The following is a 57204-nucleotide window of genomic DNA, read 5'->3' as shown; positions in this document are numbered from 1 at the left end:
CACGCAACGCAGAGGCAGGCGACGCGCAGGCACGGACCGCGAAGGCGACGGACGCGGACGGATGGGACGCCGCCACGCATCCGCTGTGGCACGGCTCGGCCCACATGAGCTACGTGCTCGGCGCCGCAGGTCCCCGGGAGATGCTCGTGCGGGGGGAGGGATGCCGGGTCTTCGACCGCGCGGGCAGAGCCTACCTCGACGCCCGGTCCGGGATCGCCAACGTGATCCTAGGGTACAGCCGCCGGGACATCGCCGAGGCGATGCACCGGCAGGCGCTGGAGCTGCCGTTCGTGTGCACCATGCGGTACGAACGGCCCGCCCCGGTGATCGTCGAGTACGCCGCGGCCCTCGCCGCGGCCGCGCCGCCCCCGCTGACCCGGGTCAGGTTCACGCACACGGGCAGCTCGGCGGTGGAGTCGGCGCTGCTCATGGCGCGCCGGTTCCAGGCCAACTCCGGGCGGCCGATGGGCGTGGAGATCATCGCGCTGCACGGGGCCTACCACGGCAGCACGCTGATGACGATGGCCGCGGGCGGCTGGCCGATGCTGCACGAGCAGTTCGGGCCGATGCCCCCGGGCTTCCACCACGTGCCGCCGGGCGACGCCGCGGCGCTGGAGGCCAAGATCGGCGAGCTGGGCCCCGAGCGGGTCGCGGCGCTCGTGGCCGAGCCGGTGCACGGCTTCAGCGGCCACCCCCTGCCCGCCGCCTACCTGCGTCGCGCTCGCGAGCTGTGCGACCGGCACGGCATCCTGCTGATCTACGACGAGGTGTTCACCGGCCTCGGCCGGATGGGCCCGATGTTCGCCGCCGAGCTCGCCGGCGTCGTCCCCGACGTCATGTGCCTGTCCAAGACCCTCACCGCCGGGTACGCCGCGCTCGGCGCGGTGCTGGCCACCGACCGGGTCTACGCCGCCTTCGACCGTCCGGGGGCGTACTTCGCCCACTCCTCGTCCACCGACGCCCACCCCATCGCGTGCGCCGCCGGGCTGGCGACGCTGCGGGCGCTCGACGGCGAGGGCGCGCGCGAGCGGGGGACCCGCATGGGGGAACGGCTCGCCGCCGAGCTGGCCCGCGAGCTCAAGGACCTGCCCCTGGTGCGCGGAGTGCGGGCGCTCGGCGCGTACGTCGCGATCGACCTGGACGACCCGCCGGACCTGATGGCGAACCTGAACCGCAAGCGCCACCTGCAGGCCGAGTGCGAACGGCGCGGGGTGCTCATCGACTACACCCCGGCCATCCTCATGCTGGTCCCGCCGTACACCCTGCCGGACGACGACGCCGACGAGATCGTCGCCGTGGTCGCCGCCGTCCTGCGGGGGTTCCGTGACGGGGACGTCGACCCCGCAAGGCTCCGGCCCCCGAGCGCGAGCGGCCGGAGATGACCCGCGCCCGCCCCGGCGGGCCCGACCGCTGATGAGGTCACCGTGGCCGCGTACGACATCGTGATCGTCGGAGCGGGCTCGGCCGGCGCCCCGCTGGCCGCCCGCCTGTCGGAGGATCCGGGACGGAGCGTCCTGCTCGTGGAGGCCGGGCCCGACTACCGCTCGGCCGAGACCCCGGAGGCCGTCCGGGGCCCGAACTTCGCCATGGTCCTGGCGCTGGGCCGCTACCACTGGCCGGGGCTGCGCGGCCGGGTCACCGACGCGCAGGAGCCGGACACGGTCCTGGCCGGCAGGGGCGTGGGCGGCACCTCGGCGATCAACGGCCAGGGCGCCGTGCGGGGCAGGCCCGCCGACTTCGAGGCGTGGGCGGCGGCCGGCTGCGAAGGCTGGGGCTGGGCCGACGTGCTCCCGTACTTCATCCGGATCGAGCGGGACCTGGACTTCCCCGGCGAGCCGTACCACGGCGCGGACGGGCCCATCCCGGTCGGCCGGGTGCCCCGGGCGGAGTGGGGGGCGGTGAGCGGGGGCCTGGCCGGGGCGGCGGCCGCGCTGGGCCACCCCGAGCACGCCGACCTCAACGCGCCCGGCCACACCGGCCTGGCGCCGGGCGCCTGGCACCGCGGCCCCCAGGGCCGGGTCACCACCAACGACGCCTACCTGGAGCCCGCGCGGGACCGGCCCAACCTCCGCGTTCTGGGGGACACGCGGGTGTCCCGGGTGGTGCTGGAGCGCGGCCGGGCGGTCGGCGTCGAGCTGCTGACCCCGGACGGGCCGCGCCTGGCGGAGGCCGGCGAGGTGGTCCTGTGCGCCGGGGCGTTCCACTCCCCGGCCATCCTCATGCGCTCCGGGATCGGCCCCGCCGGCGAGCTGGCCCGGCACGGCATCGCCGTCGCCGCGGACCTCCCCGGCGTGGGGCGGCGGCTGCGCGACCACCCGATGGTCTGGCTCACCTTCCCGCTGCGGTCCCACGCCTGGGCGCCGTCGGCGGACGTGCTGCCCGGCCACTGCGTCCTGCGCTTCTCCTCCGGCGCGGCCGGGGCGGGAACGTTCCAGGGCGGCGGGCGCGAGCCGTACGACGACCTGGAGGCGCTGCCGCTGGACCGCACGCCGATGGACGTGCGCGCCGGGGGGCTCATGGTGGCCCTGTCGGCGCCGGCGTCCGAGGGCGGCTCGGTGCGGCTGGCGGGGGCCGACCCGGAGGCCGACCCGGTCGTGGAGTTCCGCATGCTGGCCGACCCCCGGGACCGCGAGCGGCTGCGCGCCGGCGTCCGGCACGCGGCCGAGCTGGCCCGGGCCGCGCCGCTGGCCGGGCTCATGGACGCGCCGCTGAGCCTGGAGAAGGGGCGGCCCGTGACCGAGTACGGCGACGCGGAGCTGGACGCGTGGCTGGCGGCCTCGGCCATGCCGTACTTCCACCCCGTCGGCACCTGCGCGATGGGCCCCGACGGCGACCCCCGGGCGGTGGTGGACGCCGAGGGCCGCGTGCGGGGCGTGACCGGGCTGCGCGTCGCCGACGCCTCGATCATGCCGCTCATCCCCTCGACCCCCACCCACCTGACGACCGTGATGATCGCCGAACGCCTCGCCGAGAAGATCGCCGGAGAACGGAGACCCCAAGGATGAACCAGCAGCAGTTCGACGTGATCGTGGTCGGCGCCGGGCCCGCGGGCTCGTGCACGGCCGGGCTGCTCGCCATGGACGGGCGCCGGGTCCTGCTCCTGGACCGTGACAAGCACCCCCGCTATCACATCGGAGAGTCGCTGATCAGCGGGGTCTGGCCGACGCTGGACCGGCTCGGGGTGCGCGAGCGGCTGGAGCAGATGGGCTTCCCCCGCAAGTACGGCGCCGACGTGCTCTGGGGCGCCGACGCCGAGAAATGGGGCTTCACCTTCCGGCAGGCCGGGCCGTACGAGTTCGTGCACCAGGTGCGGCGGGCCGAGTTCGACGCCATGCTCGTGGGCCGGGCGCGCGAGCTGGGCGTCCACGTCGTCGAGGACGCGACGGTCAAGGACGCCCTGTTCGACGGCGACCGCGTCGCCGGCGTCCGCTACCAGGTCCGGGGCCGGGGCGAGCTGGAGGAGGCGCGGGCCAGGTTCACCGTGGACGCCACGGGCCAGCAGCGCTGGCTCGGCCGCCACTTCGACCTGGTGGACTGGCACGAGGACCTGCGCAACATCGCGATCTGGGGCTACTGGCAGGGCTGCCGCAGGTTCGACGGGGAACGCGCGGGCCACACGCTGGTGGAGGCGCTGCCGACGGGGTGGCTGTGGTTCATCCCGCTGGGCCAGGACACCACCAGCATCGGCTACGTCACCTCCAGCGAGCTGCTGACCAACTCCGGGCTGTCCGCCGAGAAGCTCTTCGAGACCCAGCTCGAGGAGTCGAAGCTGGTCAAGCCGATGATGGACGGGTCCACGCTGGTCACGGCCTACCGCACGGCCCGGGACTGGTCCTACCAGTGCCGCAGCTTCCAGGGGCCCGGCTGGGCGCTGGTCGGCGACGCCTCGGCGTTCATCGACCCGCTGCTGTCCACCGGCGTGACGCTGGCGGTGCGCGGGGCCAGGGTGCTGGCCAAGGCCCTCAACGAGGCGCTGTCCGATCCCGCGAGGGAGGCCGCGGCCCTGCGGGCGTACGAGGACAACTGCCGCGCCTTCCTCAACGTGATCCTGGAGTTCGTCAGGTTCTTCTACGACCAGACGAAGACCAGGTCGGAGTACTACCGGGGCGCGCAGGAGATCATCGACCCGGAGAGGCAGCGGTACCCCGAGTTCGACTTCGTCAAGCTCGTCTCCGGCCTGGCGGGCGACGACGAGGACCTGGCGATCGTGAAGGAGATCCTGGTGTACCGCTGACGCCCGCCGCCGCCGGGCTCAGCGGCGGGTCTCGTCCCCCTCGCCGACGTGCCCGAAGGCGCTCAGGTGCTCGCGCTCACGCCGCCGCTCCTCGTCCGTGTGCTCGACGTGGGGCATGGCCAGCCGCAGGATCGGCGGGGCCATGAGCGAGGTCGCCATGGCGACGAGCACGATGACCGTGTAGGCCTCGGTGCCGAGCACGCCGAGACGGAGACCCGCCATGGCGATGATGATCTGGACGATCCCCCGGGCGTTCATGCCCGCGCCCAGGGCCAGCGCCTCCCAGCCGGACAGCCGGCTGGAGAGCGCGCCGAGCCACGCCCCGGCGAACTTGCCGGCCACGGCCACGGCGAGCAGCGCCAGGGCCGTGAGCAGCAGGCGCGGGTCGGCCAGGCCCGTCAGGTCCATGCGCAGCCCGGCGGTGGCGAAGAACAGCGGGGCCAGCACCGACCTGACCATCGTGTTGAGCGGCGCCAGCCGGGCCATCTCGATCCCCGAGGCCCGGATGAGGACCCCGCACAGGAACGCCCCGAGGATGGCCTCCAGCCGGAGGGCGTGGGTGGCGGCGCCCGCGAGCAGCAGCATCGTCACGGCGGCGGCGATCGGCGGCCCGGGGTCGGGCGAGGCGGCGGCGGCCCGCATGACCCGCCCCACGACGGGCCGCGCGAGCGCCGTGACCGCCAGCACCCCGGCCAGCGCGGCCACGGGCAGGAGCACGCTCTGCCCGTGCGCGGTGGCCAGCGCCGACACCACCGCCAGCAGGAGCCAGCCGCAGACGTCGTCGATCATCCCCGCGATCAGCGTGAGCTGCCCGATGTCGCGGTGCAGCAGGCGCATGTCCAGCAGGATCTTGGCGATCACCGGGATCGCGCTCACGCACATCGCCACGCCGATGAACAGCGCGAACACCGGGCGGGAGGCGGCGGGCCCCATGAGCGTGGCGGGCACCCAGAACCCGGCGGCGACGCCCAGCCCGAGCGGCAGGACGAGCCCCGCCACGCTGACCCGGGCGGCGGTGAGCCCGCGCCTGCGGACCAGGCCCAGGTCCACCTGCGCCCCGGTGGCGCCCACCAGCAGCAGCGTCGCGAGCTGCGCCACGCCGTCCAGCAGGTGCGCCTGCGCCGGGTCCGGGGGGAACAGCGCCGCCCACGCCCCGGGCCAGACGACGGCCAGCAGGGACGGGCCGGCCAGCACGCCCGCCGCCAGCTCGCCCATGACCGGGGGCAGGCCCGCCCGGGCGGCCAGCCGCCCCAGCGCGACGGCGAGGAGCAGGAGCGTGCCGCACTGCACGAGGAAGATCAGCAAGGTGTCCGCCGGAATCGGCGGGACGGGCGCGGGTCCTGCGCTCATGTCAGCCATCACAACCGACACCGGCCGTCCCGGCAACCGCCCTGTCCGCTCCCGTGTCAGGCGCCCGGCTCCCCGGGAGCGCCGGTGAGCGCGCGGGAGCGGCCCGGAAGCGGGCCCGCCGCGCCCGGCGGGGCGGCGGGCGATCCGCGGCGGTGGCGGGCGCTGGCCGTGCTGGCGCTGGTCCAGTTCGTCTTCGTGCTGGACCTGACGGTGGTGAACGTGGCGCTGCCGCGCATCCAGGGCGAGCTGCGGTTCGACCCGGCGGGGCTGGCCTGGGTGGTCAACGCCTACGCGCTGACGGCGGGCGGGTTGCTGCTGCTCGGCGGGCGGCTCGGTGACCTGCTCGGGCGGCGGCGCGTGTTCCTGGCCGGGGTCGCGCTGTTCGCGGCGTCCTCGCTGGTGTGCGGGGTCGCGGGCACGGCGGGGCTGCTCGTGGCGGGCCGCTTCGGGCAGGGCGCGGGCGAGGCGCTGGCCGCCCCCGCGGGCCTGGCGATGGTCGCGCTGCTGTTCGAGGACGCCCGGGAGCGCGGGACCGCGATCGGGATCTGGGCGGGGTTGTCGGCCGTGGGCGGGACGCTGGGCGTGGTCGTGTCGGGGGTGGTCAACGACCTCACCACCTGGCGCTGGATCTTCCTGGTCAACCTGCCCGTGGCGGCGTTCGTCCTGATCGCCGTGCCGAGGCTGGTCACCGCCGCGCACGTGCTCGCCCCCGCCCCGCCCGCGCCGGGCAGGGCGCGCGCCGGGCCGCGGGCCGACGTGGCCGGGGCGCTCTGCGTCACCGCCGGCATGGTCGCGCTGGTGTACGGCCTGCTGCGGGCGGCCGAGCTGCCGTGGGGGTCCGCGCCCGTGGTCGTCCCGCTCGCGGCGGGCCTGGCGCTGCTGGCGGCCTTCGCCGCGGTCGAACGGCGGGCCCGGCACCCGCTGGTCCCCCCGGCGTTCTTCACCGACCGGGTGCGGATGACCGGCACGGCCGCCACGCTCCTGTTCGCCAGCGCCTTCTTCGCCATGTTCTTCCTGCTCACGCTGTACATGCAGAAGGCGCTCGGCTGGTCGCCGCTGTGGACGGGGCTGGCCTACGTGCCGTACGGGCTCATGATCGTGGCCGGCGGCGGGCTCGCGACCGCGCTGCTGCCCCGGCTCGGATGCGGGCCGCCGCTGGCCGCCGGCTGCGCGATCGGCGGCGCCGGCCTGCTGCTGCTGTCCGGGATGTCGCCCGGGGGCTCCTACCTCGCCGACGTGCTGCCGGGCTCGCTGGTGGTGGGCTTCGGGGCGGGCCTGACGTTCCCCATGCTGGGCAACGCCTGCCTGCACGGGGTGTCCGAGGCGGACGCGGGCCTGGCCTCCGGCGTGCAGAACGCCGTCTACCAGGCCGGCGGCGCGCTGGGCCTGGCCGTGCTGGTGACCGTCGCGGTACGGCACGCGGGCGGCGCCGACGACCCGGCCGCGCTGACCGCCGGGTACGCCGTGGCCCTGCGGGCGGGCGCGGGGGCGATGCTGGCCGCCGCGCTGCTCGCGGCGGTGCTGCTCCGGCCGTACGGGGGCATGGAGAGACCGGGGCGCGGGGAACCGCGCCGGACCTGACGCGACGACCGGCGACGACCGGGCGGAACAGGGAGGACCAGTGGCCAGGAAGGTTCCACGACCCTTCGCCTACTCGTGGGGCAGCGGGCGGATCGTCGAGGAGGCGACGGCGCCGAACGAGTTCTACGAGCCGGCGCTCCAGCTCCTCGTGGTGGAGGGAGGCGAGCACGACGGGGAGGAGCACCTGCGGTTCTGCTTCTACAGCCCCGGCGGCTCGTTCCAGCGGCATCCGCTGGTCGTCAACCGCGAGGACATCGCGGAGCTGCGCAGGGCGCTGGGGGAGACGCCGCGCATCCGGGCCATGCTCAGGGAGCTGGCCGGGGAGTGACCCGGCGAGCGGGCCGGGGATTCGGGAGGCGGGCCGGAGGGCCCGGCGGAGAGGAGGACGGTCGTGTACGACCCGGAGAGGGGCTTCCCGCGTGTCGTGGTGGAGCTCGTGTACGACGACGTGGCCGCGGCGGCGGAGTGGCTGTGCCGGGTGTTCGGGTTCCGGGAGACCCTGCGGCAGACGCGCCCTGACGGGGTGGTCGGCCACGTGGACCTGGACACCGGCGGGGGCGTGGTGATGCTCTCCTCGGCGGGCGGCGGCCTGGCCCCGCCGGGCCGGGACGGGCCCGTGTCCGCCCGGATGATCGTGTACGTCGACGACGTGGACCGCCACTTCAAGCAGGCGGTGGCGGCCGGGGCCGAGCCCGCGCACGAGCCGGTGGACAAGCCCTGGGGGCTGCGGCAGTACCTCGTCCGCGACCCGGAGGGGCACGTGTGGGAGTTCACCCGGCACGTCCGGGACGTCCCCCCGGAGGACTGGGGCGCCGAACTCAGGTAGCCGGGCCCGGCGGCAGAGTCCGGGAGTCCGCGCCGGGAGTCCGCCGCCGGGAGTCCCGCGCCGGGTGGCCGGGTCCGGGTGGCCGGGCCGGGGTGGTCCGGCCCGGCCGGCGGGCCGGGGCGGGCGGGAAGACGTGGCCGGAAAGGCGTGCCCGGAAGGTCGGGTTTTGTGGGGACACGCGGGGCTCGCACACGCCCTCATTCCCCGCAAAAGCGGAGATCAGCGGCACGATCGGCCCCGATTCCGGGGATTGACAGCCCCGGTGCGGACGGGGAGATTGCGTGAAGAGGCGACTCGGAAGCGGAGAGTGCGGATGAGCGAGAGCGTGCACGTGAGCCGGAGTCGAACCGAAGGGGAAGTCCGCGAACTCCTCCGGAACCTGGTCTTCGAGCTGGCCCCCGCCGAGGCGAAGTCCACGAGCCCGGACGCCCGGCTCGTGGAGGACCTGGAGTACCACTCCCTCGCCATCTTGGAGCTGGCGTTCACCATCGAGGACGAGTTCGAGCTGGAGCCGATCGACGAGGAGACCGCGCAGAAGATCCTCACCGTGCGCGACGTCGAGGACTTCGTCGTGGGCAAGCTCCTGGAACGTTCCGGCCGCGCGCCCGGCGGGGACGGGTGAGGCGGCCGTGAGCCGGCGCAGGGCGGGATTCGAGTCGATCGCGCGGCTGGCGGAGCTGGCCGACTTCACGCTGGCCTTCGCGATCCGGGCGGTCGCCCACCTCGGGGTCGCCGACCACCTGGCGGAGGGGCCGCGCCGGGTCGGGGACCTGGCCGCCGAGATCGGGGCCCACGAGCGGTCGCTGCTGCGCACGCTGCGGGCGCTGGCCACGGCGGGCGTGTTCGCCGAGCCGGAGCCCGGCCTGTTCGCGCTCACGCCCCTGTCGGAGCTGCTGCGCGGCGACCACCCGCTGTCGATGCGGTGGGCGTTCCGGCTGCGGCCCGACGTGGACGCCTGGGCGGAGATGGAGCACACGCTGCGCACCGGCGAGACCGCCTTCGACCACGTCTTCGGCACCGACTACTGGAGCCACCTGGCCGCCAACCCGGCGCTCCAGGCGCAGTTCCGCGACTCCCAGCGGGCGCTGACGCGCCTGGAGCTGCAGACCCTGACCCGGCTGTACGACTGGCGTGGCCTGCGGACCGTGGTGGACCTGGGCGGCAACGACGGCACGTTCCTGTGCGGGCTGCTGAGCCGCTACCCGCAGATGCGCGGCACGGTGTTCGACCTGCCCGGGACCGTCGCCGAGGCGGCCAAGACGGCGGCGGACGCCGGGGTGGCCGACCGGTGCGCGGCGGTCGGCGGCAGCCTGTTCGAGACGCCCCTGCCGGCGGGCGCCGACGCGTACACCATCAAGCGGGTGCTGATCGGGCTGGCCGACGACGAGGTGGTGACGCTGCTGCGCATCCTGCGCGGTGTCATGCGGCCCGACAGCCGCCTGCTCGTGCTGGAGCCCCGCGACGCCCCGGACGACCTCAGCATCTCGATGGACCTGCACATGCTCGTGCTCGGGGAGGGGCATGTGCGATCGCCGGAGCGCTTCGGCGAGCTGCTGGCCGAGGCGGGCATGTCCGTGGCCGCGGTCGTGGACGCGCGCCTGCTCAACCTCATCGACGCGCGCCCCGGCTGACCCCGGCCCCGCCGTACCCGATGAGCGTCCCCCGACCCCCGCACGACTGCTGGAGCGCCCATGCGCGACGAGATCTTCCGCAACCGCGAGCGGGTGCAGGACTTCATCTTCGACGAGAACGTCGCCACGGTGTTCGACGACATGCTGGAGCGCAGCGTGCCGTTCTACGGCGAGGTCCAGCGCATGGTGGTGGAGCTGGCGGCGCAGTTCCTGCGGGAGGACGGCACGGTCTACGACGTCGGCTGCTCGACCGGCAACACGCTCCTGGGCGTGGCGAGCGTGATCGAGCCGGACCGGGCGGTGCGCTTCGTGGGCATCGAGCCGTCGCCGGGGATGCGCGAGCAGGCGGCCAAGAAGCTGGCGGCGATCCCGCGCGCCGAGCGCGTCTCCGTGCGCCCCGACGCGATCGAGGACGTGCCGTCCCTGCCCGACGCCCGCGTGATCACCATGCTCTACACGATGCAGTTCGTCCGGCCGATCCACCGGCCGCGGGTGCTGGCCATGTTCCACGACTCGCTGCACCGGGGCGGCTGCCTGCTCATGGCGGAGAAGATCCTCGCCGACGACCGGGAACTGCGCCGGATGTTCATCGACCTGTACCACGCCTACAAGATGCGCCACGGCTACACCAGCACCGAGATCTCCCGCAAGCGGGAGGCGCTGGAGAACGTGCTCATCCCGTTCACCGAGCCGGAGAACATCCGGCTGATGCGGGAGGCCGGCTTCGCGGCGGTGGAACGGATCTTCCAGTGGTACAACTTCGCGGCCTACATCGCCGTCAAGCGGTGACGGGACACGGTGACGCGACGCGGTGACGGGCAAGCGCGGTGACCGGGAAGCGTGGCGGACGAGAGACGCGGCCGGCGACAGACGTGGTGGCCGGAAGACGCGGCGGAGAGGTGGCGCGGTGACGAGGCGCGGGGAGGTTGCGCGGTGATCGTCCGGCCCCGGGTGGAGGACTACGCCCTGCGGCACACCACCCCCGAGCCGCCCTGCCTGGCCGCCGTCGCCGCCGAGACGCGGGAGGTCAGCGCCGAGCCGTACATGATGGTCGGGCCGCTGGAAGGGCGGCTGCTGGCGATGCTGGTGCACATGCTGCGGCCGGCGCTGGTCCTGGAGGTCGGCACGTTCACCGGCTACTCGGCGCTGGCGATGGCCGGGGCGCTGCCGCCGCACGGGCGGCTGATCACCTGCGAGATCGACCCGCGCCACGCGGAGATCGCCCGCCGGCACGTCGCCGCGTCCCCCTGGGCGGGCCGGGTCGAGGTGCGGCTCGGCCCGGCCCTCGACACGATCGCCGCCCTGCCCGGGCCGGTGGACCTGGCCTTCGTGGACGCCCACAAGACGGCCTACGCGGAGTACTACGAGGCCCTGCTGCCCAGGCTGGCGGAGACGGGCGTGCTCGCCTTCGACAACACGCTGCACCTGGGCCAGGTGATCGCCGAGGACCCGCCGGACGAGGAGATCGCCGCCATCCGGGCGTTCAACGCGCTGGTCCGCGACGACCCGCGCGTCGAGCAGGTGGTGCTCACCGTACGGCAGGGCCTGACGCTGATCCGGCACGCGCCGCAGCGGCCCTCATAGGTCGAGGCGGACGCGGTACGCCCGCAGCCAGGCGTCCAGGTGCAGGACGCGCTCCAGCCCGAGCCGGACGACCTGGGCCCCGGTGGGCGGCATCGCGGCCAGGGCGCGGACGCCGGGCCGGCTCAGGATCTCCAGCACGGGGGAGGAGCGGTCCGCGAGCAGGGCGTTCACCTCGTCGCGCAGGCGGGCGTGGTAGGCGGGGTCGGACACGGCGGGGTACGGGCTCTTGGCGCGGGCCAGGACCGAGGCGGGCAGCAGGTCGCCGGCGGCGGCGCGCAGCAGGCTCTTCTCCCGCCCGTCGCGCGTCTTCAGCCGCCAGGGCACGTTGAAGACGTACTCCACGAGGCGGTGGTCCAGGAACGGCACCCGGATCTCGAGGCCGGCCGCCATGCCCATGCGGTCCTTGCGGTCCAGCGGGTGCGGCAGGAACCGGGTCAGGTGCAGGTGGCACAGCTCCCGCATGCGCCGCTCGCGCGGGTCCTCGCCGGGCAGCCGGGGCACCGCGGCCAGCGCCTCGCCGTACCGCTGCGCCTGGTAGCCGGGCACGTCCAGGTCGCGGGAGCGCGGCTCGTAGACGGCCTGGCGGCCCAGCGCGCGGGTCATGGCGAGCCAGGGGAAGGTGGCGGCGTCCACGCAGGCGGGGTCGTGGAACCAGGCGTACCCGCCGAACAGCTCGTCGGCGCCCTCGCCGGACAGCGCCACGGTGGCGTGCCGCCGGATCTCCCGGGCCAGCAGGTAGAGCGAACCGTCCATGTCGCCCAGGGGCGGGAGGTCGCGGGCGCGCAGGATCGCCGACCGCAGCGCGGGGGAGGTCAGCTCGCGCGCGTCCACCCGCAGCTCCGCGTGGTCGGCGCCGGTGTGCCGGGCGACCTCCCGGGCGTACGGCGCGTCGGGGGTGCGGCGCATCTCGTCGGGCCGCCACCCGGTGTCCACGCAGAACGAGCGGATCCGGCCGGCGCCGTTCCGGGCCGCGGCGTCCTGCGCGAGGGCGACGATCGCGCCGGAGTCCAGGCCGCCGCCGAGCAGCGCGCACAGCGGCACGTCGGCGTCGAGCTGGCGCTCGACGGCGTCCCGCAGCAGGTCCCTGACCGTGGCCACGGTGGTCCGCGGGCCGTCGCGGTGCTCGCGGGCCTCCAGCGCCCAGTACCGGCGCAGGGACAGGCCGCCCCGCCGTACGCGGACCAGGTGACCGGGCGGGACCTCGCGCAGGTCCCGGTAGACGGCCTCGCCGGGGGTGCGGACCATGGACAGCAGCTCCCGCAGGCCGTCGCGGTCCACGGCAGGGCGGACGAGCCCGCTGGCGAAGATCGCCTTGGGCTCGGAGCCGAAGACCACGCCGCCGGGGGTCCGGTGGTAGTAGAGCGGCTTGATCCCCAGCCGGTCGCGGGCGAGCAGCAGCTCCCGGGTCCGGGGGTCCCAGATCGCGAAGGCGTACATCCCGTTGAGGCGGTCCAGCACGCCCTCGCCCCAGGCCAGGTAGCCGCGCAGCACGACCTCGGTGTCGCTGCGTGTCCTGCAGCCGGGCAGCTCGGCGCGCAGTTCCCGGTGGTTGTAGACCTCGCCGCTGTAGACGAGCACCGGGCCGTCCCCCATCGGCTGCCGGCCGCCCTCGCGGTCGATGACCACCAGCCGCCGGTGCCCGAGCGCCGCGTGCCGGTCCGCCCACAGGCCGTGCTCGTCGGGGCCGCGGTGGGCCATCGTGGCCGTCATCGCCCGCACGGTCTCCCGGTCCGGGGGCCGGTCGAAGTCGACCCAGCCGCACACCCCGCACATCAGGCCGCCGCCTTCAGCGGGACGCCGGCGTACGGCCTGAGCGTGGCCCCGGGATGCCGGGCGACGGGCCCGTCAGGCTCCAGCGCCCGGAAGCGCCGCAGGAGCGCGGCGAAGGCGGCGGCGGCCTCCAGCCGGGCGAGCGCCGCGCCCAGGCAGTAGTGCGCGCCGCCGCCGAAGGCGACGTGCGGGTTGGGCGCCCGGCCCACGTCGAGCCGGTCGGGCTCGGGGAACCGGCGGGGGTCCCGGTTGGCCGAGGCGAGCAGGAGCAGCACGACGCGGCCCGGCCGCACGGGCTGCCCGGCGATCTCCAGGGGCTCGACCACGATGCGCCCGGTGACCTGGGTGGGGGTGTCGTAGCGCAGGAACTCCTCGACGGCCGAGGGGATCAGCGCCGGGTCGGCCCGCAGCCGCGCCTGCTCCGCGGGGTGCCGGGCGAGCAGGGCGCAGCCCCCGGCGATCAGGTTCAGCGAGGTCTCGAACCCGGCGAAGAACAGGAAGACGACGTTGTCCAGCAGCTCCTCCCGGGTCAGCCCCGGCGGCTCGTCGAGCAGCGCGCGCACCGGGCCGCCCGGCAGGTCCGCGACGTACCGCCGGAGCCAGACCACGGCCTCGTCGGCCGCCCGCCGGTCGGCGTCGGGGACCACCGGGGCGAAGATCCGGGTGAGCGTGAGCAGCCGCCGCCCGACCTCCGGCGGGGGCGTGGCGCCCGCGAGCTCGCCCAGGGTGAGCAGCGGCAGCGGGAACGCCAGGTCCGGCACCGCGTCGAAGGACGAGCCCCCGGAGCGGCCCGCGGTCCCGCACGCCGCCGTGATCAGCCGGTCCGCCAGGCCCGGCACGGCATCGCGCAGCCCGGCCAGGACGCGGGGGCCGACCGCCCGGTTCAGGTGCCGCCGCAGCGCTCCGTGGGCGGGCCGGTCCCGGGTCACGACGCTGTGCTCGACGAACCTGCTCGCGGGGCCGTCGCCCAGCGAGCCGGTCAGGTTGGCCTCGGGGAACATCCGGTACGCCGCGCCGAAGTGGAACTGGGCGAGCCGGGGGTCGCGCAGCGCCGCCGCGACCTCGTCGTACCGCGTCACCAGCCATTGGCCGGGCCCGCCCCGCCAGACCGGGGACCCCTCGCGCAGCCGCGCGTACACCGGGTACGGGTCCTCGTCCGGCCGCAGCTCGCCGAACAGGTCGAAGCGGGGCCTCACCGCCCGCTCCGGCGTGGCGCCAGGGCGCGCGCCAGCACGGCGATCTGCTCCTCGACGGCGCGCTGGGAGATCGCGGCGGTGCGCACGACGAGGTCGAAGGCGTGGAAGGTGCCGGGGAAGTGGTGCAGCTCGACGGGCACCCCCTCGCGCATGAGCCGCAGGGCGTACGCGATGCCCTCGTCGCGCAGGCAGTCGCGCTCGGCGGTCGAGACGTACGCGGGCGGCAGCCCCCGCAGGCTCCCGGCCCGTGCCGGCGCGGCGTACGGCCCGGCCTCGGCGCCGGCCAGGTAGTACCGCCAGGTGTGCGCGGACCCGGCCCGGCCGGCCTCGCACGGCCCGGGCTCGGCGAACTCGGCCATGGACGGGGTGTCCAGGCGGTCGTCCACGGCGGGCTGGATCAGGAGCTGGAAGGCGAGCTCCGGGCCCCCGCGGTCGCGGGCCATGAGGGCGACCGCGGCGGCGAGGGTGGCCCCCGTGCTGCACCCGGCGACCGCGATCCGGCCGGGGTCCGCGCCCAGCTCCTTGGCGTTGGCGGCGACCCAGCACAGGGCGGCGTAGCAGTCCTCGACCCCGGCCGGGTAGGGGTGCTCGGGGGCGAGCCGGTAGTCCACCGAGGCGACCACGCAGCCGGCGCCGGAGGCGAAGCGCATGCAGCGGGCGTGGTCCATCTCCAGCGTCCCGAAGGTCAGCCCGGGGTGGAAGTAGACGACCGCGGGGCGGTTCACCAGGTCCTCGCCCGGCCGGTAGACGCGCATCCCCACCTCGGGGGCGCCCTCGGGCCCCGGCACCGTCCGCTCGCTCGTGCGCACGTCCCGGTCGGCCGGGTGCACCGGCATCGGGGTGGCGGTGTTGAGCGCTCTGATGGCCGCGATGTCGCCGACGTCCAGGATCGGCATCTTCGACAGGACTCGCGCGAGCTGGGGGTCCACGGTGACGTCCTCCACGGGCTGGTCGGGCTGGTCGCCCCGCTCCCCGGGCGGGGCGGCGGGGCCGGGCTGGAACGGTCCCGCCCGGCCGGTCGGGGGATCGGGGAGCGGCCGGGGCGGGACGGCGCGGGTCAGGAGGCGGGTCGGGATGCGGGTCAGGCGCGGTGGTTCAGGCGCGGTGGTTCAGGCGGGGCGGTTCAGGCGGGGCGGAGGGACAGCGGCGCCGAGATCAGGCCGCGCACGTTGGGGTGGCGGCGGCGGACCGGTTCGCCCGCGGGCTCGATCGCGGCGGCGCGCGAGACCAGCGCCCCCAGGGCGGCCGCGCCGACCGCGCGGGCGAGCAGCACGCCCAGGCAGTGGTGCGCCCCGCCGCCGAAGCCGAGGTGCGGGTTGGGCCGCCGCCCGACGTCGAGCCGGTCGGGGGCGGCGAACGCGCGCTCGTCCCGGTTGGCCGAGGCGAGCAGCAGGAGCAGGAACCGGCCCGGCCGGAGCGTGCGGCCCTCGATCTCGACGGGCTCGGCCGTGGTCCGGGAGATCCACTGCAGCGGCGGGTCGTACCGCAGCAGCTCCTCCACCGCCGACGGGATCAGCGAGCGATCGGCGCGCAGCCGGGCGTACTGGCCCGGGTTCCCGGCCAGCTCCAGCGCGCCGCCGCCGACGAGGTGGACGGTCGTCTCGAACCCGGCGAAGAACAGGAAGACCGCGTTGTCGGCGACCTCCTCGTCGGACAGGGAGTCGGCGCCCTGCCGTACGGCCAGCATCCGGGACACCAGGTCCGGGCCCGGGCGGGCGCGGCGCTCGGCGATCAGGCCGCGGGCGTACGCCTTGAGCCGGCGGGCCTCGGGCTCCCCGTTGCCGCGTTCGGGGGTCACGAACGGGATGAGGATGATCGCCCGGCCCAGCTCGGCGGCCAGAGCGGCGACCTCGTCCCGGTCGGCGGCGGGCACGCCGAGCATGTCGCAGGCCACCCGGGTCTGGAGGGGGAGGGCGAAGTCTCCGACGGCGTCCAGCGGGCCGTCCCCCACGCCGTCGAGCAGGTCGCCCGCCGTGCGCGCGGCCAGGCCGGTCAGGCGGCGGACCGCGGCGGGGTTGAGCGCCCGCGCCAGCAGCCCCCGCACGCGCGGGTGCGCGGGCGGGTCCAGCGCCGACACCAGGCCGGGCAGCTCGGCGTTGGGCCGCGCCGCCCCGAGCACGCGCTCCACCACGTCGCCGTACGGCTCGCGCCCCGGCAGCAGCGCCGGGCGGCCGAGGCCGTCGGGCACCCCGTGGCCGAGCCGGGGGTCGCGCAGGAGCGCGGTCACCTCGGCGTGCCGCGTCACCGCCCAGGTGGCCGGTCCGGCGCGGCACAGCGCGCCCGCCTCGCGGAGCCGGGCGTACGTGGGGTACGGGTCGTCGAGCAGGGCGGGGTCGAACACGTCGAACTTCGGCGGTAGGGCAACAGCGCTCATGGTCGCTTCCTGTGCCGGGCTCCCTGGCCTTCACTCTGAAGCCAGAGTGAAGCGCCGTCCCGGGTCTGGCAACCCGGGCGGGCCGCCGCGGCGGGAGCGCGTGACGCCGCCGCCCGGGCATACGCGGGCATCCCGGGCGAACGCGGCGCGAGCCGTACGGCTCAGGCGGGGCGGAGGGCCACGGGCAGGCGGGTGAACGCGCGCAGCGGGCCGGGGGAGCGCACCGGAGGGCCCGCCGGGGCGATGTCGGCGACGCGGCGGGCGAGACGGGTGAAGACGATCTCGCCCTCGGCTCGGGCCAGGGCCGCGCCCAGGCAGAAGTGTGGGCCGCCGCCGAAGCTCACGTGCGGGTTGGGGGAGCGGGCCGGGTCCAGCCGGTCGGGGTCGGGGAACCGGCGCTCGTCGCGGTTGGCGGAGCCGATGAGCAGCAGGAGCATGCGGCCGGGCCGGAGGGTGCGCCCGCCGACGGTGACGGGTTCGCGCACGAGGCGCACCCGGCTCTGGATGGGCGCGTCGTGCCGCAGGAACTCCTCCACGGCCGTGGGCACGAGCCCGGGGTCGTCCCGGAGCCGGTCCAGCACGCCGGGGTGGCCGAGCAGCGCCGCGCAGCCGGTCCCCAGCAGGCTCGTCGTGGTCTCGAACCCGGCGAAGAACAGGAAGACCACGTTGTCGACGATCTCCCCGGCGGTGAGCCGGTCGTCGCCCTCCTGCGCGCTGAGCAGCCGGGACAGCAGGTCGTCGCGGGGCTTCACGCGCCGCTCGGCCAGCAGCCCGCCGATGTAGTCCCGCAGCCACACCACCGCGCGGTCGGCGGCCTCCCGGCCGGCGGGGTCCCCGCTGGCCGCGATCGCCCGGCCGAGGTCGAACGCCCTCGGCCGCACCTCGGCGCGGTCGCCGGGCGGGATGCCGATCAGCTCGCAGACCACCATGATCGGCAGGGGGAGGGCCAGGTCCTCGGCCGCGTCCATGCGCCCGGCCTCCAGCGCGGGCGCGAGCAGCCCGTCCGCCAGCTCGCCGATCCGGCCGCGCAGGCGGCGCACCGCGCCGGGGGAGAACCCCTGGCCCATCAGGCGCCGCAGCCGCACGTGGGCGGGGCGGTCCTTGTAGAGCATGATCCGCTGCACGAAGTCCCCGGCGGGCCCGGGCCCCGCCGAGAGCCGGTGGTACGCCTCGGGGAGCTCGGCGCCCAGGCGGGGGTCGGACAGGAGCGCGGCGACCTCGTCGTACCGGGTGACCACCCACTGCGCGGGCCCGCCCCGGCACAGCGGGCCGGCCTCGCGCAGCCGCGCGTAGACGGGATAGGGGTCGTCGTGCAGGCCGGGGTCGTGGGGGTCGAAGCGCGGGGGTAGGTGAGCAGCCTCCACTCCGCCACTATCGGCCGCGGGGCGGTCTCCGGCAACGCCCGGGCGGAAGGTCCGACATGTGATCTACTTTGTAAAGCGCCCAGGTATGGAGTGTCTTGTCCGATTCGCTCTGAACCTGGGTCGCCAGGCGAACGGCACGGCCCCCGGCATTCGGGACAGAAGCCACGACCTGCGGCGGGCTTCTCGACGAGGTCGGCGGGCCTGGTTATTGTCAGGGTGCCCTCGACGCGGAACCGAGGTGGCTCACGTGAAGCCTGCGTCTTTCACCTACCACGCCCCGACCGCGGCGGCCGAGGCCTCGGCGCTCCTCGCCGAGCTCGGACCGGCCGCCGCCGCCCTGGCCGGGGGGCAGAGCCTCGTGCCGGAGCTGGCGGCGCGCCGGGCGCGGTTCGCGCACCTGGTCGATCTCAACCGGGTGGCGGAGCTCGCCGGGATCACCCTGGACGGCGATGAGCTGCGCGTCGGGTCGATGACGCGGCAGCGGGACGCCGAGCGCTCCACCGAGGTGCGCGAGGCCGCGCCGCTGCTGGCGCTGGCCCTGCCGTGGCTGGGGCCGCCGCAGGTGCGCAACCGCGGCACGGTCGGCGGCGCGCTCGCCCAGGCCGACCCCGCCGGCGACCTGCCCGCCGTGGCCGTCGCGCTCGGCGCGCTGCTGGAGCTGGGCGGGCCGGCCGGGACGGTGCCCGCCGGGGCCCGCTTCACCGGAGCCCGCCCGGCGCCGGGGCCGCTGCTCACCGCCGCGCGGTTCCCCCGGTGGCCCGCCGGCTCGGGGTTCGGGTTCGAGCGGGTCGCGCCCCGGGCGGCCGGGCGCGCCCTCGCCGGGGCAGCCGTCGCGCTCGCCCCCGGCGCCGCGTGCCGGATCGTGCTGTACGGCGTCACCCCCGCCCCCGCCAGGCCGCGCGCGGCGGAGGAACTGGCCCTCGCGGGCGCCCCGGCGGAGGAGGTCGCCCGCGCGGCCCTGCGCGACCTCGGTCTCCTGCCCGGCCCGCCCGATGAGCCCGCCGTGGAACGTTCCGGGCCCCGGCGCCCCGCGCCGGGCGGGGCGGGCGACGGGGGCCGGGAGGAGGTTCCGCACGGCGGCGCGGATGGCCCGGACGGCTCGCGGCTTCCCCGGGGTGCGCGCGCCTCCGCGGCGGTCCGGGGCCGGCTCGCGGCGCACGTCCTGGAACGGGCGCTCCGGAGCGCCAGGGAGAGCGCCGGGGCCTGACGGTCCGCCGCCCTGGGGCGGCGCGAACGGCGGGGAGCGGCGCGTGGGCGAGGGGGGCCGGACGCCCGGCGGTGGCGCGGGGCCGGCGGTGTGGCCAGGGGAGGACGTCGGGCGGGGGAGCGGCAGGTCGAGGCGGGCTAGGAGGAGCCGATGCACGACATCGTGGTCCGGGTGAACGGGCGGACGGTCCGGGGACGGGTGGCGGGGCGGCGGACGCTCGCCGACTTCCTGCGGGAGGACTGCGCCCTGACGGGGACGCGGGTGGGCTGCGAGGAGGGGGAGTGCGGGAGCTGCACGGTGCTCCTGGACGGGCGGGCGGTCCTGGCGTGCCTGGTGTTCGCGGTGCAGGCCGACGGGGCCGAGGTCGTCACGGTGGAGGGCGTGGGCGGGCCGGGGGAGGAGCTGGCGCCGGTCCAGCGGGCGCTGCGCGAGGAGCACGGGGTCCAGTGCGGCTTCTGCACGCCGGGCGTGGTGATGGCGGCGACCGGGCTGCTCCGCGACGGCGTGCCCGAGGACGAGGGCGGCCTGCGGCACGCCCTGGCGGGCAACCTGTGCCGGTGCACGGGCTACCAGGGCATCGTCCGCGCCGTCCGCCGCGCCGCCGCCGAGACGCCGCCCCCTTCCCCCGGGGCGGCCACCCCGGGGGAAGGGGGCGCGCCGGGCGCGGCGGGCGCTCCGCCGTACGACCCGGGCGGCGGGGACGCGGGCCGGGGGCCGTACGGCGTGGCGGGGGGTCCGGAGAGCGGGCGGGGGCGGCCGGGCGAGGGGGCGCGGGCGGAGCGGGGGCGGGTCGGGCGGCGCGAGGACGCCCGGCTGCTGACGGGGCAGGGGCGGTTCGTGGCGGACGTGGCGCTGCCGGGGATGGCGCACGCGGCGTTCGTGCGCAGCCCGGTCGCGCGCGGGCGGATCACGCGGCTGGACGCCGGGCGGGCGCGCGGGCTGGACGGGGTGGTCGCGGTTCTCACGGCGGCGGACCTGAACCCGCGGGCGGGGTCGCTGCGGGCGACGCCCATGCTCGGCGTGAAGGGCCCGGCGCTGACGCCGCTGGCGGAGGGGCGGGTGCGGTTCGCCGGGGAGCCGGTGGCGCTGGTGGTGGCCGAGAGCCGGTACGCCGCGGAGGACGCGGCCGAGCTGGTGGAGCTGGAGATCGAGCCGCTGCCGCCGGTGCTGGACGTGCGGCGGGCGGCCGAGGACGCCGAGCACCTGGTCTACGACGAGCTCGACACGAACGTGAACGAGCAGATGACGTTCCCGACGCGGCCGAGGCTGCGGGCGGCGCTGGAGAGCTCGCCGCACGTGGTGCGGGCGACGTTCCGGCAGCAGCGGCTGGCGAACGCTCCGCTGGAGACGCGGGGGATCGTGGCGTCGTACGCGCTGGGGGAGCTGCACGCGTGGATCTCGACGCAGAATCCGCACGAGGCGCGGCTGGCGATCTCGCGGGCCACGGGGGTGCCGGAGCACAACGTGCGGGTGACGGCGCGGGACGTGGGCGGCAGCTTCGGGCAGAAGTTCTGGACGGGGCGGGACGAGCTGGCGGTCGCGGTGGCCGCGCGGCTGCTGGGGCGTCCGGTGAAGTGGATCGAGGACCGGCGGGAGAACCTGACGACGGCCGGGCACGGCCGGTCGGACGAGGGGGAGTGCGCGTTCGCGCTGGACGGGGAGGGGCGGTTCCTCGGCTGGTACCTGGATCACCTTGAGGATTCGGGGGCGTATCCGACGGGCGTGATCGGGGGCGCGGGGCCGTTCGTGGGGATGATGTTCACCGGGCCGTACAAGGTGCCGATGCACGCGTTCCGGTTCCGGTCGGTGCGGACGAACACCTGCCCGCGGGCGGCGTACCGGGGGCCGTGGACGTTCGCGACGGTGGCGCGGGAGCAGATGATCGACGAGGTCGCGCGGGAGGTGGGGCTGGACCCGGTGGAGCTGCGCCGGCGGAACGTGGTGGGGGCGGGCGATCTGCCATACACCATGCCGACGCGGATGGTGCTGGACCGGGTGACGCCGGCGGAGACGCTGGAGCAGGCCGTGGCGCTGCTCGGGTACGACGAGTTCCGGCGGGAGCGGCGGCGGGCGTTCGAGCGGGAGGGCAGGCTGCTGGGGGCGGGGGTGGCGCTGTACGTGGAGCCGTCGGGCGGAGGGACGATGGACCCGATCGGCAGCGACACGGCGACGGTGCGGGTGGCGCCGAGCGGTGCGGTGACGGTGCATCTGGCGACGGGGTCGCACGGCCAGGGCGTGGAGACGACGATGGCGCAGCTCGTGAGCGAGGAGCTGGGCGTGCCGCTGGAGGACGTGGCGGTGGTGCAGGGGGACACCGCGTCCACGCCGTACGGCCGGGGCACGGGCGCGAGCGGGACGGCGGTGATCACGGGCGGGGCGTGCCGGGCGGCGTGCGCGCGGGTCCGGGAGAAGGCGTCGCGGATCGCGGCGCATGTGCTGGGGGCGGATCCGGGCGAGGTGGTGGCCGAGGGCGGGGTGTTCCGGGCGGGACCGGGCCGGGCGCTGGAGTGGGCGGAGCTGGCGCGGCTGGCCTACCACGACACGGGGCGGCTGCCGCCGGGGGAGACGCCGGGCCTGGAGGCGGCCGGGAGCTACAAGGCGCCGCCGATCACCTGGTCGAACGCGTGTCACGCGTGCGCGGTGGAGGTGGAGCGGGAGACGGGGCGGGTGCGGGTGCTGCGCTACGTGGTGTCCGAGGACTGCGGGGTGATGATCAACCCGATGGTAGTGGAGGGGCAGATCGCGGGCGGGGTGGCGCAGGGCGTGGGCGCGGCGCTGTTCGAGCGGGCGGGGTACGACGCGGCGGGGAATCCGCTGGCGGTGTCGTTCGCGGAGTACCGGCTGCCGACGGCGGCGGAGGCGCCGGAGGTGCGTTTCGGGCACGTGGAGACGCCGTCGGACACGCCGGGCGGGCACAAGGGCATGGGCCAGGGCGGGGCGGTGGGCTCGCCGCCGTGCGTGTTCAACGCGGTGGCCGACGCGCTGCACCTGGTGGGGGCGCGGGTGTACGAGACGCCGCTGACCCCCGAGGCGATCCTGGCCACGCTGCCCTGACGCCCGCCCGCGCAGGCGTTCCCGGCGGCCGTACGGCGGTGCGGGCGCCGCCGTACGGCTCCGGCGCGGCCTGGCGCGGCCGATGCGGCCCGGTGCGGCGTCTCGCGGCGGGGGCTGCGGGCTCGAGCGGGCGGGTCAGAAGGCGCGGGCGAGGTGTTCGGCGAGCAGGACGGCGGTCAGGTGGGGCGGGCCGCCGACGGGGGCGGGCAGGAGGGACAGGTCGGCGACGCGCAGGTTCTCGACGCCGAGGACGCGGCCCGCGGGGTCGGTGACGGCGGCGGGGTCGCCGGGGTCGCCCATGCGGCAGGTGCCGGCGGCGTGGCTGTGGCCGCCGCAGGTGGCGAGGAGCCAGGCGTCCAGGTCGCCGGGGCGGTCACGCAGGCGGGCGATGTCCGGCGGCGGGCCGGGGGTGACGCGGGCGAACGGCGCGGAGCGGGCGAGGCGGAGCGCGTGGCGGAGGGCCTCGCGCATCCGGGCCAGGTCGCCGGGGTCGGTGAGGAGCCGCAGGTCCACCTCGGGGGGCGTTTGGGGGTCGCCGTCGCGCAGCCGTACGCGGCCGGTGGAGACCGGGCGCATGAGGGAGACGAGGAGCCCGCCGGAGGCGGTGGTCAGGCCCCGGTCGAGCGGGAGGATCTGCACGTCGCCCGGGAGCCCGTCGCGGCCGGCGGTGACGGGCAGGCGCAGGACGCAGGCGCCGGAGACCGTGTCCAGGGAGGGGGCGCGGGCCTCGGGGCGCAGCGGGAGGGGGAGCAGGGCGGACGGGTGGTCGGACAGGCCGGCGCCGACGCCGGGCAGGTCGGCGACGCGGGGGAGGCCGAGGTCGCGCAGGTCGCGGGCGGGGCCGATCCCGGAGCGGAGCAGGAGGGCGGCGGTGTGGACGGCGCCCGCGCACAGCACGACCTGGCCCGCCGTCACGCGGCGGGTCCCGTCCGGGCCTGCGGTCTCGACGCCGGTGGCGGCCCGCCCGCGGAAGAGCACCCGGGTGACCTCGGTGTCGCCGAGCACGCGCAGGTTGGGGCGGTCGCGGGCGGGTTCGAGGTAGGCGTCGTTGGTGCTGACGCGCATCCCGTCGCGGCGGTTCCAGGTGGTGGGGGACAGGCCGGCGGCGTCCGGGGCGTTGAGGTCGGGGTGGCGGGGGTGGGGGGTGTCCCACAGGGCCCGGCTGACCGGGCCCCAGGCGGCGGCGGGGACGCGGGTGATCGGCACGGGGCCGTGGCGTCCGTGGCCGGGCTCGCCGCCGTGGTCGAGGTCGTCCTCCAGGGCGGCCAGCAGGGCGCGGGCGCGGTCCCAGGTCCAGCCGGGCCAGCGGGCGACGTCCTCGGGCCGGGGGCGGACGGCGAGCTGGCCGTTGACGGCCGAGCCGCCGCCGACGCCGCGGCCGCAGGCGTACGCCCGGGGGCGCTGGGCGGGGGTGGCGCGGGCGAGCAGGGGCCAGCGGAAGGCCCGCAGCGCCAGGGCGCGGCTGAAGTTCGGGCCGCGCAGGGCGGCGGGGGTGTCGGCGGACCGGTAGTCGGGGCCGGCCTCGATCAGCAGGACGCGGCGGGAGGCGTCCTCGGAGAGGCGGGCGGCCAGCACGGCTCCGGCGGATCCGGCGCCGACGACCACGACGTCGGGGATGTCGCTCATCGGCGGGTCACCGTCCGGCCGGGACCGACCGGTTCGGGGGTTTGCGGCGCTCTGCGGGTTGTGCGGGTGACTGGTGGGGGATGTGGTGATCCGTGGGGAATCCGGCCTGGTGGGGGCATGGGGGCGGGGGCCGGGGCTAGTGAACTCATGCCTTGACGGTGCCTCGGTGCCGGGGAATCGTCCAGGTGGCCGGTGTGCCGACGGGCGGAGGCGGTAGCGATGCGAGATGTCCTGGATTCCATACACACGTGGTATTCGTCCGGCGAGACGTTCGGCCTCGCGACGGTGGTGAGCACCTTCCGCAGCGCTCCCCGGGAGCCGGGGGCGGCGATGGCGGTCTCACCCGGCGGGGAGGTCGTCGGGAGCGTGTCGGGCGGCTGCGTCGAGGGCGCGGTCTACGAGGCGGCGCAGGAGGCGATCAGGACCGGGCGGCCGGTCCTGGAGAAGTACGGCGTGAGCGACGACGACGCCTTCGCGGTCGGGCTCACCTGCGGCGGGATCCTGCACGTGTTCGTCGAACCGGTCAGCCGCGAGACGTTCCCCGGGCTGGACGAGGTGGCGGCCGCCGTGCGGGAGCGGCGGCCGGTCTCGGTGGCCACGACGATCTCGGGCCCGGGACGGGTCGGCGCGCACCGGCTGATCTGGCCGGACGGGGCCGCGGGCTCGCTGGGCCCGGCCGGGCTGGACGCGGCCGTGGACGACGACGCCCGCGGCATGCTGGCCCAGGGCGCGACCGGCGAGCGCCACTACGGCCCGAACGGCGAGCGCCGCATGGACGAGGTGGGGGTGTTCGTGCAGTCGTTCGCCCCGCCGCCGACGATGCTCGTGTTCGGGGCCATCGACTTCGCCGCGGCCGTGGCCAGGATCGGCCGGTTCCTCGGCTACCGCGTCATCGTGTGCGACGCGCGCGGCACGTTCGCCACCAAGAGCCGGTTCCCCGACGCCGACGAGGTCGTGGTCGAGTGGCCGCACCGGTTCCTGGCCCGCACCGGCGCGGACGGCCGCACGGCGATCTGCGTGCTGACCCACGACCCCAAGTTCGACGTGCCGCTGCTGGAGGTGGCCCTGCGCACGCCCGCCGGGTACATCGGGGCCATGGGCAGCCGCCGTACCCACGACGACCGGATGAAGCGGCTCAGGGAGGCCGGCCTGACGGAGGAGGAGCTGGCGCGGCTGCACTCGCCCATCGGGCTGGACATCGGCGCCCGCACCCCCGAGGAGACCGCGGTGTCGATCGCCGCCGAGCTCATCAGGGACCGCTGGGGCGGCACCGGCCGCCCGCTGGGCGCCACCGAGGGCCGCATCCACGGCACGCTCGCCCCATGACCGCCCCGCGCCGCGAGACCGGGGGAGGCGCCCGCGCCGACGCCAGGGACGCGGCCGTGACCCGCGGCGCGCCGGAGCCTGCGGGCGCGCCGGAGACCCGGGACGCGGGCCCGGAGGCGGGCGGCCCGAAGGCGGGCGGCCTGGAGACGGGCGGCCTGGGAACGGGTGATCTGGAGGCAGGTGATCTGGAGACGGCGGTGGAGCTGTGGCGGCTGGCCGACCCGTCGGTGGCGTTCGCGCTGCGCGCGGTGGCCTCGCTGGGCGTGCCCGACCACCTGGCGGCCGGGCCGCTGACCGTGCCGGAGCTGGCCGCCGCGAGCGGCGCCGACCCCGCCGCGCTGGGCCGCGTGCTGCGCGCCCTGGCCGCCAAGGGCGTCTTCGAGCAGGCCGGGCCTGGCCGGTACGGCCTGGCCGGGCCCGGGCAGGCCCTCCGCTCGGACCACCCGCTGTCGCTGCGCGAGGCGTACGGGCTGTGGCCCGAGCACGTGCGGGCCTGGGCGGAGTACGCCCACAGCGTTCGCACGGGCGAGGCCGCCTTCGAGCGGGCGCACGGCGTGCCGCACCGCCGGTACCGCGCGGACAACCCCGCGGAGGACGCCCGCATGGACCGCGCCCACCGCGCCGCCACCCGCGTGGACGTGCTCATGCTGGTGCGGGTCTACGACTGGTCGGCGGTGCGCACGGTGGTGGACGTGGGCGGCGGCACGGGCGCGTTCCTCGTGGGGCTGCTGTCCCGGTTCCCCCGGATGCGCGGCGTGCTGTTCGATCTGCCGCGCATGGTGGCCCGCGCCGGCGAGGTGCTGCCGGGCTCCGGTGTCGAGGACCGCGTCGAGGTGGTCGGCGGCGACTTCTTCGAGGCGGTCCCGCCGGGCGGCGACGTCTACGTCCTCAAGGCCGTGCTGGGCGGGTGGGCCGACGAGCCCGCCCGCCGCATCCTGGCCACCGTGCGGGCCGCGATGCCCCCCGGCGCGCGCCTGCTGGTGATCGAGCCGATCCTGCAGTACGGCGCGGCCTTCACCATGGGCAACGTCGTCCACCTGCAGTCCCTGGTCCTGTACGGCGGGCCCGACCGCACCCGCGAGGACTACGACCGGCTGGCGGCCGAGGCGGGGCTGCGGGTCACCCGCGTCGTCCCCCGGGCCACCCTGCCCATCCTGGAGCTCGTCCCGCTCTGACCGCCCCTCCCCGCGTACGGCCCCGCGTACGGCCTCCGCCCGCCGGGCCGTACGCGGGCCGTGCGCGGGGCCGTACGCGGGCCGTGCGCGGAGGGCCGGGCGGGGGCGTGTCAGAGGGCGGTGACGGGGCGGGAGGGGTCGGCCGCGGCGGCCGCGGCCAGGCGGGCGTACTCGGCGGCGAAGCCGCGCGCCCAGGCGGGGTCGGCCCGGTCCTCGGCGTAGAAGAGCTTGGCGGCGAACCCCCGGCCGCGGGGCATGAGGGCCAGCTCGAAGTCGAACCGGCCCGCGACGTCCGGCACCAGCCCCCGGAACTCCACCCCGCCCGCGCGGACGGCCGCGTCCAGCGGCTCGGCCAGGAGCTGGAACACCACGTCGTCCAGACGGACCGGCCCGCCGCGCGCGGTGGCCTGGGGGAGCAGGTGGAACGGCAGGCGCTGGTGGGCGGAGGCGTCCAGCACCGTGGTGCGGGCCGCGTCCACCAGGTCGGCGAAGGTGGCGCGGGGCGGCACGCTCGTGCGCAGGACCAGCAGGTTGGCCAGGAAGCCGACGGTGCGCTGGACCTCCGGCCGGGTGCGGTTGGCGAACAGCGAGGCCACGGCGAGGTCGTGCTGCCCGGTGGTGCGGTGCAGCAGCGCGTAGTACACCGCCAGCAGCACCGCGAACACCGTCGTGCGCCGGGCCGCGGCCAGTTCCCGCAGCCCGCCGGCGCCGGCCGCCTCGACCAGTTCGCTCAGCCGCCGCCCGCCCCCGCCGCCCGGCTTGAGCGGCAGCGCGGGCGGGGTCACCCCGGCCAGGCGGGCCTTCCAGTACTCCTCGTGCCTGCGGAAGCCGCCCCGGCCGAGCGAGCGCTCCTGCCACAGGGCGTACTGGGCGTACTGCCAGCCCACCGGGGGCGGCGGCGGGCCCTCGCCCAGCAGCGCGGCGTACCCGGCGGCCAGGTCGCGGAACAGGACGTCGCACGACCAGGTGTCGGTGACCAGGTGGTGCATGTTGAGGCACAGCACGTGCTCGCCCGGGGAGATCCGCCACAGCCGGGCCCGGACCGGGCGTTCCACGGGGTCGATGCGGGTGCGCAGCTCGGCGGTCAGCGCCTCGTCCACCGCCGCGCCGGTCCCGGCCCCGGCGTGTTCCAGCGGCAGGGGGCCGGGCGGGTGGATCACCTGGACCAGGTTCCGCCCCGCCCCCTCGAACGTCGTGCGCAGGGACTCGTGCCGCGCGGCCAGCCCGTCCAGCGCCGCCTCCAGCGCCGCCGTGTCCAGCGGCCCGCCGATCCGGCACACCATCGGGCAGTTCAGCGCCCCGCCCGCGCCCCGGTACCGGTCGAGGAACCACAGCAGCCGCTGCCCCGCCGACGCCGGCAACCGCCGCGCCCCGCCCGTCCTGCCTCCCGCGCCTCCCGGCGCCCTGCCTTCCGGGCCTCCCGCCACCGCGCCGCCTCCCATCCGTCCGCCCGCCCGATCCCGGCGCCGGGCCCGCGCGGGCCCGGCACGTCCCATCCGGCCGCGTCCTGTCCGCCCGCGTCCTGTCCGCCCGCGCGGCATGAGCGCCACGTCTGCCCGCGCGTTCCGGGTCGCGCCCCTGAGCCCGCGTCCCGATCCCGCGCGCCGGGCCCGGCGGGGGTGCGGACAAGGGCGGATTTCTCTGTGCAAGGAGGGACAAGCCCGGCGATGACGTGGGAGATCACCGCCCCGAGGTTGCGCGGCCCTATCGGTTTGGTGATATCGACCTCCCGAGCGCGGCGGGCTTATCGTCGAGTTTGCCTTTGCCGCCATCGCAGCAAACGCCGGCGTTCGACACAAGACCGATGCGCCCGGACGGGCGCCCGCCGCTCCGTCGCGAGGAGTGATCGTGACAGGTGATCCCGCCACACCCCCCCGGCGCACGCGAGGAGACCGGACGGCGAGGGAGCCGCTGACGCGGGAGGCGATGCGGCGGGCCGTGGAGGAGGCGCTCGGCAGGCCGCCCGGATCCGTCGGCGACGACGACGACCTCATCGGCCACGGCGCCGACTCCATCGCGATCATGCGGCTGGCCGGCGCCTGGCGCCGGTCCGGCGTGGCGCTGAGGTTCGCCGACCTCATCGAGAAACCCACCCTGCGCGCCTGGTGGACCCTGGCCGCCGAGCGCGCCGCCGCCCCCGCCGAGCCGTACGGCCCCGCGGAGCCGCCCGCCGCCGGCGAGCCGCACGGCCCCGGCGAGCCGGACCGGCAGGGACGGGCGGCCGGCGGCGGGAGCGCCGGCGGCCAGGCGGTCACGCGGGGCGGCCCCGGCGGCGAGGGTCCGGTGGAGCCGGCGCCGATGCAGCAGGCGTACTGGATCGGGCGCGGCGAGGACCAGGTCCTGGGCGGGGTGAGCGCGCACTTCTACGCCGAGCTCGACGGGCGGGGCGTGGAGCCGGAGCGGCTGGAGCGGGCCGTGCGGGCGCTGCTGCGGCGGCACGGCATGCTGCGGGCCCGGTTCGGCGAGGACGGGCGGCAGGAGATCCTCCCCGAGAGCCCCTGGCCCGGCCTGACCGTGCACGACCTGCGCGAGAACCCCGGCGAGGCGGAGGCGATCCGGGCGCGCCAGGCGCACCGGCGGTTGGCGGCCGAGCGCGGCGAGGTCTTCGACGTCGCGCTGTCCCTGCTGCCCGGCGGCGTCACCCGCACCCACGTCAACATCGACATGCTGGTCTGCGACGCGCTCAGCTACCAGATCGTGCTGGCCGACCTGGCCGAGCTGTACGCCGGCCGGGAGCTGCCGCCCCTGGACTACGGCTTCCCGCGCTACCTGGCCGAGCGGGCGCGGCGGCGCTCGGACGCGGCCGCGCGCGCCCGGGAGCACTGGCGGGCGCGGCTGCCCGGGCTGCCCGGCGCGCCGCAGCTCCCGCTGGCCGCCGACCCCGAGAGGCTCGCCCGCGCCGGGGTCGCGCGGCGGCACCACTGGATCGGCGCGGCCGGCCGCGAACGCCTGGCCGCCGGGGCGCGGGCGCGCAACCTCACCCTGCCCGCCGTCCTGGCCACCGCGTTCGCCGAGGTGGTGGCGGCCTGGAGCGCCGAGCCCCGGTTCCTGCTGAACCTGCCGATCTTCGACCGGGAGGACCTGCACCCCGACGCCGGCCGCATCGTCGGCGACTTCACGAACCTGCTGCTGCTCGCCGTGGACATGTCGGGCGAGGCGCCGTTCGCCGAGCGGGCCCGCCGCCTGCAGGACCGGTTGCGCGGCGACCTGGCGCACACCGAGTACTCCGGCGTGGAGGTGCTGCGCGACCTGGCCAGGATCAGGCCCGGCGACTGGATGATGGCCCCCGTCGTGTTCACCAGCGCGATCGGCATGGGCGAGCTGTTCGGCCCGGCCGTGCGGCGGCGCCTGGGCACGCCGGTGTGGCAGAGCTCGGAGACGCCGCAGGTCTGGCTCGACCACCAGGTGATCGAGCACGACGGCGGGCTCCTGCTCAACTGGGACGTCGTCGAGGAGCTGTTCCCCGAGGGCGTGGTGGACGGCATGTTCGACGCCTACCTCGCCCTGCTCGGCCGCCTGGCCGCCGCGGGAGACGACGCCGCCGCGGGAGGTGACGGCCTCTCCGGCGCGGGCGGCGGCGCCTGGGAACGGCCCGCCCGGCCGGGCCTCCCGCCCGCGCAGGCCGAGGCCCGCGCCCGCGTCAACGCCACCGGCCCCCCGCACCCGCCGCGCACGCTGCACGGCCGCTTCTTCGCCCGCGCCGCCCGCGAGCCGGACCGCCCGGCGCTGGCCTGGGGCGAGGCGGGCATCATGTCGTACGGCGAGCTGGCCGGGCGGGCGCTGCGCGTGGCCGGGGCGCTGGCCGCCGAGGGGGTGCGGCCCGGCGACGCCGTGGCCGTCACGCTGCCGCGCGGGCCGGACCAGATCGCGGCCGTGCTGGGCGTGCTGGCGGCGGGCGCGGCGTACGTCCCGGTCGGCGTGGACCAGCCGGCGGCCCGGGCGGCGCGCATCCACGCCGGCGCGGGCGTGCGGCGGGTCATCGCCGGGGGACTGCCCGGCGGCGCGCCGCCGCTGCCCGAGCCCGTCCCGGCCGACCCCGCCGGCCTGGCGTACGTGATCTACACCTCGGGCTCCACCGGCGAGCCGAAGGGCGTCGAGATCGAGCACCGGGCCGCGGCCAACACCATCGACGAGATCAACGAGCAGTACGGCGTGAGCCCGGACGACCGGGTGCTGGCGGTGTCGGCGCTGGACTTCGACCTGTCCGCGCACGACGTCTTCGGGACCCTGTCGGCCGGCGGCACCCTCGTCCTCGTCGAGGAGGAGGCCCGGCAGGAGGCCCGGCGCTGGGCCGCCCTCGCCGAGACCTGGAACGTGACAATCTGGAACTCGGTCCCGGCGATCCTCGACATGCTCCTGATCGCCGGCGGCGGCCGGACGCTGCGGCTCGCCCTGATCTCGGGCGACTGGATCGGGCTCGACCTGCCCGGCCGGCTCGCCGCGCGCGCCCCCGGCTGCCGGTTCGTCGCCCTCGGCGGCGCCACCGAGGCCGCGATCTGGTCCAACGCCTACGAGGTCACCGGCCTCGACCCCGGCTGGCGCTCGATCCCGTACGGGTTCCCCCTGCGCGGGCAGCGGTACCGCGTGGCTGACGACGCCGGGCGGGACCGGCCCGACCTGGTGCCCGGCGAGCTGTGGATCGGCGGGGCCGGGGTGGCGCGCGGCTACCGCGGGGACGCCGCGCGCACGGCCGAGCGGTTCGTCGAGCACGCGGGCGAGCGGTGGTACCGCACCGGCGACCTGGGGCGCTACCGGCCCGGCGGGATCCTTGAGTTCCTCGGCCGCGCCGACCACCAGGTGAAGATCCGCGGGCACCGCATCGAGCTGGGCGAGATCGAGGCGGCCGCGCTGGCCTGCCCGGGCGTGGCCGCGGCGGCGGCCGTGCCGGTCTCGGCGGGCCGCATCGGGGCCGCCGTCACGGGCGACGGGACGCAGGCCCCGCCCGACCCGGCGGCGGTGCGCGCGTTCCTGGCCTCCCGGCTGCCCGCCTACATGGTGCCCGACGACCTGGTCGTCCTGCCCGCGCTGCCGCTGAACGCCAACGGGAAGGTGGACCGCGCCGCCCTGCCCGGCCTCGTCTCCCGCGCCGCCGCCGCGGGGGAGTCCGAGCCGCCGCGCGGGCCCGTCGAGACCGAGATCGCCGCGCTGTGGGGCGGCCTGCTCGGCGTGGCCGGCGTCGGCCGGGGGCAGAGCTTCTTCGCCCTGGGCGGGGACAGCCTGTCGGCCACCCGGCTGCTGGAGGAGCTGCGCGTGCGGTTCGGGGCCGAGCTGAGCCTGCGCCGGCTGTTCGCCGCGCCCACCGTCGCGGGGATCGCCGCGCTCGTCGCCGAGCGCGCCGAGGAGACCGAGGAGATCGAGGAGGGCGTCATATGACCCCGCCCGGCGGCCGTCCCGCGCGCCCTGAGGACCCCGCCGCGCCGGACGCGCCCCCGGCCGGGGCCGTACCCCCGGCTGAGGCCGTACCTCCGGCTGAGGCCGTACCTCCGGCCGGGGAGCTGGTGGAGGCGCTGGCGGCCGAGGGGGTGCGGCTCTGGGAGGAGGGCGGCGAGCTGCGGTTCCGCGCGCCCAAGGGGGTGCTCACCCCCGAGCGGCGGGCGATGCTGGCCGCGCGGCGCGCCGACGTCCTCGCGCACCTGCGGCGCGGCGTGCTCACCCCCCGGCCCGAGGCCCGGTTCGAGCCGTTCCCGCTGACCGGCGTGCAGGCCGCCTACCTGCTGGGCCGCCGGGACGTGTTCCGCTACGGGGGCGTGTCCTGCCACGGGTACGGCGAGCTGGCCTTCCCCTGCCTGGACCGGGCCCGGCTCGAGGACGCCTGGAACCGGCTGGTGCGCCGCCACGACATGCTGCGCGCCGTCATCGGGCCCGACGGGACCCAGCGGGTGCTGCCCGAGGTGCCGCGCTACCGGATCCGCTCCTGCGGGCCCGATCCCGGGCAGGCCCGGCGGGAGATGGCCCACCGCGTCTACGACCCCGGGACGTGGCCGCTGTTCGAGCTGCGCGCCGGGCCCGACCGGCTGCACTTCTCCATCGACTTCCTCATCGCCGACCTCGTCAGCACCCGGATCCTGCTCGACGAGCTGCACCGGCTCTACCACGACCCCGGGCACGAGCCGCCGCCGATCGGGGTGTCCTTCCGCGACTACGTGCTGGCCGAGCGGGAGCTGCGCGCCGCCGACCGGCGCGACCGCGACTACTGGCTGGCCCGCGTCGACGACCTGCCCCCCGCCCCCGCGCTGCCCCTCCTGGACGGCGACCCCGGCGACCGGTTCCGCCGGTGGGCCGCCCGCCTGGACCCGGGCGAGTGGGCGGGGCTGCGGGCCGCCGCCGGCGAGCGCGGCCTGACCTCCTCGGTCGCCGTCCTCACCGCCTACGCCGAGGTCCTGGCCCGCTGGTCCGGGCAGGAGCGGTTCACCCTCGACCTGACCCTGCAGAACCGGCTGCCCCTGCACCCCCACGTCGGCCGCCTCGTGGGCGACTTCACCGAGGTCGGGCTGCTGGCCGTGGAACCGGCCGCCACCCCCGCCGCCCGGGCCCGCGCCGCCCAGGAACGGCTCTGGGAGGACCTGGACCACCGCCTGTTCTCCGGCCTGGAGGTCATGCGCGAGCTCGTACGGCGGCGCGGTCCCGACGCCGGGCTGTTCCCCGTGGTGTTCACCAGCGCCGTCGGCGCCGAGACCGCCGAGAGCGGGCCCCCGCGCGGGCTGGGCCTGCTCCACGGGATCACCCAGACGCCGCAGGTCTGGATCGACTGCCAGGTCATGGAGTCCGGCGGCGGCCTGGACGTCAACTGGGACGTGCGCGAGGGGGTGTTCCCCGGCGGCCTGGTCGAGGACATGTTCGCCGCCTTCGAGGACCTGCTGCGCCGCCTGGCCGCCGGCCGGTCCTGGGACGACCCCGAGGCCGTACGGCTGCCGCCCGCCCAGGCCGAGCGCCGCCGCCGGGCCAACGCCACCGCCGCCCCCCTGCCCGGCGGGCTGCTCCACGACGGCTTCCTGGAACGCGCCGCCCGCGACCCCGGCCGCGTCGCGGTCATCGCCCCGGACCTCCGCCTGACCTACGGCGAGCTGGCCGCCTGGGCGCGCCGCGTGGCCGCCGGCGTGCGCGGCCGGGGCCCGATCGTGGGGGTCCAGCTCGACAAGGGGCCCGGGCAGGTGGCCGCCGTGCTCGGCGTGCTGCTCGCCGGCGCCGCCTACCTGCCCCTGGACACCGACCAGCCGCCCGCCCGCCGCGCCCGCATCCTGCGCGACGCGGGCGTGCGCTGCGTGGTCACCGCCGGGCCCGGCGCCGGCCTGCCCCCGGGCGTCCACCCCGTCCCCTGCCCGCCGCCGCCGGAATCGCCCGCGGCCGCCGTACCGGGGGAGGGGGCAGTACCGGGGGAGGGGGCCGCCGGGCGGGCGGACCCCGGCGACCTGGCGTACGTGATCTACACCTCGGGCTCGACCGGGGCGCCCAAGGGCGTGATGATCAGCCACCGCGGCGCCCTCAACACCATCGCCGACATCAACGCCAGGTTCGCCGTCGGCCCGGACGACCGCGTGCTCGGGCTGGCCGCGCTCGGCTTCGACCTGTCGGTCTACGACGTGTTCGGCATGCTGGCCGCCGGGGGCGCGCTCGTGCTGCCCGCGCACGCCCGCCGCGCCGACCCCTCGCACTGGGCCGCCCTCATGGCCGCGCACGGCGTCACCGTGTGGAACTCGGTCCCGGCCCAGATGCAGATGCTGTGCGACTACCTGGAATCGGAGGACGTCGCGCGCCCGCCGCTGCGGCTGGCCCTGCTGTCGGGCGACTGGATTCCCGTCCGGCTGCCCGGCCGGATCCGCGCGCTCGTCCCCGGCGCGCGCGTGGTGAGCCTGGGCGGCGCGACCGAGGCCGCCATCTGGTCCATCTGGCACCCCGCCGAGGACACGCCCCCCGGCTCCCCCAGCATCCCGTACGGCAGGCCGCTGGCCAACCAGGAGTTCCACGTCCTGGACGAGGCCCTGCGGCCCTGCCCCGACCTGGTGCCCGGCGGCCTGTTCATCGGCGGCGCCGGCCTGGCCATGGGCTACCTGGGCGACCCGGGCCGCACCGCCGAGCGGTTCATCGGCCACCCCCGGCTCGGCCGCCTGTACCGCACCGGCGACCGGGGCCGCTACCTGCCCGACGGGACGATCCAGTTCCTCGGCCGCGAGGACCGGCAGATCAAGCTGCGCGGCCACCGCATCGAGCCGGCCGAGATCGAGGAGGCGCTGACCGCCCACCCCGCCGTCGGCGTGGCCGTGATCGTCCCCGACCCCGCCGCCGGGCTGGCCGCCTTCGTCGAGCCCGCCCGCCTGCCCGGCCCGCCGCAGGCCGCGCCGCTGCCCGACCCGGCCGCCGCCGACCGGGCCGCCGCGCAGGCCGTGGAGGACGCCGGGAGCTGGCCGGAGTGCTCCGACGCGCTCGACCGGGCCGCCCTGCTGTCGATGCTCGACGCGCTGGCCGTGCTCGGCGGCGAGCCCCCCGCCCCCGGCCGCCGCCGCCTGGTCCGCCGCTGGGCCCGCGCCCTGGAGGCCGCCGGGCTGGCCAAACGCGACCCGGCCGGCGACGGCCTGGCCGACCCGCGCCGCCCCGGCCCCGCCGAACTCGCCGGGGCGTGGCGGCGGGTGCGCGAACGCGCGGGCGAGGACCCCCGCCTGGTGGCCTACGTCGCCGAGTGCGCGGCGCGCCTGCCCGCCCTGCTGCGCGGCGAGGAGGACCCGCTGCCGCTGCTGTTCCCCGAGGGCCGCCCGGCCGTCGCCGAAGGCGTCTACGCCGCGCCGCCCCCGGTCCGGTGGGCCAACCGGGCCATCGCCGCGCTCGTGCGCGACCTGGCCCCGCGCCGCGTCCTGGAGGTGGGCACCGGCGTGGGCGGCACCGCGGCCGAGCTGGCCGCGGCCCTGGCGCCCTCCGGCGCGGAGCTGACGCTCACCGACGTGTCCCCCTTCTTCGTCGGGGCGGCCCGCGACCGGCTGGCCGGCGTGCCCGGCCTGCGGTTCGCCACCTTCGACCTGGAAGGCGACATCCGGACGCAGGGCTTCACCCCCAACTCCTACGACGTGATCGTGGCCGGGGACGTGCTGCACGCCGTGCGCGACACCGACGCCTGCCTGGCGCGCCTGGCCGGGCTGCTCGCCCCCGGCGGCTGGCTCGTCCTCAGCGAGATCACCCGCGACCACCCCGCGTTCCTGGCGTCCCTGGAACTGCTCATGGACACCGAGTTCACCGACGCGCGGCGCGGCGGCGACGAGGTGTTCCTCACCGAGGCGCGGTGGCGCGAGGCGCTGGCCCGGGCCGGCGCCGACCACGTCGTACGCCTGCCGGCCGGGGAGTCACCGGTCGCCGACCACGCCGGGATGCGCGTCCTGGCCGCGCGGTTCAAGTCCGGGCGGGCCCGCGTGGACCCCGGCGAGCTGACGGCGCACCTGCGCGAACGGCTGCCGGACTTCATGGTGCCCGCGCACGTCCAGGTGGTGGACGCGCTCCCGCTCACCCCCAACGGCAAGATCGACCAGCGGACACTGCGCTCGTGGCTGCCGGCCCCGGCGGCGGCCCCCGCCCGGCCCGAGGAGGCGGCGGGCGAGACCGAGCGCGCGCTCATGGACCTGTGGGCGCGGGTGCTCGAACTGCCCCGGGTCGGCCGCGACCAGGGCTTCCTGGAACTCGGCGGCGACTCCCTGCTGGCCGCCCGCCTGGCCGGGCGCATGCGCGAGGCCCTGGGTGTGGACGTGCCCTTCGACACCCTGCTGCGCCGCGTCCTGGACGGGCCCACCGTCGCCGAACTGGCCGCCTGGCTCGCCGAGGAGGCCGGAGCCGCCCCGCCGGAGGAGGCCGCGACCGGCCTGTCCTGCCCGGTGCGCCGCCTGGGCGGGGACGGCGCCGGGCCCGTCACCGTCCTGTTCGGCGCGGTCGCCGGCCTGCTGCCGTCCGCCGAGACGGCGGCGCTGGCCGGGCGGGGCCCGCTGGCCGCCCTCGGCGACGCCGGCGGCGTCCTCGCGCCCGACGAGGCGGCCGAGGCGCTGCTCGACGCCGAATGCCTGAGCGTGGTCCTGGTGGCCGCGGGCCGGGACGCCCTGCCCGCGCTGGAGACCGCCCGCCGCCTCATGGAGGCCGGCGCCGCCGTGCACCGCCTGGCCGTGCTCGACCCGCCCGCCCCCGGAGACGATCCCGGCGGCGATCCCGGCCGCGGATCCGCCCATGATCCCGGAACCGGTGCCGGCGGCGGATCCGCCCGCGATCCCGCCGGAGGCCCCGGTGGCCCGGCCGCCGGGGGCGCCGAGCCGTACGCCGGGGACGTGACGCTCGTGGGCCCGGGGGCGCGGGCGGCCGCGCGGTGGTGGCGCGAGGTGTGCCTGGGCGAGCTCACCCTGGCCGCCCGCCTGCCGGAGGCGCTGCCGTGACCGGCAACTTGCGGCTCGTCGTGTGCGGGACGGCCTTCGGCCAGGTCTACCTGGAGGCGCTGCGCGCCGCCGCCCTGCCGTACGACCTGGTCGGCGTGGTCGGGCGCGGCAGCGCGCGGTCGGCCGCCTGCGCCCGCCACTACGGCGTGCCGCTGATCACCGACCCCGACCGGGTGGACGCGGACGTGGCCTGCGTCGTGGTGCGCGGCGGCCTGCTCGGCGGGGCCGGCACCGACCTGGCCGTGCGGCTGATGGACCGCGGCGTCCACGTGCTCCAGGAGCACCCGATCCACCGCGCGGAGCTGGCCGGCTGCCTGCGCGCCGCCCGCCGCAACCGGGTCGTCTACCACCTGACCTCCTTCTACCCCGAGCTGCCCCCGGTGCGGCGCTTCCTGGCCGGGGTCGCCGGGCTGCTGGCCCTGCGGCGGCCCGTCCACGTCGACGCCATCTGCGGCTTCCAGGTCGCCTACGCCCTGCTCGACATCGTCGGGGCCGCGCTCGGCCGGCTGCGGCCGTACTCCTTCCGCGCGGCCCCGGCGGGCCGGTCGCCCGGGCCGTTCCGGAGCCTGGACGGGGAGATCGGCGGCGTGCCCGTCAGCCTGCGCGTCCAGCACCTGCTGGACCCCGGCGACCCCGACGCCCACCCCCACCTGCTGCACCGGATCTCCGTCGCCACCGACAGCGGGCAGCTCACGCTCGTCACCACGGCCGGCCCCGTCGTCTGGTCCGACCGGCCCCGCATCCCGCGCGCCGGGGCCGACCCCGCCTCCGGCCCGCTGTTCGCCACCGGGGGGCTGGGCGGCGACGAGCCGGCCGCGGTCGTGCTCGGCCCGCCCGCCGCGCCGGGCCACCAGGAGGTCTTCGCCCGGCTCTGGCCGCTGGGCGCCGCCGGGGCGCTGCGCCGCATGCACGCCGCCGTCACCGCCGGGGAGGACCCGGCCCGGCGCGGGCAGTACCACCTCACGCTCTGCCAGATGTGGCAGGACATCGCCGCCCTGCTCGGCCCGCCCGACCTGACGCCGCTCACGCCCCCGCCCCCGCTCACCCCCGGCGAGCTGGAGACCGTCGCCAAGGCGGTGCGGGGGTGAGCGCCTTCTCGACCTGGTTCCGCCGCTACCGGCCCGCGCCCGGGGCCCGGCGCCTGTTCGTGTGCTTCCCGCACGCGGGCGGCTCGGCCGCCTTCTACCGGCCCTGGGCGGAGGCCCTCGGCACCGGCGCCGAGGTGCTGGCCGCGCAGTACCCCGGCCGCCAGGATCGGATGGACGACCCCTTCCCCGCCGACCTGGACTCCCTGGCCGCCGAGATCGCCGCCGCGCTCGCCCCCGCGCTCGGCCGCCCGCTCACCCTGTTCGGGCACAGCCTGGGCGCGGCCGTCGCCCACGAGGTGGCCCGCCTGCTGCCCGGCGAGGTCGGCCGCCTCGTCGTCTCCGGCCGCCCCGGGCCCGGCCGCACCCGCCGCACCGCCACCCACCTGCTGCCCGGCCCCGAGCTGTGGGACGCCGCCTGCCGGCTCGGCGGCACCCCGCCCGAACTGGCCGCCCTGCCCGAACTGCGGGACCTGGCGCTGCCCGCGCTGCGCGCCGACTACCGCCTCAGCGAGACCCACCGGCCCCGCCCCGGCCCCCCGCTGCACTGCCCCGTCCTGGCCTGCCTGGGCGACCGCGATCCTGAGGTCACCCCCGCCGAGGCGCACGACTGGGCCCGCGTCACCGACGCCGGGTTCCGGCTGCGCGTCTTCCCCGGCGGCCACTTCTACCTGGTCCGCGGCCGCGACGCCCTGCTGCGCGAGATCGCCCGCTGTCCCCTCGCGGCGAGGGCCGCCCGATGAGCGTGCCCGCCCGCGTCGTGGTCGTCGACGACGAACGGCTCGCGCTGTCGGGCCTGGAGTCCATGCTGACCTGCGCCGGGCTGGACGTCGTGGCCACCGCCAGGGACGGCTGGACCGGCGTGTCCGCCGTCCGCGACCACGACCCCGACGTCGTCGTGCTCGACCTGGTCATGCCCGGCTGCGACGGCCTGGCGATGCTGCTGCTCCTGCGCCACCTGGGCTTCGGCGTCCCCTGCCTGGTGCTGACCAAGCACGACGAGGACCACCGGCTGCTGCCCGTCATGGCCGCCGGCGCCCGCGGCTTCCTGCGCAAGGACACCGACGGCCAGGAGGTCGCCGCCGCCGTCCTGGCCCTGCGCGCCGGCCACGTCGTGCTCAGCCCCTCGGCCGTCGAACGGCTGGCCCGGCTGGCCGCCAACGGCGCCACCCAGCCCTGCCCTCCGCTGCGGGTCGCCGTCGAGCTCAAGTCCCGCCGCTACGAGATCTCCCCGTGGTCCGAACCCGCGCTCCAGGCGCTCACCCAGCGCCAGCTCGACGTGCTGGAACTGGTCGTGGCCGGCCGCAGCAACCAGGAGATCGCCGAACGCCTCAACATCAGCGTCGCCACCGCCAAGTCACACGTCTCCAGCGTGCTCGGCAAGCTCCGGCTCCGGCGGCGGGCCCAGATCGTCGCCCTCTTCGCCGGCGTCGGCGACGATCCGCCGCAGCAGATGGCCGACGCCCTCGGTGCCGCCGGTCCCCGGCCGGTCCCCGATGAACCGGTACGCGACCTTCGCATGTAGGCCGCGCCAGGCCGTGATCGCGCCCAGATACGCCTCCAGCGCCGCGTCGCACGCGCACACCGCGTGGCCGCAGTCCGGCGGCCGGTGCGGGGCGCCCTCCCCGGCCGCGGGCAGCGCCGCCCGCAGCCCCGCCCGCAACCGGCGCACCGGCCCGTGCCGCCGGCCCCGCAGCAGCCCCCGGAACTGCTCGGACTCGGCCCCGCTGGCCCCCTCCAGCGCCCCCCGGAACGCCAGGAAGGACTCCGCGGGCAGCCGGCCGAGGTGCGCCAGGGTCCGCGAGAGCAGACCGGCCGTCGCCGCCGCCCGCAGCACCACCGCGCTCGCCGCCTCCCAGTCGCCGAACCCGGCCAGCCGGCCCGCCTCCTCCAGGTCCACCAGGATCTGCGAGGCCCACAGCTCGCTCGCCTGGTGGCAGACGATGAAGAACCGCTCCGCCGCCCAGATCCCCGGGTCCTCCCGCGGCGTGACCGGCCGCTGCGCCGCGAGGATCCGCTCCAGCGCCAGATAGGAACGGTAGGACGGGCCGGGCGGGGACACCCCGGGCGGGGACAGATCAGCCGGCATCGCCGCGCCCCAGGAAGGCCAGCAGCCGCCGCACGCCCTCCAGCGTGACCTCCCGCTCCCAGCACAACGTCAGCCGCGCCAGCCCCGGGCCCCGCGGATCGCCCGGCGGCACGAACCCCCGCCCCGGCGCCACCGCCACCCCCGCCGAGTCCAGCAGCTCCCGGCACAGCGCGTCGCTGTCGGCCGTGTGCGCCGACAGGTCCAGCAGCGCGTACCAGCCGCCGTCCGGGACCGACCGCAGCAGCGGCCCGGCCAGCCGCACGACCTCGTCGCGCGTGGCCCGCACGTAGGCGTGGTGGGCGGCCAGGTGCGCGTCCCCGCAGGCGAGCGCGGCCAGCCCGGCGTACTGCACCGGCGTGCTCGGCGCGATCAGCGTGGCCTCCTGCACCCGGCGCAGCAGCCGGGCCCGCTCGTCCGTGGGCGCCGCGACGTACCCCAGCCGGCAGCCGGTCATCGAGAAGCCCTTGGAGAACGTGCGCACCGAGAAGACCACCCGGTCGCCGGCGGGCAGCGCCGCGTCCAGCGCCGCGGGCCGGGCGGGCGCGCCGGCGTAGACGAAGTCCTCGTACGCCTCGTCGCTGATCAGCCAGACGCGGCGGCGGGCCGCCCACGCGTGCGCCGCCGCGATCGCCTCCTCCCCGAGCACCACCCCCGAGGGGTTGGCCGGGGAGTTAACCACGAGGGCGCACACCTCCGGCGACCACAGCTCGTCCAGCGCCGCCGGGTCGGCGTAGAAGCGCGGCCGCAGCCCGGCCATCAGCACCTGCTGCAGGTGGATCGGCCAGTGCACCTCCGGCAGCAGCGCCACCCCGCCCTCGAACGCCACCGACTGCAGCACCGCCGCGATCGCCTGGCACGACCCCGGCGTCACGAACACCCGCTCGGGCGAGGGCGCCCCGCCGCCCGGGAACCGGGCGGCCAGCGCCTCACGCAGCTCCGGCAGGCCGGGCGCGTCGGTGTAGGACGTGAGCCCGTCGCGCACCGCCCGGGCGAAGGCCTCCGTCACCGCCTGCGGCATGCGGATGTACGGCTCGCCCACGTGCAGCGCGATCGTCTCCGGGCCGCGCAGCCGCACCAGCCGGTGGATCTCGTGCAGCGAGGACACCGGGATCGACCGGCTGCGCTCCCGGGCCGCGGCGACCCCGCTCACGCCCCGGCCCGGCAGGTGTAGACGACGAAGCTCTGCAGCGCCGGGTCACGGTCCCCGATGACCGTCTTGTCGTGCACGGCGAAGCCGTTCAGCGCCAGCTCCCGCTCCAGCAGCAGCGGCGAGGTCTTGTGCTCCTCGGCGTTGCCGGTCACCAGGTCGTCGCGGGCGATCGCCAGCTCGGCGATGAGCACCGGCCAGGCCCCCCGCGCCGCCGCGTGGTCGCCCACGAACTTGTACCAGGTCCACAGGGCCCGGCGGCGGTCCCGCTCCAGCCGCAGGCTCCACTCCGGCACCTCCCCGCTCGCCCGGTACGCCTCGGCGGCCGCGGCCGAGTCGAAGACGTACCCGTCCACCAGCAGGACCTCCTCGGCGCGCGCCAGCCGTTCGCGGTCCTCGGCGGTGAGGTACTCGGGGCAGAACTCGTCACCGATGACGAGCACGCCGTCGGGGGTCAGCACCCGCCGCACGTGCCGCAGGTAGTCGTGGGCCAGGTGGTGGTGCGAACCCCAGGAGACCACCACCTCCACCGGCTCGTCCCACTCCTCGAACGGCCGGTCGAAGACCCGGGCCCGGGGACGGCCGGCCAGCTTGGCCCGCGCCTGCGCCAGCGGGTTGGGCGCGATCTCGTTGGCGATCACCTCGCAGTCGGGCAGCGCGCGGGCGAGCATCAGCGACAGGTCCCCCGACCCCGACCCGACGTCCAGCACCCGCAGCGGGCGGCCCAGGTCGGCGCGCAGCTTGCGCACGGCCGACACGATGTGCTCGTCGCCCTCGGCGATGTCGGGGTGCCCCTCCCGCATGATCGTGCCGACGTCCAGGTCGCGGTAGCCGGGGTCGGCGTAGACGGTGTCGCTCATGGAGGTCTCCTTCGCGTTGGGGCGGTCGGCCGCGGGCGCCGTTCAGCAGGAACGGCCCCCGTCGACCACGATGAGGCTGCCGGTCACCCACGACCCGGCCGGGCCGAGCAGCAGTTCGATCCACGGCACCACGTCGTCCGGCGTGCCCATGCGGCCCAGCGGGGTGGTGGCGACCAGGTCGGCGCGCAGCCGGGCCACCTCCTCGGGCGACCCGCCCAGCTCGTCGTACATCCCGGTGTCGATGGCGCCGGGCAGGACCGCGTTCACCCGGACGCGCGGGGCCAGCTCCCGGGCGAGCGAGCGGGTCAGATGGTGCAGCCCGGCCTTGCCCGCGCCGTAGGCCGCCCGGCCCGGCACGGCCAGCAGCCCGCCGATGGACCCGACGTTGACCACGGCCCCGCCGGCCTCCCGCAGCGCGGGGACGGCCTCGCGGATGAGCCGCAGGGGAGCCAGCAGGTTGGTCCGCACCATCGCCTCCACCGCCGCGTCGTCGGCGTGCTCGACCCCGCCCAGCCGGGCCAGGCCGGCGTTGTTCACCAGCCCGTCCAGGCGGCCGAAGGCGCGCAGCGTCTCACCCACCACGTGGGCGGCCGACGTGCGGTCGGTGACGTCGGCGGGGAGCACCAGGCAGGAGCCGGGATCGGCGCAGGAGTCCGCCGTCTCCAGCAGGCGCTCCTTGCGGCGGCCCACCAGGACCAGCCGACCGCCCCGCCGGGACAGGGACACCGCGAGCGCGCGTCCCAGCCCGGACCCCGCCCCGGTGATGACAACCACTGGATGGACCGGCATCCCCGACCCTCCCGGGTCCTGGCCTTTTCGGGCGTCGAGCTACACGCTAGCCAGGCGGGACGTCCTCGGCCATGCGCCGATCGGCGCATTTTTCCGCCCCCGCGACATCCGCCCTTCGGCGGAGTCTCATCCCTTCGGCGGACTGCTTCGCGACGCTTGTCCGGTTAGGGGGCGATCGGTTGCCCGCCCGCCGCCGGCGCGGGGCCGGCGGCGTCCCGGAACCGCTGAGAACGGCGTCAGCGCCACGCCGTTCCTACCGTCCGGGCAGTCCCCGGCGGTGTTCCCGCCCAGGTTCCGGTCCGGGTTCCCGTCCAGGTTCCGGTCCGGGTTCCCGTCCACCGCAGAGGCGCAGCGAGCTCTCCAGGCACAGCGCCTCCGCCTCGCCGACGGTGAGCCGGCCGGTCATGACCTGCGCCGCGGCGGTGTGCTGGAGCCCGACGACGGCGATGGCGAGCCAGCCCGCGGGGAGCGAGGGGGCGAAGTCGCCCGTGGTCTGGCCTCGGTGGATGACCCGTGCGAGCCGCGGGGGCGCGCTGTCGTGGGGGTCGTCCTGGGGCCGGGGGGTGTGGGCGGCGGAGTTCAGCAGGAAGGGATAGCGGTCGAAGAACCGCCAGCCGGCGGCGAGGAACCGGGCGAGCGCGTCGGCGGGCGGGGCGGTGTCGAGCTCCGCGTCGTCGAGCGCGGCGGCGTATTCGGCGGCCGCGGCCTCGACGAGGGCGGCGACGAGGGCGTCGCGCGAGGGGAAGTGCGCGTAGACGGTCTGCCGGGTGACGCCGGCGGTGGCGGCGATGTCCTCCATCGTCGCGTCGGGCCGCTCGCCGAGCACGACGCGGGCCGCGTCGAGGATCGCGCTGATGTTGCGCCGGGCGTCCGCCCGGCGGCGGCGTAGCGCGGTCGGCGCTGAGGCGGTGTCGTGCGGGTCGGCCATCCCAGAATGATAGGCATCCGACAGAACCTTGACATCGAGTAAGAGATAAATAACTCTGACAGTACGTCAAAGAAAAGTCCGTGGCTGATCGGCCCGAGGAGGACGACATGCGGATTCTCATCTCCGGCGCCGGCATCGCCGGTCCCGTCCTGGCGTACTGGCTCACCCGGCATGACCCGTCCGTCTCGGTCACCGTCGTCGAGCGCGCGCCGGCCCTCCGCCGGACCGGCGGCCACGCGGTGGACCTGTTCCGCCCCGCGATGGACATCTCCGAGAGGATGGGCGTGCTCGCGCGCGTCGAGGAGCGGGCCGTCGGCACGACGCGGATGACCGTTCACCGGGAGGGCGCGCGACGTCCGGTCCAGGCGGACCTGTCCAAGATCTTCAGCGGCACCTCCGGCCGGCACCTGGAGATCATGCGCGACGACCTGGGCGAGATCTACCACGACGCCACGCGCCACGACGCCGAGTACGTCTTCGGCGACTCGATCACCGCGATCTCACCCCACGGCGAGGTGCGGTTCGAGAACTCCGCGCCGCGCCGCTTCGACCTCGTCGTCGGCGCGGACGGGCTGCACTCCAACGTCCGCCGCCTCGTGTTCGGCGACGAGTCCCGCTTCAGCGCCTTCATCGGGGCGCACCTCGGCGTGCTGACCCTGCCCGGCACCGCCGGCCTCGACGGGGAGCTCCTCATCCATGTCGGCGTGGGCCGTACCGCCGGGATGTACGGCGCCCGCCACCTCGGCGACGCGCGGGCGCTGTTCCTGTTCCGGAGCGAGCGCGAACTCCGCTGCAGCCATCGCGACGTGGCCCGGCAGAAGGCGCTGCTGCGCGGCGCGTTCGCCGGCATGCACGCCGAGGTGGACCGCTGGCTGGGCGAGCTCGATCACACCCCGGCGTTCTACTTCGACTCGATCACCCAGCTCCGCATGGACACCTGGTCGCGGGGACGGGTGACGCTCGTCGGCGACGCGGGCTACTGCCCGGGTCCGGCCGTCGGCGGCGGCACCAGCCTGGCCGTCGTCGGCGCCTACGTCCTGGCCGGCGAACTGGCGCGGGCGGGCGGCGACCACGAGCGCGCCTTCCCCGCCTACGAACGCGCGATGGCCGAGCACGTGCGCGGCAGCCGTGCGGTCGCGCTGAGCGCGGCCAAGACCCTGATCCCCGCCTCCCGGCTCGGCGTGCGGGGACTGGCCCAGGGCGCCCGCCTGATCTCGGCCCTGCCCGCGGGGCCCGCCCGCGCCCTCCTCCGCCTCACCACCAAGAGCGCGCGCCTCCACAACTCCATCACCGTGGACGACTACACGCCGTCGCTCACCGTGTCAGCGGGCCGGACCGGCGCGTAATCCGCAGATTCGCACCGCGACCCAAGGAGGAGAAAGTGTTCCCGTTCATCATCATTCCGGTCGGTATTCTGATCTTCCGGCTGCTCGGGGCGGCAGGCGTGCGGCGGTTCGCCACCCTGCCGGCCGGCGCGGCGCACGCCATGGCGGTCATGCTCGTGATCACGGCGAGCGCGCACTTCGTCCCGGCCGGCGTCGCGGCGATGCCGAACCACGGCGACGTCGTCGCGATGATGCCGCCCTTCATCCCGTTCCCCGGCCTGGTGGTCTACCTGACCGGCGTGCTGGAACTGCTCGGCGCCCTCGGCCTGGTCATCACCCGGACCCGCCGCCCGGCGGGGATCGCGCTCGCGATCTTCTTCGTCCTGGTGCTCCCGGCCAACGTCCACGCCACCCTCGCCGGCATCCCCTTCGCCGGTCAGGAGCCCCCGCCGTTGTGGCTCCGCGTGCCGGAGCAACTGGTCTACATCGCCGTGGCCCTGTGGGCCGCCAGACCGGCCGGCGTCAGGGCCGGGGGGAAGACCGGGGCGCCGGCAGTGGAGGCGCCGGGACACTGAGCGCCCGGCTCAGGCCGAGGGCCGGCCGTCCACCTCGACCCGCAGGTCGCGGTGCAGGAAGCTGAGGTGGCCGGCCGCCTTCAGGGCGTTCTCCAGCGGCTCGGGGAAGGACCAGGCGACGTCGTCCAGGCTCAGGCCCTCCGCGCGCAGCGACCAGTAGGCGGCCTGGCCCTTGTAGGGGCAGACGGACTCGGTCTGGCTGGGCTCCAGCAGGTCCATGCGCACGTCCTGCGGCGGGATGTAGTACCGGTTGGGCAGGCCCGTCTCCGAGACGACCTTGGGTGAGCGCGTCTCGGCCAGGACCGTCTCCCCGGCGAGCACGCGCACGTGCCGGCTCGACGCGCGCACGTCCACCCGGTGGTACGGGTCGCGCAGATGCCCCCGGACCTCCTCGTCCTCGTCCAGCCAGGAGTCGGCCGCCGTCCAGTAGAACGCCACGAGCCCGCGCAGCCAGGACGCCTCGGGAAGCGGCTCCCGGTAGGCCCACACGGCGTTGTCCACCACCCGGTCCCCGGACCGCAGCGACCAGTAGGACGCCTCCCCCTTGAACGGGCAGACCGTGTGGTGGTCGGTGGGCTCCAGCAGCTCCATCGCCACGTCCTCCTCCGGGACGTACAACTGCGGCAGCAGCCCGGTCTCGTGCAGCAGCGCGCCCCGCCGCGTGTCGATCACCGTGCGCCCGTCGAACACCGCCCGCACCCGCCGCGGGAACCCCTCCAGGAACAACCGGTGCGCCGGCCCCTCCACCCGGTAGTTCACCTGCGCCGGCGCCTTGGCCGACAGCGGCCCGCGCCCCAACGTGAGCGACATCCCCCACTCCTTCCACCCGGATGATCCCACCCTAAGCCGCCCCGGACCCCGCCCCGGACCCGCCCGCCGCCCGTGCCCGCCGCCCGTGCCCGCCGTACGGCTCGCGCCGGCCGGGCGGTGGCCGTACGGCGGGCACGCGGGGACCGGATCCGGGGACCGGACGCGGGATCGGGCGCGGAGGGACCGGGGCTGGCGCGCGACGGGCGGGAACGCGGCGACGGGCGGGAACGCGTGAACGCCGCCGCGCACGGGGCGCGGCGGCGTTCACGGATGTCTCCCGGCGGCCGCCCGGAGGCGGCCGGCCGGTCAGCTCGCCCAGTCCAGCAGGGGACGGGTGTTGCTGGGGTGCCGCAGCTTGGACAGGCTCTCCTTCTCAAGCTGGCGGATGCGCTCCCGGGTCAGGCCCAGGTGCTTGCCGATCTCGTCGAGGGTGTGCGGCTTGCCGTCCACCAGGCCGAACCGCAGCGCCACGATCTTGGCCTCGCGCGGGGACAGGTTGCCCAGCACCGACCGGAGCTGGTCGGCCAGGAGCTGCCGGTCCACCACCTCCGACGCCTCGGGCGAGTCGACGTCCTCGATGAGGTCGCCGATGCTGGTCTCGCCGTCCTCGCCGATCGTGGAGTCCAGGCTGATCGGCTGCCGGCTCGTGCGCAGCAGCTCCTCGATCTGGTCCGGCGTCTTGTCCAGCTCGACCGCCAGCTCCTCGGGGGTGGGCTCCCGGCCGAGGCGCTGGTGCATCTCCCGCTCGATGCGGCTGAGCTTGGACAGCATCTCCAGGACGTGGACCGGGAGACGGATCGTGCGCGCGGAGTCGGCGAAACCGCGCTGGATCGCCTGCCGGATCCACCACATGGCGTACGTGGAGAACTTGAAGCCCTTGGTGTAGTCGAACTTCTCCACCGACCGGATCAGGCCGAGGTTGCCCTCCTGCACCACGTCCAGCAGCGCCATGCCGCGGTCGGTGTACTTCTTGGCGACCGAGACCACCAGGCGCAGGTTGGCCTCCAGCATGTGGTCCTTGGCCCGGCGGCCGTCCTCGGCCACCCACTCCAGCTCCTCGCGGTAGTGGGCGGGCAGGTCCGGCTCGGTCTCCAGCTTGTGCTCGGCGTACAGCCCGGCCTCGATGCGCTTGGCCAGGTCCACCTCCTGCTCGGCGGTGAGCAGGGTGCGGCGGCCGATCGACTTGAGGTACGTGTGCACCGAGTCGCCCATGACCGAGGACTGGTCGTCCAGGTCGAGCGCGGTCGGCTCGGCGTCCTCGTCGTCCTGCGGACCACCCGCGGGGGTCCCGGCGAGGGCCTCGAGGTCGGAGTCGTCGAAGTCCTCGGCGTCGAACTCCTCGTCCTCGGGGGACGCGGACTTCTTGGCCGTCGCCTTCTTGGCGGCCGTCTTCTTGGCGGTCGTCTTCTCGGCCGTCGCCTTCCCGGCCTTGCGGCCCGGCTTGACGGCGGTCCCCGCGGCCTCGGCGTCCGGCTCGGCCACCGCCGTCTCGGCGGCGCCGGCGGCCGCGTCACGGGTGGCCGTGCGGGCGGCGGTCTTGGTGGCGGTCTTGGCCGCGGACGCGCCCTTGACGGCGCGGGTACGCTTGGGCTTGGACACGGATTCGGAAGCGGACTTCCTGGTCTCGTCCTCGGCCAGGCGGACGCCGGCCTCGGTGAGCTCCCGCAGGATCGAGCGGCCCTGAGCGGGGGTCACCTGGGCGGTCGCGAAGACCTCGCGGAGCTCCGACAGGGACAGGTGGCCCTGGGCTCGCCCTCGGTCGAGGAGTTCGTTGAGGGCCGGCGGGTCGTTCTCGCGTGCGGGCGAGGACACCACGGCAGTGCGCGGCATGAGGACACCTCCCTACGGAGTGTTCGTCACAGTGGGGTTCGCTGGGCGCGATCGCGCCAGTATGCATAACGCCGTCGCGGGCGATTTGTTTCCCGCAGAGCGAAAGCCACGGATCTCCAAGCCTAACGCGCCGGGAACCGGGCCGGGCTCCCCTGGCAATAAGGGGTGTCCAGACCGGAAGCCGAGAGGCCTGTAGATGAGACCAACGAGCCGGACGCCCGGCGCATTTCCGCCCCAGGCCACGGAGGGTGCCCCGGACGACGCGGAGATCCTGGCCCGGTCCCGGCGCGAGCCCGAGCGTTTCGCCGAGATATTCCACCGGCACGCCGCCCCCATCAAGAGATACGTCACACGCCGCCTGGGCCCCGACGTGGCCGAGGACGTCGTCGCCGAGACGTTCCTGATCGCGTTCCGCCAGCGGAGCGGTTACGACACGTCACGGCCCGACGCCCGTCCGTGGTTGTACGGCATCGCCGCCAACCTCATCGGCCGCCATCGGCGCACCGAGCTGCGGCAGCTCCAGATCCTGGCCAGGACCGGGGACGACCCCGTGTGCGAGTCCTTCACCGACCGTAGCGACTCGCGGGTCAGCGCCGACGCCGTACGGCGGCGCCTGGCGGCCGCCCTGGCCGGCCTGGCCCCGGAATACCGCGAGGCGCTGCTGCTGGTGACGTGGGGAGGCCTGGGCTACGAGGACGCCGCCCGGGCGCTGAACGTGCCGATCGGGACGATCCGGTCGCGGATCAGCCGGGCCCGAAGCAAACTGCGCGCCGCTCTCGGCGGGGTCGACCCGACGTCTGCCAGCGAGGAATCCCATGGATGAGATGAACGAGCTGAACCGCCTGCGCGCGGAGGTCCCCGAACCGGGGCCCGCGGGCCTGCGGAACGAGGAGGCCCGGCTGATGGCCGCGATCGCCGCCGAGTCCGCCCAGCCCGCCGCCGCCGCGAACTCCGCCGGATCCGGCGAGCCGACCGAGTCCGGCCCTGACGCCGCCCGCCCGGCGGGGCCGGGAGGCCGCCGCCCCTGGTGGCCCCGCCTGGGGCTGCGCGTCGCGGCCGCGGCGGGGCTCGCCGCCGCCTTGACCGTGGCGGTGGCCGTCTACGGAGGCGACGACACCACCGAACCGAATTCACCCACGCCGCGCGACTCGGGCGAGCTGGCGAACGCCGTACCGGTGTCGGCCCGGGAGGTGCTGGACCGGGCGGCCGCGGCGGCGGCCCGCGACGAGCTGCGGCCGCGGCCGGGCCAGTTCCTCTACTACGAGTCGCGCACGATGTACCCCGTCTACGCCCCGCCCTCCACGAACGCCGAGACGGGGGAGAAGACCGCCGAGTACCGCTACCTGTACCGCACCAACCGCAGGATGTGGACCTCGGTGGACGGGTCGCGCGACGGCCTGCTGGCGATCGAGAACCTGGAGCCGCGTCCCATGCCGGGCTGGCCCATGCCCCCGCAGGCGGCCCAGGAGCGCCGGGGCGCCCAGTGGATGCGGCTCGCCTCCTGCCCCGAGCGCCTGGCCCCCGAGTACCGCCGCGACTTCGCCTCGCTCGCCCGGCTCCCGAAGACCCCCGAGGGCATGCGCGCCCACCTGTACCGGGGCGCGGCGGACACCTCCCCCTCGCCCGGCCAGGACAAGGAGGAACTCACCGACGCCAGGGCGTGGACGGCGGTCGGCGACCTGATCCGCGAGTCGTACATGCCGGCGGCGCAGCGGGCCGCGCTGTTCCGGGCCGCCGCCACGATCCCCGGCGTGACCCTGGTCAAGGACGCCGAGGACGCGGCGGGACGCAAGGGCGTCGCGGTCGCCCGGGTGGACCGCGGCGAGCGCGCCGAGATCATCTTCGACCCGAAGACCTACCGCTACCTCGGCGAGCGGTCGATCGTGGTCGACGAGGGCAAGGCCAGGTCCCCGGTGGGCAGCCTGCTGGCCTCCACGGCGGAGCTGAAGGTCTCGGTCGTGGACGCGCCGCCCGAGCCCGGGGGCGCGGTCGCCGGGGACGCCTCGTGCGACGGCGGGGGCGCCCCCTCCGCCGGGGAGGTCGCGCCGCCCCCGCGGAAGCCGTCCCCGGCCCCGTCCCGGGAGCCCGGCCCCGGCGACGTCCCGCCTCCCCCGCCCCCGGCGTCCCCCGGGAGCTGACCCCCGGTCGCCGCGCCCGTCCCGCGCCCGCCGTACGGCCCGGGCCCGGACCGTGCGGCGGCCGCACTCGGACCGGGCCCGGCCGCGCCACGCGCCCGCCGTACGGCCGCCGCGGCCGGGCGGTGCGCGGAACGGGCCCGGGAACGGCGAGGACCCCGCGTCCCAGGGGGCGCGGGGTCCGGTGCGATGGAGCGGAAGCGTGTCAGCCGCCGGAGGACTTCTTCGGGGGCGGGGTGAGGATGACGCTCGGCATCGGCATGGGCTCGGCGTCCTCCAGGTTCTCGCCGCCCTCGCCCATCCAGTACTCGATGACCTTGCGGGCGTCCTCCGGGGTCTTGGCCATGTCGTGCTGGGAGACCTTGGGAGGGCCGGTGGGCAGCGCCTCGGGCGGCACGGGGCCGGGGACCTGGCCCGGGGCCTTGCCCGGCGGGTAGGTCGTGCTGGGCGCGTTGACCAGGTTCTCCGGCTGGTTCCGCGGCGGGTTCGGGTTCTCGGCCGGATCCCCCGTGGCCGCGGCGGCGACAGAGATGCCCCCGGTCAGGATCGCTGCGACGACCGCCCCGGAGACCCAGAGCTTGCGGGTTGGCTTCATCGTGGCGTCCTTTCTGTTTCTGCCGCCGGTTGGACGCGCCTCACGCGCCGCTCGGTTCCATCGGCAGAAATTTAGTCACAAACGGGTGGCGGCGGAGGCACGATTGGCACTCTTCCCCGCCCGGCCCGCCTGCTCCGGATGCCCCGCGTGCCCCGCCTAGGGCGCCCGGCCGGCGGGCGCGCGGCGCAGCGCGGCCAGGTCGGGCTTGCCGTTGGGCAGCAGCGGCAGCTCCTCCACCACCTCCAGCTCGCGGGGCGCTGCGTGCGCGGGCAGCGAGCGCCGGACCAGGTCGCGCAGCTCCGCCAGCGCCGGGGGAGCCGCCGGGTCGGCCGGCACCACGACGGCCGTGACCCGCTCCCCCCACTCGGCGTCGGGGCGTCCCACCACGGCCACGTCGCGCACGCCGGGATGCCCCGACAGCGCCTCGGCCACGGCCGCCGCGACCACCTTCTCGCCGCCGGTGTTGATCACGTCGTCGGCGCGGCCCAGCACGCGCAGCCGCCCGCCGGACAGCTCGCCGAGGTCGGAGGTGACGAACCAGCCGCCGGAGAACGCGGCGGCGGTCAGGTCGGGCCGCAGCCGGTACCCGGAGAACACCACGTCCCCGGAGATCATCACGCGCCCGTCCGGCGCGATCGCCAGGTCCACCCCGCGCAGCGGCTCCCCGTTGTAGACGCAGCCGCCGCACGTCTCGCTCATGCCGTACGACCTGGTCACGCGGGCGCCGAGCGCGACGGCCGCCTCGATCAGGGAGGGCGTCGCGGCGGCCCCGCCGAGCAGGACCGAGACGCCCGACAGGTCGGCCCCGGTGTCCACCAGGCGCCGGAGCTGGGTGGGGACCATCGAGACGTGGCGCGCGCCGCTGCCGGTCACGGCCCAGGGGTCGTAGCGCTCGTGGATCACCGGCTCGTCGCCGCTGACGAGGCCGCGGACGAGCACCTGGAGGCCGGACACGTGCGAGACGGGCACGCAGCACAGCCAGCGCTCGCCCGGGCGCGCCCCGAGCCGCTCCAGGGAGGCCGCCGCGGAGGCGGTCAGCGCCTCGGCGCTCAGGCAGACGCCCTTCGGCGCGCCCGTCGAGCCGGATGTGGCGATCACCACAGCGGTGGCGTCGTCCGCGCCCTCCCCGGGGTAGCTCCGCACCCCCTCCCCGGTGACCACGTGGGTGGGCCGCAGGGCGGACAGGGTCGCCGCCAGCGCGGGTTCGGGCAGCGCGGGCGGCAGGGGCAGGATCGCGGGGCCCTCGCCGGACAGCGCGGCGCGAAGCGCCTCGTAGAGCCGCTGACCCGGCGGGAGGACGACCGCGTGTACGGGACGCGTCGGCACGGTCGTAAGGTTAACCGCAGGCGACCGGCGGAGGGTCCGCGGTATGGAGGAGGAACAGGTGAGCGTGGTCGACTGGAAGCGGTCCGGGGAGTACGAGGACATCGTCTACGAGACCGCCGAGGGCATGGCCAAGATCACCATCAACCGGCCGGAGCGGCGCAACGCGTTCCGCCCGACCACGTTGTTCGAGCTGCGCGACGCGTTCGACCGGGCGCGTGACGACGGCGAGGTGGGCGTCATCATCTTCACGGGCGCGGGCACCGAGGCGTTCTGCTCGGGCGGCGACCAGAAGATCCGCGGCGACGACGGCTACGTCGGCCCGGACGGCATCGGCCGGCTGAACGTGCTGGACCTGCAGGTGCAGATCCGGCGGCTGCCCAAGCCGGTGATCGCCATGGTGGCCGGGTACGCCGTGGGCGGCGGGCACGTCCTGCACGTCTGCTGCGACCTGACGATCGCCGCCGACAACGCCCAGTTCGGGCAGACCGGCCCCAAGGTGGGCTCGTTCGACGGCGGCTACGGCTCGTGGCTGCTGGCCGAGACCGTGGGCCTCAAGCGCGCTCGCGAGATCTGGTACCTCTGCCGCTTCTACGACGCGCAGACCGCCTACGACTGGGGCCTGGTCAACAAGGTCGTGCCGCTGGAGAGGCTGGAGGAGGAGACCGTCCAGTGGGCGCGCGAGCTGCTGGAGAAGTCGCCGCTGGCGCTCCGCATGCTCAAGGGCGCGCTCAACGCGGTCACCGACGGGGCGGCCGGCATGCAGCAGTTCGCGGGGGACGCGACGCTGCTCTACTACATGAGTGAGGAGGCGCAGGAGGGCCGTGACGCGTTCAAGGAGAAGCGCAAGCCCGACTTCGCCAAGTTCCCCAAGCGTCCTTGACGGCCGCCGCCTGGCGGTCTTCCGGATCCCGATGCGGGTCCGGTTCCGGGGGCAGACGCGGCGCGAGGGCGTGCTGATCGAAGGCCCGGCCGGGTGGGGGGAGTTCTCCCCCTTCCCGGAGTACGGCCCGCGCGAGTGCGCCCGCTGGCTCGCCTCCGCGCTGGAGGCGGCCGACCGGGGCTGGCCCGCGCCGGTGCGCGCGTCGGTCCCGGTCAACGTGACCGTGCCGGCCGTCTCCCCCGAGAAGGCGCACGAGATCGTGCGTCGCTCGCGGTGCGGGACCGCGAAGGTGAAGGTGGCCGAGCGGGGACAGGGGTTCGCCGAGGACGTGGCGCGGGTCGAGGCCGTGCGCGACGCGATCGGCCCGGCGGGCCGGGTGCGGGTGGACGCCAACGGGGCGTGGACCCCGGACGAGGCCGTCGCCCGGCTCAAGGAGCTGAACCGCTTCACGCTGGAGTACGCCGAGCAGCCCTGCGCCACGCTGGACGAGCTGGCGGAGGTGCGGCGGCGCTCCGACGTGCCCGTCGCGGCCGACGAGTCGATCCGGCGCGCGGAGGACCCGCTGAAGGTGCGGGCGTCCGGGGCCGCCGACATCGCGGTGATCAAGGTGCAGCCGCTGGGCGGGGTGCGGAACGCGCTGCGCGTGGCGGAGGCGTGCGGCCTGCCGGCCGTGGTGTCGAGCGCCGTGGAGACCTCGGTGGGGCTGGCGGCGGGGGTGGCGCTGGCCGCCGCGCTGCCGGCCCTGCCGTACGCCTGCGGGCTCGGCACGGCGTCGCTGCTGGACGGCGACGTGGTGGCCGCGCCGCTGACCGAGGAGGAGGGCGCGCTGGCCGTACGCCGTCCGGAGCCGGACGCGGCGGCGCTGGGGGCGTTCGAGCTGGACCCGGGCGGCCCGGACGCTCGCGCGTGGCTGGACCGGCTGCGCGCCGCGGCCGAGCACCTCGGGGTGACGAGGTGAGGAGGGCGGCCTTAGCGGGCCGCCGCCGGGGGGAGATCCGGCGCACGGGGAACACCGAACGAACTGGGAACACGGCGCTCGCCACGGGGGCCGGGGCGTCACTTGAGGAGACCGCGTGAATCCGGCGACAGCGCTCGCCACCGTGCTGATCGACGAGCTGGTGCGCTGCGGGCTCACCGACGCGGTGCTCGCGCCCGGGTCGCGGTCGGCGCCGCTGGCGCTCGCGCTGGCCGGCGAGCCGCGCGTGCGGCTGCACGTGCGCGTGGATGAGCGGTCCGCGTCGTTCCTGGCGCTGGGGCTGGCGGCCCGCAGCGGCCGGCCGGTGGCGCTGGTGTGCACCTCGGGCACGGCGGCGGCCAACTTCCACCCCGCGGTGATCGAGGCGCACGAGTCGGGCGTCCCGCTGGTCGTGCTGACCGCCGACCGCCCGCCGGAGCTGCGCGGCACCGGGGCCAACCAGACGATCGACCAGGTCAAGCTGTACGGCTCGGCGGTGCGGTTCTACACCGAGATCGGGGTGCCGGAGGACCGCCCGGGCCAGGTGGCGTACTGGCGGTCGCTGGCGTGCCGGGCGTACGGCCGGGCGGAGGGGCCCGACAGCGGGCCGGTGCACCTGAACGTGGCGTTCCGCGAGCCGCTGATCCCCGACGGGGACGGGAGCTGGTGCGAGCCGCTGGGCGGCGACGTGAACGGGCCGTGGACCAAGCACCGGACCGCGCCCCCCTCGGCCGCGCTGCACATCCCGCCGACGCGGCGCGGGGTGCTCGTGGTCGGCGACGGCGCGGTCAACGTGCGGCGGTACGTCGCGGCGGCGGGCATGGCCGGGTGGCCGGTGCTGTCGGAGCCGAACGGCGGCGGGCGGTACGGCGACCACGCGATCAGCGCGTACCACTTCCTGCTGGGGGTGCCGGAGTTCGCCGAGGCGTACCGGCCGGACGTGGTGGTCACGCTGGGCCGGCCGGGGCTGTCGCGGCCGCTGCTGTCGTGGCTGAAGCGGGCCGAGGAGCACATCGTGGTCTCGCCCAGCCTGGCGCGCTGGCCCGACCCGACGCGGTCGGCGACGCAGGTGGCGCAGGCGGTGGAGATCCCGGTGGTGTCGGGGGCCGACAACTGGCTGAACGGCTGGCGCCGGGCCGACCTCTCGGCGCGGGCGGCGATGGACGCGATCCTGGACGCGAGCGACGCGGTGACCGAGCCGCGGCTGGCGCGGGACCTGGTGGACGTGCTGCCGAAGAACTCGCTGCTGCTGGCCGGGTCGAGCATGCCGATCCGGGACCTGGACCAGGTGATGCGGCCCCGGCGCGGGGTGCGGGTGCTGGCCAACCGGGGCGCGAGCGGCATCGACGGGCTGGTGTCCACGGCGATCGGCGCGGGGCTGGCGCACAACGGGCCCTCGTTCGCGCTGCTGGGGGACCTGGCGTTCCTGCACGACCAGAACGGGCTGATCATCGGGCCGCGCGAGGAGCGGCCCGACCTGTGCCTGGTCGTGGTGAACAACGACGGCGGCGGCATCTTCTCGCTGCTGCCGCAGGCGCGGCTGCCCGAGCCGTTCGAGCGCGTCTTCGGCACGCCGCACGGGATGGACCTGTCGGCGGTGGCCGCCGCCTCGCGCACGCCGTACACCGTGCTGGACTCCATCACCGACCTGCCCAAGGCCATCATGGGCGAGGGCGTGCGGATCGTGGAGGCCCGCACCGACCGCACCGCGAACGCGACGTTGCACGCGGAGCTGCGCGAGGCGGCGCACACCGCCGTCCGGGAGCGGCTGGCCCGCTGAGCGCTCGTGCGCGCCCGGGCGCGGCCGGCGCGCCGGGCGTCAGGTGGTCATGCGCACGCAGGGCGAGATGGCCGTGCCGTTCCTGCTGTTGTAGCGGCACAGGTAGAAGCGGACGTCGCGGACGGGGCTGCCGCTGTACTCCGGCCCGTAGGAGTAGTCGCCGTCGGTGGCGTAGGCGGTGAGCTCCGAGCCCGAGCCGGACGGGGTGTTGTAGGTGACGCGGATGACGGTGCCGTAGCCGTCCCCGCCGTCGTCGAAGAGGTTCGTGTTGTCGGTGTACGCGACGTACCAGCCGCTCGGGTGGCTGGAGGCGTAGTAGGTGTAGTCGAGCCGGGCGGAACCGTAGCCGTTGTCGCCGTAGAGGCTGTACGACGTGGCGTGGGCGGGCGAGGCCAGCGCGATGAGCAGGGCCATCAACGTGACCAGGGAGGTTGCCGCCGTGGCGGCGCTCCGGAGACGCATGTAGCAGTCCTTCCCTGCCGGTCCGCGCGCGCCGGGGCGGCGGCGCTGGATGATCACGACGGTCGCCGGGGCGTGATCATCTGTCAATACGCGGCGGGTGTCCGGATGGGGACACCGGGAGCGCCGGGCCGGGGAGGCCCCGGCCCGGCCGCAGGGTGGAGTCCACCGGGCGGCTGGGGCCGGGCCGGTCAGGTGAAGTTGACGCCGTTCATGATGGGCTGGAGCGTCCCCAGGACGAGCGTGCCCTCGCAGGCCGGGCGGGGGCCGTTTGTCCAGCGGGACTCCACGGGGATCCATGAGCCGTTCCAGGACACGGCGAGGGAGCCGGGGCCGGGGCAGTCGGGGCCGGTGCCCCAGAGCAGGCCGGCGAAGACCGAGGCGCCGGGCTTGAGGGTGGTGGCCACGCCCGGGCCGGGGTGCTCGCGCCGCTCGGCCGGCAGGGCCCGGTAGGCGCCGGGCGCGCCGCCGCCGAGCGGCGCCCAGCCGGCGGGGATGTGACAGGGGGCGGCCGAGGTGTTGGTGAGGATGAGGGTAGCCAGGACCTTCTCCTCGGAGTCCGACTCCTGCTCCTGCGTCTCGGCGCGCAGAGCCGCGGCGCGGCAGGGGGCGGGGCCGCCCTTCCCCGCTCGATCGGCCGGCGGGGCGGTGGTGGGCCCGCTCGGCGGCTCCCCGGCGGCGATCCCCGCCGGGCTCTCCGCCGGGCGACCAGCCGGGCTCCCCGCCGGGTCCGCCGCGGAGGCGGTCGCGCTCACGGTCCCGGGCGCGCCGGCCGGGGCGGGGGCGCCGCCGGACGCCTGGCAGCCGGCCAGGGCGAGGGCGAGGAGGAGGGCGCCACCGGTGAGCGTGACGCGGGGTCGATGGGCGGGGGCGGCGGTCATGCTCTCCTCTTCGGGACGGCTCGCTCGGTGCGGTCCCGAAGGATATCGGAGGATGATCAC

45 protein-coding genes and 1 pseudogene (2 of these 46 running past the window's edge) are annotated in these 57204 nt (G+C 76.4%); 26 read left to right on the top strand and 20 right to left on the bottom strand.

The window, feature by feature from the left end; genetic code table 11:
- The 3 genes in view from D5H75_RS25930 to D5H75_RS25920 are tightly spaced (at most 42 nt apart) and all read left to right on the top strand, a layout consistent with a single transcriptional unit that may run on beyond the window.
- On the top strand, positions 1–1382 hold the 3' portion of the coding sequence (locus tag D5H75_RS25930; RefSeq protein WP_119929132.1) for an aminotransferase family protein. The gene continues 13 nt to the left of window position 1, outside the view; only the last 1382 of its 1395 coding nucleotides appear in the window; the start codon falls outside the window, past its left edge; its stop codon occupies positions 1380–1382.
- Positions 1383–1424: 42 nt separating this feature from the next.
- A complete protein-coding gene (locus D5H75_RS25925) occupies positions 1425–3005 on the top strand; it encodes a GMC family oxidoreductase (protein ID WP_119929131.1) in 1581 nt (526 codons plus the stop codon).
- Complete coding sequence (locus D5H75_RS25920) at positions 3002–4234, top strand: NAD(P)/FAD-dependent oxidoreductase (protein WP_119929130.1); 1233 nt, start codon at positions 3002–3004, stop codon at positions 4232–4234. Before D5H75_RS25925 ends, D5H75_RS25920 begins: the two co-directional genes overlap by 4 nt.
- An 18-nt stretch (positions 4235–4252) precedes the next feature.
- Here D5H75_RS25920 and D5H75_RS25915 read toward each other — a convergent pair whose 3' ends face one another.
- The gene (locus D5H75_RS25915; RefSeq protein ID WP_119929129.1) at positions 4253–5584 is read right to left on the bottom strand and encodes a cation:proton antiporter; all 1332 of its coding nucleotides are present in this window, start codon (positions 5582–5584) and stop codon (positions 4253–4255) included.
- A gap of 84 nt (positions 5585–5668) precedes the next feature.
- Here D5H75_RS25915 and D5H75_RS25910 point away from each other — a divergent pair, with 84 nt between their 5' ends.
- The 7 genes from D5H75_RS25910 to D5H75_RS25880 all read left to right on the top strand — a co-directional run bounded on the left by D5H75_RS25910 (position 5669) and on the right by D5H75_RS25880 (position 11206).
- Positions 5669–7165: an MFS transporter gene (locus D5H75_RS25910; RefSeq protein WP_119929128.1), complete on the top strand. Its 1497-nt coding sequence runs from the start codon at positions 5669–5671 to the stop codon at positions 7163–7165.
- A 40-nt stretch (positions 7166–7205) separates the two neighbouring features.
- Positions 7206–7493, top strand: a complete 288-nt coding sequence (locus D5H75_RS25905) for a hypothetical protein (RefSeq protein ID WP_119929127.1) — start codon at positions 7206–7208, stop codon at positions 7491–7493.
- A 63-nt stretch (positions 7494–7556) separates the two neighbouring features.
- The gene (locus tag D5H75_RS25900; protein WP_119929126.1) at positions 7557–7991 is read left to right on the top strand and encodes a VOC family protein; all 435 of its coding nucleotides are present in this window, start codon (positions 7557–7559) and stop codon (positions 7989–7991) included.
- A gap of 313 nt (positions 7992–8304) precedes the next feature.
- Positions 8305–8613 (top strand): acyl carrier protein, encoded by a 309-nt coding sequence (locus D5H75_RS25895; RefSeq protein WP_202638504.1) that lies wholly within the window; start codon positions 8305–8307, stop codon positions 8611–8613.
- 7 nt (positions 8614–8620) lie between these two features.
- Positions 8621–9622, top strand: coding sequence for a methyltransferase (locus tag D5H75_RS25890; RefSeq protein WP_119929125.1), 1002 nt, complete (start codon positions 8621–8623; stop codon positions 9620–9622).
- A gap of 60 nt (positions 9623–9682) precedes the next feature.
- Positions 9683–10411, top strand: a complete 729-nt coding sequence (cmoA, locus tag D5H75_RS25885) for a carboxy-S-adenosyl-L-methionine synthase CmoA (RefSeq protein WP_119929124.1) — start codon at positions 9683–9685, stop codon at positions 10409–10411.
- A gap of 144 nt (positions 10412–10555) precedes the next feature.
- Complete coding sequence (locus D5H75_RS25880; protein WP_202638503.1) at positions 10556–11206, top strand: O-methyltransferase; 651 nt, start codon at positions 10556–10558, stop codon at positions 11204–11206.
- Here the strand turns inward: D5H75_RS25880 and asnB are convergent.
- From asnB to D5H75_RS25855, 5 genes are all read right to left on the bottom strand, one after another.
- Complete coding sequence (gene asnB, locus D5H75_RS25875) at positions 11201–12979, bottom strand: asparagine synthase (glutamine-hydrolyzing) (protein ID WP_119929122.1); 1779 nt, start codon at positions 12977–12979, stop codon at positions 11201–11203. The two genes, D5H75_RS25880 and asnB, sit on opposite strands and share 6 nt — an antisense overlap.
- Positions 12979–14172, bottom strand: coding sequence for a cytochrome P450 (locus D5H75_RS25870; protein ID WP_119929121.1), 1194 nt, complete (start codon positions 14170–14172; stop codon positions 12979–12981). The genes asnB and D5H75_RS25870 overlap by 1 nt, the downstream gene beginning before the upstream one ends.
- A complete protein-coding gene (locus D5H75_RS25865) occupies positions 14169–15101 on the bottom strand; it encodes an alpha/beta hydrolase (RefSeq protein WP_202638519.1) in 933 nt (310 codons plus the stop codon). The genes D5H75_RS25870 and D5H75_RS25865 overlap by 4 nt, the downstream gene beginning before the upstream one ends.
- Positions 15102–15295: 194 nt before the next feature.
- Entirely contained in the window at positions 15296–16546 is a 1251-nt protein-coding gene (locus D5H75_RS25860) for a cytochrome P450 (RefSeq protein ID WP_119929120.1), read from the bottom strand.
- A 161-nt stretch (positions 16547–16707) separates the two neighbouring features.
- Positions 16708–17910, bottom strand: a complete 1203-nt coding sequence (locus D5H75_RS25855; RefSeq protein ID WP_119929119.1) for a cytochrome P450 — start codon at positions 17908–17910, stop codon at positions 16708–16710.
- Between the two features lie 247 nt (positions 17911–18157).
- Between D5H75_RS25855 and D5H75_RS25850 the strand changes: the two genes are divergently transcribed.
- Positions 18158–19117 carry an FAD binding domain-containing protein gene (locus D5H75_RS25850; protein ID WP_202638502.1) on the top strand — a complete coding sequence of 320 codons (960 nt, stop codon included), beginning with the start codon at positions 18158–18160 and terminating at the stop codon, positions 19115–19117.
- A 150-nt stretch (positions 19118–19267) separates the two neighbouring features.
- Positions 19268–22171 carry a molybdopterin-dependent oxidoreductase gene (locus D5H75_RS25845; RefSeq protein ID WP_119929117.1) on the top strand — a complete coding sequence of 968 codons (2904 nt, stop codon included), beginning with the start codon at positions 19268–19270 and terminating at the stop codon, positions 22169–22171.
- Positions 22172–22306: 135 nt separating this feature from the next.
- On the opposite strand, the gene D5H75_RS25840 is transcribed toward D5H75_RS25845, so the two are convergent.
- Positions 22307–23797, bottom strand: coding sequence for a GMC family oxidoreductase (locus D5H75_RS25840; RefSeq protein WP_119929116.1), 1491 nt, complete (start codon positions 23795–23797; stop codon positions 22307–22309).
- A gap of 219 nt (positions 23798–24016) precedes the next feature.
- Here D5H75_RS25840 and D5H75_RS25835 point away from each other — a divergent pair, with 219 nt between their 5' ends.
- Together D5H75_RS25835 and D5H75_RS25830 are read left to right on the top strand one after the other, a co-directional pair.
- The gene (locus D5H75_RS25835) at positions 24017–25123 is read left to right on the top strand and encodes an XdhC family protein (protein ID WP_119929115.1); all 1107 of its coding nucleotides are present in this window, start codon (positions 24017–24019) and stop codon (positions 25121–25123) included.
- Positions 25120–26298: a methyltransferase gene (locus D5H75_RS25830; protein WP_119929114.1), complete on the top strand. Its 1179-nt coding sequence runs from the start codon at positions 25120–25122 to the stop codon at positions 26296–26298. The genes D5H75_RS25835 and D5H75_RS25830 overlap by 4 nt, the downstream gene beginning before the upstream one ends.
- Positions 26299–26408: 110 nt before the next feature.
- On the opposite strand, the gene D5H75_RS25825 is transcribed toward D5H75_RS25830, so the two are convergent.
- A complete protein-coding gene (locus tag D5H75_RS25825) occupies positions 26409–27659 on the bottom strand; it encodes a condensation domain-containing protein (RefSeq protein ID WP_202638501.1) in 1251 nt (416 codons plus the stop codon).
- 487 nt (positions 27660–28146) lie between these two features.
- Between D5H75_RS25825 and D5H75_RS25820 the strand changes: the two genes are divergently transcribed.
- The 5 genes and pseudogenes from D5H75_RS25820 to D5H75_RS25800 form a co-directional block, all read left to right on the top strand.
- Complete coding sequence (locus tag D5H75_RS25820; protein WP_340137774.1) at positions 28147–31671, top strand: non-ribosomal peptide synthetase; 3525 nt, start codon at positions 28147–28149, stop codon at positions 31669–31671.
- Positions 31668–36695 carry a non-ribosomal peptide synthetase gene (locus D5H75_RS25815; protein ID WP_119929111.1) on the top strand — a complete coding sequence of 1676 codons (5028 nt, stop codon included), beginning with the start codon at positions 31668–31670 and terminating at the stop codon, positions 36693–36695. The genes D5H75_RS25820 and D5H75_RS25815 overlap by 4 nt, the downstream gene beginning before the upstream one ends.
- Positions 36692–37783 carry a Gfo/Idh/MocA family oxidoreductase gene (locus D5H75_RS25810; protein WP_119929110.1) on the top strand — a complete coding sequence of 364 codons (1092 nt, stop codon included), beginning with the start codon at positions 36692–36694 and terminating at the stop codon, positions 37781–37783. The genes D5H75_RS25815 and D5H75_RS25810 overlap by 4 nt, the downstream gene beginning before the upstream one ends.
- Positions 37780–38523, top strand: a complete 744-nt coding sequence (locus tag D5H75_RS25805) for a thioesterase II family protein (protein WP_119929109.1) — start codon at positions 37780–37782, stop codon at positions 38521–38523. Before D5H75_RS25810 ends, D5H75_RS25805 begins: the two co-directional genes overlap by 4 nt.
- A pseudogene (locus tag D5H75_RS25800) lies at positions 38520–39137 on the top strand (response regulator); the annotation flags it as partial. The gene D5H75_RS25805 and the pseudogene D5H75_RS25800, both read left to right, overlap by 4 nt.
- Here D5H75_RS25800 and D5H75_RS44645 read toward each other — a convergent pair.
- The 5 genes from D5H75_RS44645 to D5H75_RS25775 form a co-directional block, all read right to left on the bottom strand.
- A complete protein-coding gene (locus D5H75_RS44645) occupies positions 39138–39869 on the bottom strand; it encodes a tryptophan 2,3-dioxygenase family protein (RefSeq protein ID WP_119929107.1) in 732 nt (243 codons plus the stop codon).
- Positions 39859–41019, bottom strand: a complete 1161-nt coding sequence (locus D5H75_RS25790; protein WP_202638500.1) for a pyridoxal phosphate-dependent aminotransferase — start codon at positions 41017–41019, stop codon at positions 39859–39861. The genes D5H75_RS44645 and D5H75_RS25790 overlap by 11 nt, the downstream gene beginning before the upstream one ends.
- On the bottom strand, positions 41016–41876 hold the full coding sequence (locus tag D5H75_RS25785) for a class I SAM-dependent methyltransferase (RefSeq protein WP_119929105.1): 861 nt from the start codon (positions 41874–41876) through the stop codon (positions 41016–41018). The genes D5H75_RS25790 and D5H75_RS25785 overlap by 4 nt, the downstream gene beginning before the upstream one ends.
- A 42-nt stretch (positions 41877–41918) precedes the next feature.
- A complete protein-coding gene (locus tag D5H75_RS25780) occupies positions 41919–42665 on the bottom strand; it encodes an SDR family NAD(P)-dependent oxidoreductase (protein ID WP_119929104.1) in 747 nt (248 codons plus the stop codon).
- 253 nt (positions 42666–42918) lie between these two features.
- Positions 42919–43593, bottom strand: coding sequence for a TetR/AcrR family transcriptional regulator (locus D5H75_RS25775; RefSeq protein ID WP_119929103.1), 675 nt, complete (start codon positions 43591–43593; stop codon positions 42919–42921).
- Positions 43594–43700: 107 nt separating this feature from the next.
- Here D5H75_RS25775 and D5H75_RS25770 point away from each other — a divergent pair, with 107 nt between their 5' ends.
- Both D5H75_RS25770 and D5H75_RS25765 read left to right on the top strand, forming a co-directional pair.
- On the top strand, positions 43701–44939 hold the full coding sequence (locus D5H75_RS25770; RefSeq protein ID WP_119929102.1) for an FAD-dependent monooxygenase: 1239 nt from the start codon (positions 43701–43703) through the stop codon (positions 44937–44939).
- A 35-nt stretch (positions 44940–44974) separates the two neighbouring features.
- Positions 44975–45493 (top strand): DoxX family protein, encoded by a 519-nt coding sequence (locus D5H75_RS25765; protein ID WP_119929101.1) that lies wholly within the window; start codon positions 44975–44977, stop codon positions 45491–45493.
- A 9-nt stretch (positions 45494–45502) separates the two neighbouring features.
- On the opposite strand, the gene D5H75_RS25760 is transcribed toward D5H75_RS25765, so the two are convergent.
- Positions 45503–46303, bottom strand: coding sequence for a DUF427 domain-containing protein (locus tag D5H75_RS25760; RefSeq protein WP_119929100.1), 801 nt, complete (start codon positions 46301–46303; stop codon positions 45503–45505).
- Positions 46304–46609: 306 nt separating this feature from the next.
- The gene (locus D5H75_RS25755; protein WP_119929099.1) at positions 46610–48133 is read right to left on the bottom strand and encodes an RNA polymerase sigma factor; all 1524 of its coding nucleotides are present in this window, start codon (positions 48131–48133) and stop codon (positions 46610–46612) included.
- Positions 48134–48329: 196 nt separating this feature from the next.
- Between D5H75_RS25755 and D5H75_RS25750 the strand changes: the two genes are divergently transcribed.
- A complete protein-coding gene (locus D5H75_RS25750; RefSeq protein WP_119929098.1) occupies positions 48330–48956 on the top strand; it encodes an RNA polymerase sigma factor in 627 nt (208 codons plus the stop codon).
- Positions 48949–50271, top strand: coding sequence for a CU044_5270 family protein (locus D5H75_RS25740; RefSeq protein WP_206781967.1), 1323 nt, complete (start codon positions 48949–48951; stop codon positions 50269–50271). The genes D5H75_RS25750 and D5H75_RS25740 overlap by 8 nt, the downstream gene beginning before the upstream one ends.
- Before the next feature lie 202 nt (positions 50272–50473).
- Here the strand turns inward: D5H75_RS25740 and D5H75_RS25735 are convergent, their stop codons facing one another.
- Positions 50474–50863 (bottom strand): hypothetical protein, encoded by a 390-nt coding sequence (locus D5H75_RS25735; RefSeq protein ID WP_119929097.1) that lies wholly within the window; start codon positions 50861–50863, stop codon positions 50474–50476.
- A gap of 156 nt (positions 50864–51019) precedes the next feature.
- Positions 51020–52189 carry an AMP-binding protein gene (locus D5H75_RS25730; protein WP_119929096.1) on the bottom strand — a complete coding sequence of 390 codons (1170 nt, stop codon included), beginning with the start codon at positions 52187–52189 and terminating at the stop codon, positions 51020–51022.
- Between the two features lie 43 nt (positions 52190–52232).
- On the opposite strand from D5H75_RS25730, the gene menB reads away from it, so the two are divergent.
- The 3 genes from menB (at position 52233) to menD (ending at position 55804) form a co-directional block, all read left to right on the top strand.
- Positions 52233–53069, top strand: coding sequence for a 1,4-dihydroxy-2-naphthoyl-CoA synthase (menB, locus tag D5H75_RS25725; RefSeq protein WP_119929095.1), 837 nt, complete (start codon positions 52233–52235; stop codon positions 53067–53069).
- Positions 53070–53100: 31 nt separating this feature from the next.
- Complete coding sequence (locus D5H75_RS25720; protein WP_119929094.1) at positions 53101–54027, top strand: o-succinylbenzoate synthase; 927 nt, start codon at positions 53101–53103, stop codon at positions 54025–54027.
- A 115-nt stretch (positions 54028–54142) separates the two neighbouring features.
- The gene (gene menD / locus D5H75_RS25715; protein ID WP_119929093.1) at positions 54143–55804 is read left to right on the top strand and encodes a 2-succinyl-5-enolpyruvyl-6-hydroxy-3-cyclohexene-1-carboxylic-acid synthase; all 1662 of its coding nucleotides are present in this window, start codon (positions 54143–54145) and stop codon (positions 55802–55804) included.
- 39 nt (positions 55805–55843) lie between these two features.
- Here menD and D5H75_RS25710 read toward each other — a convergent pair whose 3' ends face one another.
- From D5H75_RS25710 to D5H75_RS25700, 3 genes are all read right to left on the bottom strand, one after another.
- Positions 55844–56266, bottom strand: a complete 423-nt coding sequence (locus D5H75_RS25710; protein WP_147425279.1) for a hypothetical protein — start codon at positions 56264–56266, stop codon at positions 55844–55846.
- 188 nt (positions 56267–56454) lie between these two features.
- Entirely contained in the window at positions 56455–57144 is a 690-nt protein-coding gene (locus tag D5H75_RS25705) for a DUF4232 domain-containing protein (protein WP_119929091.1), read from the bottom strand.
- A 56-nt stretch (positions 57145–57200) separates the two neighbouring features.
- Positions 57201–57204: the final stretch of a GntR family transcriptional regulator gene (locus D5H75_RS25700; protein WP_119929090.1), read on the bottom strand. Its footprint extends 737 nt past the window's final position; 4 of the gene's 741 nt are visible here — the last part of the coding sequence; the start codon falls outside the window, past its right edge; the stop codon is at positions 57201–57203.

The organism is Bailinhaonella thermotolerans (genome assembly GCF_003594875.1).
GTDB lineage: Bacteria > Actinomycetota > Actinomycetes > Streptosporangiales > Streptosporangiaceae > Bailinhaonella > Bailinhaonella thermotolerans.
Note: the sequence above shows the minus strand (reverse complement) of the source record. Positions and strands in the feature narration are given on the sequence as shown.

What these genes read in the sequence shown, in the direction of transcription:
- D5H75_RS25895 (WP_202638504.1), top strand. Translation starts at nt 8,305, where the DNA reads ATGAGCGAGAGCGTGCACGTGAGCCGGAGTCGAACCGAAGGGGAAGTC.
- D5H75_RS25750 (WP_119929098.1), top strand. Translation starts at nt 48,330, where the DNA reads ATGAGACCAACGAGCCGGACGCCCGGCGCATTTCCGCCCCAGGCCACG.
- D5H75_RS25770 (WP_119929102.1), top strand. Translation starts at nt 43,701, where the DNA reads ATGCGGATTCTCATCTCCGGCGCCGGCATCGCCGGTCCCGTCCTGGCG.
- D5H75_RS25755 (WP_119929099.1), bottom strand. Translation starts at nt 48,133, where the DNA reads ATGCCGCGCACTGCCGTGGTGTCCTCGCCCGCACGCGAGAACGACCCG.
- D5H75_RS25920 (WP_119929130.1), top strand. Translation starts at nt 3,002, where the DNA reads ATGAACCAGCAGCAGTTCGACGTGATCGTGGTCGGCGCCGGGCCCGCG.
- menB (WP_119929095.1), top strand. Translation starts at nt 52,233, where the DNA reads ATGGAGGAGGAACAGGTGAGCGTGGTCGACTGGAAGCGGTCCGGGGAG.
- D5H75_RS25705 (WP_119929091.1), bottom strand. Translation starts at nt 57,144, where the DNA reads ATGACCGCCGCCCCCGCCCATCGACCCCGCGTCACGCTCACCGGTGGC.
- D5H75_RS25710 (WP_147425279.1), bottom strand. Translation starts at nt 56,266, where the DNA reads ATGCGTCTCCGGAGCGCCGCCACGGCGGCAACCTCCCTGGTCACGTTG.
- D5H75_RS25785 (WP_119929105.1), bottom strand. Translation starts at nt 41,876, where the DNA reads ATGAGCGACACCGTCTACGCCGACCCCGGCTACCGCGACCTGGACGTC.
- cmoA (WP_119929124.1), top strand. Translation starts at nt 9,683, where the DNA reads ATGCGCGACGAGATCTTCCGCAACCGCGAGCGGGTGCAGGACTTCATC.
- D5H75_RS25720 (WP_119929094.1), top strand. Translation starts at nt 53,101, where the DNA reads ATGCGGGTCCGGTTCCGGGGGCAGACGCGGCGCGAGGGCGTGCTGATC.
- D5H75_RS25915 (WP_119929129.1), bottom strand. Translation starts at nt 5,584, where the DNA reads ATGAGCGCAGGACCCGCGCCCGTCCCGCCGATTCCGGCGGACACCTTG.
- D5H75_RS25780 (WP_119929104.1), bottom strand. Translation starts at nt 42,665, where the DNA reads ATGCCGGTCCATCCAGTGGTTGTCATCACCGGGGCGGGGTCCGGGCTG.
- D5H75_RS25840 (WP_119929116.1), bottom strand. Translation starts at nt 23,797, where the DNA reads ATGAGCGACATCCCCGACGTCGTGGTCGTCGGCGCCGGATCCGCCGGA.
- D5H75_RS25735 (WP_119929097.1), bottom strand. Translation starts at nt 50,863, where the DNA reads ATGAAGCCAACCCGCAAGCTCTGGGTCTCCGGGGCGGTCGTCGCAGCG.
- asnB (WP_119929122.1), bottom strand. Translation starts at nt 12,979, where the DNA reads ATGTGCGGGGTGTGCGGCTGGGTCGACTTCGACCGGCCCCCGGACCGG.
- D5H75_RS25740 (WP_206781967.1), top strand. Translation starts at nt 48,949, where the DNA reads ATGGATGAGATGAACGAGCTGAACCGCCTGCGCGCGGAGGTCCCCGAA.
- D5H75_RS25835 (WP_119929115.1), top strand. Translation starts at nt 24,017, where the DNA reads ATGCGAGATGTCCTGGATTCCATACACACGTGGTATTCGTCCGGCGAG.
- D5H75_RS25815 (WP_119929111.1), top strand. Translation starts at nt 31,668, where the DNA reads ATGACCCCGCCCGGCGGCCGTCCCGCGCGCCCTGAGGACCCCGCCGCG.
- D5H75_RS25775 (WP_119929103.1), bottom strand. Translation starts at nt 43,593, where the DNA reads ATGGCCGACCCGCACGACACCGCCTCAGCGCCGACCGCGCTACGCCGC.
- D5H75_RS25860 (WP_119929120.1), bottom strand. Translation starts at nt 16,546, where the DNA reads ATGAGCGCTGTTGCCCTACCGCCGAAGTTCGACGTGTTCGACCCCGCC.
- D5H75_RS44645 (WP_119929107.1), bottom strand. Translation starts at nt 39,869, where the DNA reads ATGCCGGCTGATCTGTCCCCGCCCGGGGTGTCCCCGCCCGGCCCGTCC.
- D5H75_RS25845 (WP_119929117.1), top strand. Translation starts at nt 19,268, where the DNA reads ATGCACGACATCGTGGTCCGGGTGAACGGGCGGACGGTCCGGGGACGG.
- D5H75_RS25830 (WP_119929114.1), top strand. Translation starts at nt 25,120, where the DNA reads ATGACCGCCCCGCGCCGCGAGACCGGGGGAGGCGCCCGCGCCGACGCC.
- D5H75_RS25760 (WP_119929100.1), bottom strand. Translation starts at nt 46,303, where the DNA reads ATGTCGCTCACGTTGGGGCGCGGGCCGCTGTCGGCCAAGGCGCCGGCG.